Genomic DNA, 42,848 nt, shown 5'->3' on the forward strand with positions numbered 1-42,848 from the left:
CCTTTTTTACCATCGTTCGTCTTTTGAAACGGTTTTTTTGTTGTGCAAAAAATTAATCTAAATAACTTTAAACAAATTTAAATTAAATAGTTGACTTTAACTAGCTGGTCTTATATTAATATTAGTTGACGGAACTGATTATAAATATTTGATTTATATAAAATTTGATCCTTAAAATTAAATTTCTGTACTTTCTATGCAATATTATTCTATTATACCATAATAATACAACAAAAATATTAAAACCAAGTTAAATGGTAGTTTATGTCTTACCCATTTAACCTAGTTTTAATTTTTTACAAAATATAATTAATTTTAGCTCCTCGATCTACCCCTGGCTTTCCAAAATCAGGAGTGCCATCTATTTTCCAGTTTAGTAATTTTGCCCTAGCATGACGATTAGGATCATCAAGAGGGTCCCCTTCTATTTCTTTATAGTCCCTTGCATGATAAATTAAAATATCAGATTTATCATCTTCCGAAACGGTAAAACTATTATGTCCTGGCCCATATATACCATTTTCATAATTTGTAGTAAATATTGGCCCATTAGACTTTTTCCAACTGAGCGCGTCTAACAGATTGCTTGTATCATCACATGTTAAAATTCCCATACAATAATTATAATCTGTAGCGCTTGCAGAATAACTAATAAATATCCTCCCATTTCTTTTAATTACAGCCGGTCCTTCATTCACCCAAAATCCTATGGTTTCCCATGCATATTCTGGTTTTGAAATCATTATTTGTGTACCTGTTATAGTCCAAGGATTAGTTAATAAGGCAATGTATAAATTAGAATTTCCTTTTACATTGGGGTCATTCTGAGCCCATACCAAATATCTCTTTCCAAAATGTTCAAATGTTGTGGCATCTAAACTAAATGATTCCCAATTAGTTTTAATTTGTCCTTTTTCAATCCAATTCCCATCTAATGGGTTAGCTGCTACGTTCTCGATCACATATATCCTGTGATCAAACATATCACCTTTAATATCATTAACATCCGCAGCCGCAAAATATATATACCATTTACCATTAATAATATGAATTTCTGGAGCCCAAATATATGCACTCATTTCGCCCTTCTGGTGCTTTTCCCAAATTACTGAAGGTACTGCAGAACTTAGTTCTTCAATTCTCTTTGCTCTCCTAAGTTCAATTCTGTCATATTCAGGCACAGATGCTGTGAAATAGTAGTACCCGTCTGAATGCTTAAATATATACGGGTCTGCAGCTTGTAATACTATTGGATTTTTAAATTGTTTATTTTCATCCATAATTTTCTCCTTTTTACCAATAATTTTATATTATATTAAAACATTATCCTTTAACCGCTCCTGCAGTAACGCCGCCAATAATATATTTTTGTAATGCAAAGTATAAAATCATAACTGGTGCCATAGAAATTATTACCGCTGCAAACGCTAAATTAATTTCTGACGAATACTCCCCAAAAAAATAAAATTGTAATAACGGTAATGTTCTAACTATAGGTTTTTGAGCAACTACCATTGCTACTATAAAATCATTCCAAGATGCCAAGAAACTTAAAATAACTATTGTCATAGTTATAGGCTTAAGCAGCGGAAACACAATTTGAAAGAATGTTCTAAATCGTGAACAACCATCAATTCTAGCTGCTTCTTCTAGTTCTATAGGCACTGTTTTAATAAAACCCGCGTATAGAAAAGTATAAAATCCAATTAATATTCCAGTTTGTGATATTATAAGTCCCGTCAGAGTGTTAATTAAACCAAGGTCTTTTAATAATACATACAATGGAAACATTATTGCTGGGAAAGGTAACAAGATGGATAATTGGAATATATAATAAAAAGCATTATAAAATTTATTGTTTTTTCTTACTATAATATAAGCCGCCATAGAGCAAGTTATAACTACTAATAGAACAACGAAAATAACTACTATAATGCTATTCATAAAGGTATGCAAATAATTTGGAAGTTTAATAGCTTCTTTAAAATTTTCTAAATATAAACTACTTGGAAACGCAATCGGTGACTTTGAGGTTTCTACTCGAGACTTAAAAGCATATACTATAGCTATATAAAATGGGAATATAAATACACCAGATATTAATGCTAAACAAATAATTTTAATTCCCTGAAGAAACCGTGAAAGTAAAGATTCTTTCTTTTTCATGCTTCCATCTCCCTTCGTCTTAGCATTGATGTTAAAAAATAAGATAAAATACAAACAAATACTAAAAATACAATTGCTATCATTTGACCATATCCCGTTTTATAATATGGGAATAGATACTGATATATATACATCGCAAGGGATACTGAAGATGTGCCTGGTCCACCTTTGGTTGCTACCATTGAATAATCAAATTGCCTAAGACCCGTTCCAATCCATAGTGGTATACAATAAGTAAATGCAGGTGCTATAAAAGGCATTTTTACTTTGAAAAAACGTTGCACAACATTAGCACCATCAATATCTGCTGCTTCGATAATTTCTTTTGGTATAGTTTGAAGCGTTGCAAAATATATCACCATAGCCAGTCCAGTTTCACGCCACACACTAATTATTGCGAGTCCAGTCATTACAGTACTAGTTCCTGCAAGGGGGCTTATAATATGAAAAATTGCGGTTGCGAAATCATTAAATAAGTATGTCCACATGATAGAAGCAAGCACCAAACTCGCAACCATAGGCATAAAGATTATACTTTTTAACGCATTAACTCCTTTAAACGCTTTATCAAAAGCTACAGCTAATGAAAGGCCTAAAACATTAATTGAAATAGTTGTTACAATAGTAAAATATAATGTGTTTTTTATTGGCTGTATAAGGCCATCATCATGAAACATTGTGGTAAAATTTCTAAATCCTACGTAGTTAAAATCTTTACTAACCCCATTCCAATCTGTAAATGCTATATTTAAACCTTTTATCAAGGGTATTATTATAACAATTGAGAAAATTAGCAATGCTGGCAATAAAAATGTAAAATCTGAAATTTTATCAAAAATATTTTTACTTGTTAATTTTTTATTCATTACACGCCCCCTAATTTATTTGAAAAGCTACTTTTACTTATCAAAGTAAAAGTAGCTCTTTTGTTTTATTTTATAGTTCTAGCCTTATCAAATTCGCTGTCCCATCCCTTAATAAATTTATTAATATCAGTACCCGCTGGGCTGAAAGCAAATTCTTGTAGTTTCTTCATCCAAATATCATTATATTGACCATAAAAATCTTGTGCTTCAAGCCAATTAACGACTTTGCCAGTACTATAAATATCTGATAAATCTTGAGCCATTGGATCAAGTTTTGTAGCTTTAGCGCCTGTTATAGCAGAAAGGACTTGTACGTCTTGAGCCCATTGGGATGCGCCTTCAGTGCTTGTCATATAATCGAAAAACTTTAAGGATTCTGCTTGATTATCAGCATGTGCAGATAACATAAATGTATCATCCGTTGCTGTAGACATAGCATTTTCTTCAGCTTTATCTGATGATGGGAACATAAATACTCCAAAATTACCTTCAGGATTATCTGCTCTTATAGCACCAATTGCCCAACTTCCAAGTACTATCATTCCAGTTTTTCCAGTAGCAAACATCTGCTCTGCACGATCTACTCCAACTTGAAGTGCATCACTGTTAACATACTTATTTCTTGTTTGAAAACGTTGCATAAAACTTTTAAACTCAGGCAAATCGGCTAATTTTGTTTTACCATCCATAACGTCTTGACGAAAATCCGGCATTTTAAGTAGCGGATTGCCATATATTTCAGTATAACAACCACCACCAATCGAAGCCAAATCTTTGTACCCGGCTGCTATTGGTGTAATTCCTTTAGCTTTAAGCGTTTCGCAAACCTTTACAAATTCTGTCCAAGTTTTAGGAATTTCAATGCCCTCTTTTTTGAAAATATCTTTGTTGTAGAAAACCCCTGATGGCATTAAATCCATCGGAACTCCATATACCTTTTTGTCCATAGTCACATTAGCTATAAATTTAGGGTCTATTCTTTTTACGAATTCTTGATTTGTAATATCTAATATATTATCAGATGCTACAATATCTTTATAGGATTTAGGTGATCCAAAAATTATGTTAGGAGCATCTCCGGATGCTAATTTCATTTTTAAAACATTTGCATACTGATCCAAACTCATACTCTCAATTTCTATTTTAATATTAGGATTTTTCTTAGTAAAATTATCAGCCTCATTTTGAAGCGCCTTAATTTTAGGTTTCTCTGTCAAATAGTGAATTACTTTTAAAGTTACTACTTTATCGGTCGTAGTTTCTTTACTTGTAGCTGAATCGCTTTTGGCCCCACATCCTGCAAATAGTGAAGCTGAAAGAATTAAACATAGAAACAAACTTAGTTTCTTTTTCATAAATATCCCCCTCGAATAATTTAATATGTTAATAACTTCTACAATTCTAATTATATATTAGTAACTTTATATATAAAATAACGCTTTATACCAAATTGATAGTTATCCATATTAGGTATTCAACCATTTTATTAGTTATTCTGATATCCTAACTACTTGTTGTATTCTGTGGGTGATATTCCTGTTAATTTTTTAAACAGTTGATAAAAATATGAGTAGTTTTCGATACCTACCTTACTAGCTACCTCATAAACCTTAAGGTTAGTCTCCTTCAATAACTTAGCTGCTATATTTATTTTCAAATTATTAAACAAATCTATGTAGGTTTCACCTGTATCTCTTTTAATTACTCTACTTAAATGAGTAGGGCTAAGTGAAACAATTTGAGAAACTTCACTGAGTGGAATTTTTCTATTATAGTTTTCATTTAAGTAATCAATCACTTTATTTGTAACAGAGCTATAACTTTTCTTCTCACTTGAATTTACACATTGAAATACCTTAACAATAAAATCATTTACATATTTAAATGCATCCAATATATTACAGCAAGATTTAATATCGGAATGTATGTCTGCAAAACCTTTATATGTATCGTTCTTATATTCACTTTTTTCATACATAATCCGGAGCGTTATCATACAAATATCTATCAATAAATTTTTAACATAATTAACATCGCTAGTCTCATTATTTTTAATCTCATTAAAAATATCGTTTATTAATTTTTCCATTCCATCTTGATCATCTGCTCTAATATATTCGTAAATCAAATTTATTTTTTTCATAATTAAATACTCATTTAAAATATTTTTGCACTCTAATACATTAGCATGTATTAGAGCTTTATTGCTTATGAAAAATCTACATTCAAGTGCCTCTCTAGCCTCATTGTATGCATCTTTAACCTCTCCTACCCCATTGAAAATATTACTAACTCCAATAATAACTTTTAAATTGATACGATCATAAATCCAATCAATTATACGATTACATATTTCTATTATTTTTATATTAACAACTCTCTCCGTCTCATCCCTGCGCGGAATTACCATTATAGCTAGTCCATCATTTATCCAAAAACAAATAAATTCAAAATCATAAAATTTCTCTATATTTTTAATGGCTTCTTTAGAATAACTAATAAATTTAGTTCTAAGCTCTTTCTCAATTACTCCACTTTTATAGTAGCTAAGGTCAGGTTTTATTATAAAAATACCATGTTTCTTAAAGGAGACTCCAAAATAAATAGAATCCTCCTCATTTATTTCATCCCCAAAATATACCCCGTCGATAATATCAATAATATATTTTTCCCTTAATTCAAGTATAGAGTCACTTATCTCTTTCTGCATATTTCTCTTTTCCTCCAAAAGTTTCTCTTTCTGCATTAAGCTTTCTTTTTCTTTTCCTAATTCATTAACAGCCCTAGTAATTACATCATACAGTTCCTCGTTATTTATTGGCTTTAGAATTATATCAAAGGCTCCTATCTTAACAGCCTTTTGAGCATATTTAAACTCATCATATCCAGTTATAATTATTACTTTAACAAAAGGTAAATATTCTTTAACTTTTTCTGTTAGTTCTAGCCCGTCAAGTTCAGGCATTCTTATATCAGTGATTATTAGATCTGGTGAATACTTTACAGCTAAATTCATCGCTTCGACTCCATTGGCCGCTTCACAAACAACATTGCACCCTATTAATTCCCACTCCATAGTCATTATAATCGATTGTCTAATTAGTTTGTTGTCATCTACTATCATTACCTTTATCATTATTTTACTCCTTCCCAACTGTATTAACAGGGATGATAATTTCTACTACTGTCCCAATGCCTAATTCACTAGAAACTTTTATTCCATATTTATTTCCATAAAGTATTTTTATTCTTTTATTGACACTCTTAATACCAATATGAGTGTGCTTTTCTCTAGACTCTTCCTCTTCATCATTTTCAGTAAGCATTTTATTTATTGTATCAATGTCCATTCCCTTTCCATTATCAGAAATATTGATTAAAAGGTTTTCCTCCTGATGAACGGATATTATAATTAGTCCACCGCCACTCATATCTTCGATACCATGCATAATAGCATTTTCTATGATGGGTTGCAAAATAAGTTTTGGTACCATACAATCCAAAACCAAATTATCTATATCATACTCAACATTTATCCTATCTCCTAAAATTATCTTTTGAATTAAAAGATAGTTTTTAACGTAATCAATTTCATCACAAAGCTTTACAACTGGCCTTTTACCACTAATGCTCATTCTAAGTAAATAGCTAAGTGATTGAATAATGCTTACAATTTCTTCTTGTCCATTAATTTTAGCAAAACTATTTATACATTCCAGAGTATTATAAAGAAAATGTGGATTTATCTGTGCCTGCAAAGCATTGTATTCTGCATTTTGTTTTTCTGCCTGTTCGAATGCATTTCTTTTAATTAATTCATTTAATTTATCACCCATTTTATTAAATTCATGGAAAAGCTCTCCTATTTCATCATTATAATTAGGCTCTATTTTAACTGAAAAGTTACCTTGGCCTAACGACCTTATTTTTTTTAAAAGCAATCTAATATTAGATGTTATACTATCAGATATAACTATTGCAATTACTAATGCACAAAGTACTGAGATCAAGCAAAATATAACAATTCTTAACTTAATCTTAGATGCATCTTTTAATACATCTTTTGTTGCGGTTAGATATAATATTTTCCATTTATTATCACTTGAAATGCTTCCCGTTATAAGGTATTTATCTTTTTTATACTCCTGTTTTGTTTCTTTATTTTGTGGTACAAAATTTTTAAAGTACTCTGATATGCCTATCATATTTTTGTTTGTTACAATTACATTCGAATCATTATTATAAACAACAATTGAACCTCCATTTGCCTGTTCTAAATCAGAATATAATCCTTTAAAGTATTTGTCATCAATACCTATACCAATAACCCCTTTAAACTCCATGGTTTTAGTATCAATAACAGACCTAACTGTGTATATTATTCCACTTTCATTATTGAAAGATATCCAAGTTGGTGCTCCCCATTTATTTTTAATCTTGGCATAATTTTCTTTTATATATTTGTAAATATTAGTATTTTTATATTCACTATTGTTAAGATCGTTCTTATTATAATTAAACTCCTGGTTAGAATTGTTATTAATGAATATACTCTTAACATCAATACCTGCACCAGAAAGTATTCTCGCAAATTCACCAATGCTTTGGCTTCTTTTAATAAAAAGCAAGTTATTAGGGTATTCGCCACTAGCAAATATATCTACCATCCCTATTTTTAATACTACATTATTATCAAAATCTTTTGCTTTATAAGAAATGTTATCTGCTAGCTGTCTTACTAAGTTTTGAGACAATAATGCCGACTTGTTTATCATATCAGTTTCATATATCTTATATGTAAAATAGTTTACTAAAACAGTAGATATAAAAATGATAATAATAAATGATATGAATAGTTTAATTCTCAATTTTAAATTAGAAAATTTGAAATATATCTTTTTCAATTAATTAACCTCCATTCCGTCTTATATTACGTTTTATACATCTATCTGAATACTTATATTTCTAGAAGTGTTTCTAGTTTTCCTTCTAAACCTTTACAGAAAATAAAAAAGAAGATAAAACAGTCCTTTACAAGAAAGTTATATCTTCTTTTTTATTAACATTATTAAGCTAGACTCCCATTTCTCCATTGTCGTAGCTTAATTGCCATCCAATTCCAAACTTATCTGTTAGGCTACCGTAACATTTGCTCCAGAATGTTTCTTGAAGGTCCATAGTAACAGTTCCTCCCTCTTTTAGTTTGTTAAATAAAGATTTAATTTCATCTATGTTCTTACTAGCTATTACAAGGGTTATGTTATTTCCCTCTACAAAAGGGCTACCCGGAAAAACATCAGAAAACATAACACTACTTCCATCAATTTAAATAATTGATTTATTTAAATATTATATCACTAAAAACACTTTACTAATTCATAATGGATTCTAGATTAATTTAGCTATTAATGATATTACCTCTGCAGCTGGAACTAATAGAAATTGAGCTAAAATCGTACCTACTGTTAATCCTCCAACAATAAAGATAATACATCTATCAAATTGCAATTGACTGCATTCCCCTTTTATTACGTCATCTGTTAAAATAGATATGTATGGATCTACAAATATAACCATAAGTATTGTTGCCGCGCCAGTTATCACAGCTGATAATGTACTACATGTAGTTCTTAGCTCAGGGTTTAAACATCCCGCATAAAGTGATGCTAAAACACCAACAGTAGATATTGAAAAAGCTACAGTATTAAGTAAAATTATTTTTTTAGGAATTGCTTTAAAACTTTTTAATTGTGCTATATTTGCCTTTTTAGGTTTTGTAACACTACTTTTAAACTGCTCTATACCTGATTTTGAGAATGCATGTAATAACAATTTAGGAATAGAGCGATTAATACTAAATGACTCTACAACCTTTCCGAAAACTTTTATAAATGTCGGCATAAGTGCCGAGCCAATTATTGTCGCAATTGTTGTAGAAAATAGAATCCATCTAAAAGTGGGCAATAAACTTTGGGGATTTCCAATTTTTATAGTTCCTTCAATTGTTTTTGCTAATAGTGGTGCTTGCACAGTATTAGCAGTTCTAGAAACTAACGCAAAAATATTAAATACTGCAAAAGCTACTGCTATCCTTCCCGATCTTACCGCAACAATCCTTACGGAATACGCAAGTGTCGAAATTATTGAAATTATAACAGTAAGCACTAACACAATTATAACTAGTATAGACATTTTCCTTCCTCCATCCATTTATCTTCATATATTTCATTATTCTGCTAATGTTCTTTGTTTTATTATATCCAATCTAAATAAATTTTTCCATTATTTTTTAGCCTTAGTATAACTTATTGCAATAAATAATTATCCTATTTTAATGCAAATGTAAAAAAAAGCCAGCAAACTCCAATCATTTTATGATCAAAATTTACTGACTTTAAATACATTATTATTAAATATTAAATTAAAGATTTTTAGGAATCTTTATTCAACTTTTTCGAAATCAGATTTTGTAACTCCACATAATGGACAAACCCAATCTTCTGGAATATCCTCAAACTTAGTTCCTGGTGCTATTCCACCATCTGAATCTCCTACTTCTGGATCATACTCATAACCACAAACTGTACATACATACTTATCCATAAAAACATCTCCTCTTATTTAATTATTATTTTAAAGATTATACTCTAGGCTACAGTCTATCATATAGTCTAGAGTAAAGTCTATAATATAGTTTATCCTAAAATTTGTTTTAAATCATCTTCTGGTGTACTTATTGGTTTAATATCAAAAGTATCAATTAGAAATTGTAATACATTAGGACTTAAGAAAGCTGGAAGTGTTGGTCCTAAGTAAATTCCTTTTACTCCGAGCGATAATAATGCTAATAAATCAGCAACAGCTTTCTGCTCATACCAAGTTATAATCAATGATAGTGGTAAATCATTGATAGTGCACTTAAATGCATCAGCTAGTGCTAGTGCTATTTTAACAGCAGAATATGCATCATTACATTGACCTATATCAAGTAATCTTGGAAGACCAGCTACCTCACCAAACTCCAATTTATTAAAACGATACTTTCCACAGGCTAGAGTAAGTATAATGCAATCCTTTGGAACTTGAGTTGCAAATTCAGTGTAGTAATTTCTTCCTGATCTTGCACCGTCACATCCTCCGATTAAGAAGAAGTGTCTAATTTTACCTTCTTTAACTGCATTAACTATTGTTTCTGCATGACTTAAAGTTGCTTTATGACCAAATCCCACTAGGATTTCTTTAACTTCCTCATCCTTTTCAAATCCACCAAGTTCTAGTGCTTTACTAATTATTTCAGAAAAGTCTTTATGGCCAGTCTCATCTGCCTCAATGTGTTTTATACCATCCCAACCAACAACACTTGTTGAGAAGATTCTATCTTTATAAGAATCTCTTGGTTTCATTAAACAATTTGTTGTCATTAAAATACAACCAGGTATGCTGTCAAATTCCTTTTGTTGATTTTGCCAAGCACCACCAAAATTACCTGCTAAATGTTTGTATTTGTTAAGCTTTGGATATCCATGTGAAGGTAACATTTCACCATGAGTATAAATATTTATTCCCTTGCCTTCTGTTTGCTCAAGTAACATTTCAAGATCCCTTAACTCATGACCCGAAATTACTATAAATGGTCCTTTTTTAATATTTACATTAACCTTCGTAGGTGTAGGAGAGTTATACATCTCATTATTACCTTTATCTAATACTTCCATAACCTTAACGCTTGTCTCTCCAGTTTTAATTAAATACTTAATAAGATCTTGAAGATTTAAGCTATCATCAGTAAGTACTGCTAAAGCTATGAAATAGAAATCATCAACATCATCGCTATTGTATTTAATAAATCTAGCTTGGTGCGCATATGCCGCAATTCCTTTTAATCCGTATTTTATAGTTTCTCTTACGGAACGAATATCAGCATCTAGATTTTCATCATACATTACGCCTGCTTTTTTAGCATCTTCAAGAATTTGTTCTTTAGAATCACTTAAATTATATAGAGCTTCCTCGCTATTTACATTTTCGCTTGAAGCTTTTTTTCGTACTTCTTCTTTTATTACTTGGGATTTTTTAAGCATGTCCATATGGGACTGTGGATCAAAATTTACATTAGTTAGTGTCATAAACAATGAATTCTCAACAAATGAAACCCATGACTTATCAAGTTTTTCACCTTTAGCTAAAAGTTTAGTAGCATAACAACTTATTCCTTTTAGTTGGTAAATAAGTAAATCTTGTAGCGCTGCGATCTCTGGAGTTTTTCCACAGACACCCATTTTAGTACAACCTGTTCCACCAAAAGTTTGTTCACATTGAAAACAAAACATTTTCCCTTCCATATGTAACCCTCCTAATTTTTTGTATGTTTCTAACATCATCTTACACTATTATTGTCTAAACATATATGATTCTAAGTAACTTTGTCATATTTTTCTTTAACGATGCCCTATTTTTTTGTATTATTTACATTGTATTTAAATTAATAAAACAACATGAAAATAAAACCCCAAGGAATGCCTCAGAGTTCCATTTACATTTTATTTTTACACTTAAAAGATTTCTATACTTCCTTTGAATACATTGGGGATGGATTTGGAGCAAGTATAATATAACACGACATATCTTTATCACTAGTATTAGTTAAGCTAAAAACTTCAGTACCCTTGCAGTGTATAACATCACCTTGAGTAATTTTATGGTTTATGCCGTCTACACCCATATCACCTTCACCTACAATCACATGGATAATAAGATCACTTTGTTCATGATTATGAGCTGGAACCCCTTGACCTGGTTTAAAATTTAAAACGAAATTTAACACCCTATCTTCTTTGAAGATAATTCTTTTAGTGAATTTCTCTTCGTTATATACTATTTTATCTGATATTTTCTCTATTTTCATAGCATTCTCTCCTTTTTTATATACCTTACTCTTAATGGTTACTCCACAATTATAGCTGCCACTGGACATTGTTCTTCTGCTTCCTTTGCACTACTAACGAGATTCTCTGGCACTTCATCTAGCGATGCCACAGCTTTCCCGTCATCTTCCATCTGAAATATTTCTGGACATATCCCTGGGCATAATCCACATCCAATACATGTATCCTTATCTACGTAAGCTTTCATTAATATCACTCCTATAATTTATTTTTTATTCTACTTTTTCGAAATCTGATTTTGGAACTCCACATAATGGACATACCCAATCTTCTTGAATATCCTCAAACTTAGTTCCTGGTTTTACTTCGCCATCTGGATCTCCTATTTCTGGATCATAAATATACCCACACACTAAACAAACATACTTATCCATAAAAACATCTCCCTTTAATTTATTTACATTAGAAACTACTTTATTTGCATTACAACCTACTTTGTTTATATTACAAACTACTTTATAGTCTATCCTATATTCTCTCCTATACTCTTGCCAAAATCTTTACATCTTTCCAATCCAGTTTCATCAGGATTCCATATTTCTCTTATACCTTCATTTATTGTTTCAAACCCTGCTTTTTTTAATTCTTCTGTTATTATCTTAACTGACTCTCCACTCCAACCATAACTTCCAAATGCTGCAGCTTTTTTGCCCTTAAATCCAAGACCTTTTATCATTTCGAGTATTGCTGCTGTAGAAGAAAGTATCCCTTTATTTATTGTTGAAGAACCAACAAGTACCATCTTTGATTTAAATACTTCAGTTACAATATCATTTTTATCATTCTTTGAGGAATTATAAATTTTAATAGTAATATCACTATTAACTTCCTTTATTCCGTCAGCTACTGCTTCCGCCATAATTCTTGTAGCGCCCCACATAGTATCATAGATGATTGTAACTTGATTTTCTTTATAATCTCTTGCCCATTCTAAATAGTGGTTTGCAATTTGAAGTGGATTGTCTTTCCAAATGATACCGTGACTTGGACAAATCATATCTAACGGTAAATTTAAACTTAGAACTTCTTCTATTTTCTTTATTACCAACGGGTTAAAAGGAGTTAAAATATTTGCATAATACTTTATAGCCTCTTGAAATAATTCTGCATTATCAACCTTATCGTTGTACATTAACTCAGATGCATAATGTTGTCCGAAAGCATCATTACTAAACAATATATTTTCTCCAGTTAAGTAAGTAAACATGCTATCTGGCCAGTGAAGCATCCTTGCTTCCACAAATACTAATTTATTTTTTCCAAGGTCCAATGTATCCCCAGTCTTAACTTCAACGAAATTCCAATCTTGATGGTAATGGGCTTTTAAAAATTTTGCTCCATTCTTAGTGCAGTATATAGGCGTATTCGGTATTTCCCTCATAAGCTCTGGTAATGCTCCACTGTGGTCTACTTCTGAATGATTCGCAATAATATAATCAATTTTGCTCAAATCTATTTCTCTTTTTAAGTTAGAAACAAACTCCTTTCCAAATGGTTGCCATACGGTGTCAATAAGTACCGTTTTTTCATCTCTAACTAAATATGAATTATAAGAGGTTCCTTTGTGCGTTGAATACTCTTTACCATGATAGTCTCTTATTTCCCAATCTATTTTACCAACCCATGCTACTTTATCACTAATCTTAAATGACATTAAAACCATCCTCTCCGTTATGATTATTACGAGCTATATTTAATAAAGTTTATCTTGGGATACAGCTCATTTATTATTTACATCATACCCTTTATTTCCTCATATAAATCATCTGCAGTGCTTGCTTGTATTAGTTCATCATCTACTAGCGCGTAAGGTCCTACTGCGCAATCTCCACAAAATCCAAGGCAATCCTCAGCAGTTATATCTAATCCTGGATAATTTTCTTTTAATTTTTTCATAGTTTCATCTGTTCCAAAAGTAAAGTTGTTTTCACAAAATTTTATTTCTGTCATATCTATACCTCCTAAATTATTTATTATTTATTATTTATTGTTTTTTAATTTTTCAAATAACTCATCTAAAGTTATATTTGATATATCAACATCATTAAGCGTAATTCCTTTTTCTATAGCAGATTTAAGAAGTGGTGATCTTTTCATATCCCCTATAACAATTGCACCAATAACTTTATTATTTTTTATAAGTATCTTTTTATAAATTTCAGAATTAATATCCTGGTCCATTAACACTTTTGTAGCTTCTGCTTCATCAATGCATCCCATAGAAAATAATGAAATCCCAAAGGCATTTAGTGTTGTTACTGGAGTTACTTTTTGATACTCGCTTTCTTTACCTGCAATGTTATAGCCTGCAACTTTTCCTTGTTCTATAGCAATGTTCCATAGACCAATAACTTGATTGTCGTATTCTGCAACATCTCCTGCTGCGTAGATATTTTCTATATTTGTTTGCATCTTATTATTTACTACTATTCCCTTTTCTGTTTCAATTTTGATTTTAGCAACTAATTCTTTATTAGGCTTAGTTCCCGTGGAGTAAATAACCATATCACATTTTAACTCAACTTCATCGTCAATAAGGATTCCTTTGGCTTTATGATTACCTGTTATGCCCTTTACCCCTGTTTTAGTTAATACCTCTATACCATATCCCTGTATTACACTCTTTAAAATTCCCGATGCTTTATCGTCTAATTGGCGAGGCATAAGGCTTGATAATTGTTCAACAATTGTAACTTTAATTCCATGCTGATGTATTATCCAAGCCATTTCCAATCCCTGTATTCCTCCTCCAATCACTATCACTTTCTTGCTTTCACTAAGGCTGTCTTTAATGTTTAAAGCATCACCAAGTCCCCTTAATGTGAAAACACCCTCTTTGTCAATACCGTCTATTGGTGGTGTATTATTTCTGGAACCAGTTGCTATAAGTAATTTATCATACTTTATTTTGCTTTCATCATCTAACAATAGTTCAAAATTATCAGTATCTATATTAATAACATTTGTATTAATATAGATTTGCACTTTATTTTCCTCATACCACTCTTTCTTTTTAAGAAGTATTTTGCTTTCCTCAAGCTGGTCAAATATACCCTTTGACAGCCTTATTCGGTTGTATGGATAAAATTTTTCTTTCCCTATTAAATATATTTCTGAATCCACATCTATTTCTCTAATTGATTTAATTGCAGTTATTGCAGCAATTCCACTTCCTACTATAACAATTCTCTTGGTCATCTATATCACTCTTTTCATATTGATATTTTTAATAATATTATTTTATATTGAAAGTAAGATAAATTCAGCACTAGCCATCGGCTCTTGTGTAATAACCCAATTATACTGTTTTCTATTATTATTGTCCGTAACATATGTTACTTGTGGTCTTTCTCACAATAATAGGAACTTTTATTATCTTATGGCTTAATTATAATTTGGATCGAATAAAAAAGAAGTGATTTGAATCAATTATAAAAAATAATAAAGCTTAAAACTGATTTTACAATTCTAAGCTTTATCATTTTTTAATTTAATATTATTTTATCCGAGTATTTTCAATAAGTCATCTTCTGGTGTACTTATTGACCTAAGGTCAAAATTGTCAGCTAGAAATTGTAATACATTTGGGCTTAAGAAAGCTGGGAGTGTTGGTCCTAGGTAAATTCCTTTTACATTAAGTGATAATAGTGCTAGAAGATCAGCAACAGCTTTCTGCTCATACCAAGTTATAATGAATGAAAGTGGTAGATCATTAATAGTGCATTCAAATGCACTAGCTAATGCCTGCGCTATTCTAACAGCAGCATATGCGTCGTTACATTGGCCTATATCAAGTAATCTTGGAAGTCCTGCAACTTCGCCAAATTCCAATTTGTTAAAACGGTATTTTCCGCAAGCTAACGTTAAAATAATACAATCTTTGGGAACTTGCTGTGCAAATTCAGTATAGTAATTTCTTCCTGGTCTTGCTCCATCACATCCTCCAATTAAGAAGAAGTGTCTGATTTTGCCTTCTTTAACTGCATTAACTATTGTTTCTGCATGAGCTAAAGTTGCTTTATGTCCAAACCCTACTAGAATTTCTTTAACTTCTTCATCCTTTTCAAATCCACCAAGTTCTAATGCTTTATTTATCATCTCAGAAAAATCCTTGTATCCATTCTCATCATTAGATATATGTTTTAATCCTTCCCATCCCACAACACTTGTTGAATAAATTCTATCTTTATAAGAATCTCTTGGTTTCATCAAGCAGTTTGTTGTCATTAGAATACAACCAGGGATACCATCGAATTCCTTTTGTTGATCTTGCCATGCTCCTCCAAAGTTACCTACCAGATGTTTAAATTTATTAAGATTTGGATATCCATGTGAAGGTAACATTTCACCATGAGTATAAATGTTTATTCCTTTGCCTTCTGTTTGCTCAAGTAACATTTCAAGGTCCCTTAAGTCATGACCTGAAACTATAATGAATGGTCCTTTTTTAATATTTACATTAACCTTTGTAGGTGTTGGAGCGTTATATTTCTCATTATTAGCCTTATCTAATACCGCCATAACCCTCACGCTCATCTCTCCAGTTTTAACTAAGTACCCAATAAGATCTTTAAGATTTAAGCTATCATCAGTTAATATTGCTAGAGCTATAAAATAAAAATCATCTACCTCATCACTATGATATTTAATAAACCTCGCTTGATGTGCATATGCCGCAATCCCTTTTAGTCCATATTTTATAGTTTCGCGAACGGACCTAATATCTGCATCTAAATCTTCATCATACATAACTCCTGCTTTTTTAGCATCTTCAAGAATTTCTTCTTTTGTATCACTTAAATTGTACAAAGCCTCCGGCGTATTTATCTTTTCACCTGATGCTTTTTTTCTAATCTCTTCTTTATTAATTTGAGATCTTCTGAGCATATCCATATGAGCGTCAGGGTCAAAGTTTACATTAGTTAAAGTCATAAACAATGCATTTTCAACAAATGAAACTAATGACTTATCAATTTTTTCACCTTTGGCTAAAAGTTTACTAGCATAACAGCTTATGCCTTTTATCTGGTATATAAGCAAATCCTGGAGTGCCGCAATTTCAGGAGATTTACCACAAACCCCTACTTTCGTGCAACCTTTTCCACCGAAAGTTTGTTCACATTGAAAACAAAACATTTTTCCTTGCATATGTAATCCTCCTAATTTTATGATATATTCTATATATTAGTTTGCACTTATTTTATATAAATATACGAGAGGATGATAGTATTGTGATAAATTATATTATTGATTGTTTAAAGAAGTTATCTGCAAAAGAAATATTATGAGCTGAAACAATTATCATAACTGTATTAAGGGAACGAATATTAATTCGTTCCCTTAATACCTATTTTTTTGTAATTGCAACACGCCATACCTCAGGACCTTGCTCAAGATATTCCCACTCAAATTGATCCGTAAGTTCTATTGTAAATTGATAATATAGCGGTTTAATAAAATCTGACATATTTAATTCCTCCTCATTTTACCTGTTGGTCTTTAAATAATATTATATCTACTATTTAATGTTCTTAATGTGATCTAAATCACTTATAAATAATATGTGAGACCTACTTTTCCTAATTATTTAAGTGAACTTATGAGTGTGACTCTAATCACATCTAATTTAAACCTAAGCATTTATACTATAATCATGAAAAAACAACAATTTACTTTAAATAATTGATAGTAACTTAAGATGGAGGGCTTTAAATGTCTTATAACATAAATGTCGATAAGAAGGAAAACAAATTAAATTCCGTCGAAATATTAAAACTTGAAAAGGATGGTCTAGATATTATTGAAACCATATTAAATAAATACTCTAAGGTCGGATACTATTCCATAACTAAAGATGATATGGATCGATTTAAATGGGCAGGCGTTTATCAACAACGTCCTAGAGATGGTCACTTCATGCTTAGAGTACGAAATACTGGGATATTAAACTTAGAGCAAGTACGAACCCTAGCGAAAATTTCAAAAGATTACGGACGAGGTCTAATTAACATAACAACAAGAGGTGCAATACAATTTCATTGGATTTGCGTTGAAAACTTACCTGATATTTTTAACAGATTAAAAGAAGTGAGCTTAAGCTCTGTCGAAGCTTGTGGTGACTGTACAAGAACTATTGTCGGTAATCCACTTGCCGGAATTGATAAAGACGAACTTATGGACACAACCGAACTTATTAATAGCTTAAATGAATTTTTTCTATTCAATCGCGATTTTTCAAATTTTCCACGAAAATTTAAAATATCAATATCCTCAAATATATTTAACGCAGCTCATGCTGAGATAAATGATCTATCATTTACCCCAGCCGTTAAAAATATAAATGGTGTCGAGAAAATCGGATTCCATTTATGGGTAGGTGGTGGACTCTCAACAACTCCACACCTAGCTAAAAAACTAAGCATTTTTGCGCTGCCTGAAGATGTTCTTAAAGTTGCTATAGGTGTTGCTACTATATTTCGAGATTATGGGTATAGAGAAAAACGTAACCGCGCTAGATTAAAATTTCTAATCGAAGACTGGGGCGTAGATAAATTTCAGGAAAAACTACTAGAAATAATTGGTGACATGCAAAGCTTAGGCGAAGATAGACTGGTAAACTGGAACGCAGCTTATTTTTATGGTGTTCATAAGCAAAAGCAATTAGATAAAAACTATATTGGTCTTAATGTTCCTTTTGGAGAACTTAACTCAGATGATTTTTTTGAACTTGCTAAAATTTGTGAAAAATACGGAGACAGTAACATTAGAACGACATTGTCTCAAAATCTTATCATTTCAGGCGTTGGTAGTGAGCATCTTCCCTCTATATTAAATGAACCAATATTTAAAAGTTTTTCACCTGATCCAAGCTCCTTTATTGGCCATTCAGTTGCATGTACAGGTAAAGAATTCTGTAATTTTGCAATTGTTGAAACAAAAAAGATAGCTACAGATGTTTGTAGCTATTTAGATAAGTGTTATTTAGATAAAACAATAGAATTAGATTCTCCAATACGAATTCACTTTACAGGTTGCCCTAACGCATGTGGGCAAAAACAAATAGGTGATATTAATTTACAAGGTGCACTTATTAAAACTGAGGATGGTCTTGTTGAGGCCTTTGATATTTTTCTAGGTGGAACTTTAGGACTAAATGCTAAATTTAGTGAGGCCCTTAATTGCAGAGTTAAGTCATCAGATGTAGCTCAAACCCTTAAAACATTAATATTATTTTACAAAAGAAACAGAGATATTGAAGAAACTTTTAATCAGTTCGTAAATCGAGTTGGAGTAGAAAGCTTTAAAGAAAATATATAAATAAAAATTTCAGAAATCCCATCATGAAGTTGCTCATGATGGGATTTTAAAATTTTATATATTGATTAATTTATAGAGCAACCCTTCACCTCTTGAAACATATTAAACAAAACACTATTTTCTAGATAAATATGAATAAAAAGATCTTTTTCTAAGTCATGAATTTTTGTATATACAAGTTTGAAAGAAGTACATGCTCCTTCTGGTGCATTAAAATCTCTAGTTATCTTCTCTAATTCTTTAATTATATTCCCAGCTGCGTCATGCTCACTCTCTGTATCCTTTATAATCTTCTGTATTTCTGATAAGACAACCTCATTTTTTGTTATTTCATAATTTTCAATAAGGGGGAACAGGTTCTCCTCTTCTTTTATAAGGTGCTCCTCAAGTTCTATTTTTAAGTTTCCAAAATTTCTATGAACTTTTAATAGTTCTTCACTATGATGATTAAAATGTACCTTGAGTACCTTAAATAATAGAATATCTATTTCTCTAAGCTGTTTTTTGGTAAATTCATGATGGGTTTGCACTATGTGTTTAATTAATGTTGAGGGCTTTTCCTTTCTCCAATCTTTATACTCTGAATTGTTTTTTATAAACTCTTCATATGCATTATTAAGTTCTTCAATTATTTTTCCATTATCTATTTCTATTTCATCCAAGGCCCCTGCTAAAGTATCATGTCCACCACAGCAATAATCTATTTTGTATGTGTTAAAAATCTCTGCTGCACCCGGGAAAATTGAAACTACCTCTCCAAGGCTTTGATTTCCATTTATAATTTTTTCCATAATTAATTCCTCCTTATATTCTTAAATTGTACTAAGTAATAAATCAGCCGTATAAGTAACTGCACTTTTAATGCTCTTTTCATTTACATCGCTTGGTGAAAACTTAATTCTTATTGGAAACTCTATATCGATCATACCAGTAGATTTAATTACATCAGAAGTATTCAAAACTTTAAGTTTAGAATCCCTTAAGTAATCCTGAACTACTTCTACCGCTTCTCCACTCCAACCATAAGAACCAAATGCTGCACCTATCTTACCTTCTAAATTTAGAGTACTAATATCCTTTAATACATCTTCCATATTTCCAATAATATCTGCATATTTTGTAGAGCTTCCAAAGAAAATCGCGTCGGCTTCAGTAATAGCCTTTATTACCTCTTCTTTTGATATTTTATTTACATCCATAATTTCAGAGTGTATATTTTGATTTTCAAATTCTTCCTTAATAATAGTTGCGATTTTTTTTGTCCTACCTGTCATAGTAGAGTATAGAATTAACGCCTTTTTATCTATCTCTATATTTTTACTCATATTATCATAAATATCTATAAAACTTTGAACGTTTTCTCTGAGGATATATCCATGTGATGGTGCAATCATCTTTATGTCTAAATTTCTGATTTTTTCAATCATATTTTGAACATATCTTCTATGAGGGTGCATTATCAATTTATAATATCCAATATAATCATCACTTATGTCCTCTTTTGCCATATCATTAAAATACTCATAATTAGCTACGTGGGTACTAAATATATCACAAGGGAATAAAATTTTGTCTTCGACGCTATAAGTTATCATTGTTTCCGACGTATGAAGATAAGGTGTTTCTATAAATTTTAGTGTTTTACCTCCTATATCGAGAGTATCTCCATCTCCTACAACTAGAAATTCTCTATTATGAAGTTTATACATTTCCTTAAGTTGTTCTACAGCTAGTCTCGAACATACAATTACAGCATTTTTAGCTTTAGCTGCTAAACTTCCAAGTGCACCAGAATGGTCAGGTTCAGTGTGATTAATTACAATATATTCGATTTTTTCAAGTTCAACTATACTTTTTAAGTTTTCTACAAATTCACGTCCATAAATCATATCAACAGTATCTATTACTGTTGGTTTCTCAGTCATTAATAAATAACTATTATAAGTTGTCCCTTTAGTTAATGTTAATCTATGAAAAGGTACATCCCTATCATCAACCTTACCAACCCAATATATATTTTTACTTAGCATAATTTTTTTATTCATAATGTATTCCTCCTAATATTAATTAAATTTTTTATTTATTAATTCGATATTTTATTTCAATCTCACATGTTCTTGCTTTCCTATGACCCTATTCTATAATTATTTTGACTTAAAAAATATGATTGAAATCACAAAATGAAAATATTGAAAAATTATATTTATTTTTATTTGGCCAAAATAAATTAGAAATGATATGATATAAGTGGTAGGTGATAAATATATGGACGAGTGTAGTTGTGGAAATTGTAATCATAGCCTCTGTGCTAAGAAAGTACCGATTTTTTCATTTTTATCTGATGATGAACTTATAAAGGTTATTGATATGACCGGACATAAAGTCTATAAAAAGGGAGATATGCTCTGTAGTCAAGGTGAAAAATCAGATACTTTATTTATTATTAATGAAGGTCAAGTAAGATATCTAAATTAACAAAAGAAGGTAAGGAACAAATAGTTCATATCTTTAGTACTGGTGATTTTTTTGGAGAGTTAAGCCTCTTCAGTAGTGATGAAATATATAATTTTGATGCTTATGCTATATCAAATCTTAAGATATGTACCTTAACCAAACAAGATATGGATAAAATTATCATGAGTAACCCTGAAATATCCTTAAAGTTATTACAAGTTATTTCAAAGCGTCTAACTCAGACTGAAAATCTTGCACAAAATCTTGCTACTAATGATGCAGAAATAAGAATTGCATTTATGCTTTTAGAATTTGGTGAAAAGTATGGTACCCCTGTAAGTCAAGGCTTGCAAATTAATTTGCCTATTAATAGGGAAGAGATGGCGAATTATGTTGGAGTCACAAGAGAAACCATAAGTAGAAAACTCAGCATATTTGAAGAATTGGGTATCATTAGTCTTAAGGGTAATAAAATACTGATTATAAAACAAATAGATATGTTAAGATCATATGTAGAATAAAATATCAAATCAGCCTAAAGCCTATTATAAGCTTTTAGGTTGATTTTTTATTTATACCATCATTAATTAAAAACTTTATGTTTATTTTTAAAATTTGATTTAAATCATATTTTTTATAATCAAAACTTATTAAAATTATGACATTGAAGCTGAATTTCTAAAAATAGATTTATAAAGGAGATTTTAAAAATGGATAACAAAAAAATAGAAAAATTGACTAGGGTTTTACAAAGATTAAATGAAGAAGGTGTAACAGAAGCTTTAAGGAAAGAAGCTTTAGACATTGTTGCAAATATAAGCCCTATCGAACTTTCAATAGCAGAACAAAATTTAATAGAAAAAGGAATGAAACCTCAAGATTTAAGACATCTTTGTGATATCCACATGGAAGTTCTAAAAGATGAACTTGATAAAATTAAAACGAAAATTGAGCCAGGTCACGTTGTACACACTCTTATTGCTGAACATGATAAAATCCTTGAATTTTTAACCCAACTTGAAGAAATTAATACTAATATTCAAAAGGCATCAAGCTATGATAGCAGTGTAGAAGAAATCGAAAAACTAAAGACTGTTATGTTCAATATACTAGATGCAGAAAATCACCATCAAAGAGAAGAAAAAGTATTATTTACTGAAATGGAAAACAGAGAAATTACTGGCCCAACTCGAATTATGAGAATGGAACATGAGGATTTAAGAATTAAAAAAGAGCTTATAAAAAAACTAGCAGAGGATGTCTCTCAATTAGATTTTAATGATTTCAAAGAAAAAGTTGATGACACAGCAAAATATATTATATTTAACTTACGCGATCACATATTTAAAGAAAACTATATTCTATATCCTACAGCAATAGAATCTATTCAAGGAAAAGAAATATGGAGTGATATGAAGAGAAGGTGCGATGAGATAGGTTATTGCGGATTTACACCTAAGGCGTAATTCATCATTCTCAAACTACATTCTTTCTAGATTGTGTTTAAACCCAGAGTTTTTAAAAAATAATTACTATAGCAGTTGAATCTTATGCTGATAGAGTGATTATTTTTTTGTTTTCTTAAAACCTACTTTTTTTTGAGACTTGACCGATAATATAATAGTATAACATTCACTACGGTGAACCATTCTACAATGGTATAAAAATTAGGAGGATCATAAATGAGTTTATTTAAAAATAAAAAAACTATAATCATAGAAACTAATTCAGCCCAGATTAGCATTAAACCAGCACAGATGGATGACAAATTTCATAATGAAACTAACGGCTTTATTCAGGATATGAGCAATTTACTATCAGGGACTGTAAAACAGCACCATATCGTAGATAGTGATCATAATATTTTAGGTGAGCTTACTGATAAAGTAAAAATACATATGAATGAAATTTCTAAGTTAACAAAAAATACAAATGATTTGACTGATAATTTACATTTAGAAGGAAATAAACTTATAGAAATTACACAAGATACAGTTAAAAAATCTTATGAGGGTAAGGATGCTATTTACGAGATAGTTGAAATTATAAAATCTCTTGAAAGCGAGAGTAGAACCAACACAGAAAGTATAAATGAATTAGCAAGAAAGTTTAGCAAAGTAAATGAAGTTGTACAGTTAATAACCAACATAGCAAGCCAAACAAATCTCCTAGCATTAAATGCAGCTATTGAAGCCGCTAGAGCAGGAGAAGAAGGAAAAGGTTTTGCAGTAGTTGCAGGTGAAATAAAAAAACTAGCAGAAATGACTAAACAAAGTACTAAGGACATTTCAACTTTAATAGGAGGCATAGAAAACGAAACACAGGTAGTCCTTAACAATTCTAGTAAATCTAATGAAGTTATAGCTAGAGGCGTTAGTGCTTCTAGTAATGCTGTAGAAAAGATAGAGGGTAGTCTATCCTCCGTCTCAAAGGTTGAACAGGAAGTAAATGGCGTAATGGAGCTTCTAACTGAGCAAAAACATCATATTGAAAACATGAATAATGAAATAGTAGATGTTGATGAAATATTAAAAGTTACATCCGATAGTATAATAAACCACATAAAAGAGGCAAGTGTTGTGACAAAAAAATTAGAAGAAATAAAAACACACATAACAACATATAGTAAACAGTTACTTTAGTAACCTACGTTACCGACATAAAAATTATATGGCAGTATAATAATCTCATACAGCAGGCACAAACGTTGTCTGCAGAAGTAAAAGATGGAGGGTTATTTATATGGCTATGTTTTGTTATCAATGTCAAGAAGCAGCAAATTGTACCGGATGTACGGTTAAGGGAGTATGTGGTAAGACTGAAGACCTTGCAAAGGCTCAGGACTTATTAATTTATATAACTAAAGGAATATCTATATACAGTGTTCGCGCTAGAGAGAATGGTATAGTTAATAAGGAAGTAGATAACTTCATAATGGAAAGTTTATTTGCAACTATAACAAATGCAAATTTTGATAAAAATATATTTATTACAAGAATCAGAAAAGGCCTAAGCTTAAGAGAAGAAGTAAAACAACAACTTGTTAAAGCTGGAGTTACATTAAGCGATAACGTTGAAAATGCAAGTTGGCTTAAGAAGATATTTAATTCATTTGGATTCGGGAAAGAAGAAGAATTAAACTTACCCGATGCAGCAGTTTGGTTTTCTAATGATTTAAAAGAATTTGATGAAAAAGCAGGAAAAGTTGGCGTTCTTTCAACGCAGAATGAGGATGTAAGATCTTTGAGAGAACTACTTATTTACGGAATTAAGGGAATGGCTGCATATGTTAAACATGCAAATAACCTTGGATATGATGACGAAGGTCTTCATGCCTTCACTCAAAAGGGATTAGCTTCTACTTTAGACGATACTTTAAGTGTTGATGAACTTGTAGCCTTAGTTCTTGAGTGTGGTAAATACGGAGTTGATGCAATGGCATTGCTGGACAAAGCTAACACTACAAGTTACGGAAATCCTGAAATATCAAAAGTTAATATAGGAGTTCAAACTAATCCTGGAATATTAATCAGTGGACATGATTTAAAAGATATGGAAGAGTTATTAAAACAAACTGAAGGAACAGGAATAGATATTTATACTCATAGTGAAATGCTTCCTGCTAATTATTATCCTGCATTTAAAAAGTACAAGCACTTAGTAGGTAATTACGGAAATGCATGGTGGAAACAAAACCAGGAGTTTGAAAGCTTTAACGGACCAATACTTATGACTACAAACTGTATTGTAACTCCAAAAGCGTCTTATAAAGATAGAATATACACTACTGGAGTAACAGGTTTTGAAGGTGTTAAGCATATCGTCGACGGAATAAATGGAAAAGCAAAAGACTTCTCTGCTATAATTAAACAAGCTAAAAAATGCTCATCACCTAAGGAAATTGAAAAAGGTGAAATAGTAGGAGGTTTTGCTCATAACCAAGTAATAGCTCTTGCAGATAAGATTGTAGATGCTGTTAAATCTGGAGCAATAAAGAGATTCTTTGTAATGGCAGGTTGCGATGGTAGAATGAAGAGCCGTGATTACTACACTGAATTTGCCGAGAAATTGCCAAAGGATGCAGTTATACTTACAGCTGGTTGCGCAAAATATAAATATAATAAATTAAATTTAGGTGATATTGGTGGAATCCCAAGAGTATTAGATGCTGGTCAATGTAATGATTCTTACTCATTAGTAGTAATAGCACTTAAACTAAAAGAAGTATTTGAATTAGAAGATATAAATGAACTTCCTATTTCGTATAATATTGCATGGTATGAGCAAAAAGCAGTTATAGTACTACTTGCATTGTTACATTTAGGTGTTAAAAACATTCATTTAGGGCCTACTCTTCCTGCATTTTTATCTCCTACCGTAGTAAAAGTATTGGTTGATAACTTCGGTATTGGTGGAATAACTAATGTAGAAGATGATATAAATATGTTTATGGGCGTTTAAATAATCGAAGAAAAAGGTATGCGTAGTGTTCTACTGCATACCTTTTTCTTGTTTTTATTTTTTTATCTATCACTTAACGGAACATAAGTACCCTTTTCCGCAACGCCTTTGTATGCAGGTCTAATAATTTTCCCATTGTTTATTATTTCCTCAAGCCTATGAGCACTCCAACCAGCTATCCTTGCTACAGCAAAAATAGGAGTGTACATCTCAATTGGTATTCCAAGCATACCATATACAAATCCTGAGTAGAAGTCTACGTTTGCACTTACTCCTTTGTATATCTTTCGCACACTTGCAATAACTTTAGGTGCTAGTTCTTCTACTTTTGCATAAAGATTATATTCATCCTCTAGACCTTTTGCTTTAGCAAGTCTTGAAACATACTTTTTAAATATAACTGCCCTTGGATCTGATATAGAATAAACGGCATGACCTATTCCATAGATTAATCCAGATTTATCAAATGCCTCTTTAGTAAGTATTTTTGATAAATATTCTTCAATTGCTACTTCATCTGTCCAATCACTAAGTTCTTTTTTCATATCTTCAAACATTTCAATAACTTTTATGTTTGCACCACCATGTTTTGGCCCTTTTAAAGAACCAAGTGCAGCAGCCATTACTGAATAAGTATCTGACCCAGATGAGGTTATTACATGTGTAACAAATGTGGAGTTATTACCGCCACCGTGCTCTGCATGAATTACCAGAGAAAGATCAAGTATTACAGCTTCAAGCTTTGTATATTTACCATCGTCGCGGAGCATGTACAAAATATTTTCAGCCGTACCCAAATCTGGGAGCGGACTACGTATAATCAAATTGTTATTGTTATGATAATGCGATAGTGCATGATAACCGTAAACCACTATAAGTGGGAAACAAGCAATTAATCTCAAACACTGCTCCAAAACGTTGCTTTGCGAGGTATCATCAGCTTTATCGTCTATGCTATAAAGTGCTAGTATGCTCCTTGCTAATGAGTTCATTATATTTTTACTTGGCATTTTTAATATCATATCTCGAACAAAATCATCAGGTAGAGCCCGATATTTAGAAAGTAATTCTTTAAAGTCTTTAAGTTCTTCAATACTTGGAAGATTTCCAAAAATCAACAAGTAACAAGTTTCTTCAAATCCAAATCGATCTTCTTTAAGAAAACCATCTACTATGCTCTCAATGTTTATGCCTCTATATGTTAGAGAACCTGCAACTGGAACCATCTTGTTATTTTTAAAAATATATGAATTTACTTGTCCAATTTCTGTTAAACCTACAAGCACTCCATGACCATCAATATCTCTAAGGCCCCTCTTAACATCATATTTAGGATATAGCTTTGGGTCTATAAAACTTCTTAATCTTTCAGACATCGTTTTTTCGAACTTATTCAATTCCTTGCTACCCATTATATTACACCTCCCAAAATAGTTGTTAACTTTTAAATCATTGCTTATATCAATCCATTTATACTGGAATTAAATCCTACTATTACATTCACTAATTAAAGAAATTCTATAAATTCTACATCTAGTATACCACATAGTTATATATTTTTTACAATAACTTCTAATTACACAAAATGTAATATTTTCATTATATATATTTTTTCTAGTAGGTTTTTGTTTATTTTCATTAATATATAATATATAATATATAATATAAAAGTGTAAAACACAAAATAAATGTGAACAATCCAATAAATTACTTATGTTTACTCTAATAATAAAAGGAGTTGCCCTAGATGAATAAAACTATAATGCAATTTTTCGAATGGAATTTGCCTCCTGATGGAGGACACTGGAATTTTTTAAAGGATCAAAGTAAAGCCTTAAGTGAAGCAGGTATAAATACTCTTTGGCTGCCACCAGCATATAAAGGTGCAGGTGGAAGCAAGGATGTCGGTTATGCTGTTTATGATTTATATGATCTTGGTGAATTTGACCAAAAAGGAAGCGTTAGAACTAAATATGGTACAAAAGATGAATACATAAATGCAATAACCGAGGCTCAAAAAAATGATATTCAGATATTAGCTGATATAGTACTTAACCACAAAGGCGGAGCCGATAATACTGAATGGGTAAAAGTGGCTAAAGTAGATCCAAAAGATCGAAACAATAAAATTTCTAATGAATACGATATAAAAGCTTGGACAAAGTTTAACTTCTCTGGAAGGAATAATAAGTACTCTGACTTTAAATGGGGATTTGAAAATTTTGATGGGGTAGATTGGGATGAAAATAAAAAAGAAAGTGCTATATTTGAATTTACTGGTATTGGTAAGAGCTGGGATGAAGGGGTAGATGATGAAAATGGAAACTATGATTATCTTATGCTTACAAATATAGATGTTAGTTCACCTGTAGTATATGATGAGCTCTTAAGGTGGTCATTGTGGTACATCAATATAGCTAACCTTGATGGATTTAGATTTGATGCAGTGAAACATATATCATTTGAATTTATCACAAAACTCATTAATGACATAAGAGATATTACTAATAAAGAACTTTTTACAGTAGGGGAATATTGGCATACTGATCTTAATGTTTTAAAAAAATACGTTGAGGATACTAACCATACGTTAAATGTTTTTGATGTACCACTCCACTATAATTTTGTGAGGGCTAAAAATGAAAAAGAAAGCTATGATTTAAGGGGGTTAATGTCAAATACATTAATAAGTTGTTACCCTGAAAACTCAGTAACATTTGTGGACAACCATGATACCCAACCTGGTCAATCCCTTGAGTCTTGGGTAGACAACTCATTTAAATTACAAGCTTATACTTTCATACTTACAAGGCAAGAAGGCATACCTTGTGTTTTCTTTGGAGATTATTATGGCCTTCCAAATAATGATATAGCTCCATTAAAAGATCAACTAGGTGAATTATTAAAAGCTAGGAGAGATTTTGCTTATGGGACTCAGCATGATTACTTTGATGAAGCACATATTGTGGGTTGGACAAGAGAAAATGGACTAGCTGCCTTAATATCTAATGCAAATGATGGTGGTTTAAAGAAGATGTTTGTTGGAGAAAATCTCTCTGGTAAGACCTTTGTAGACATAACTGGTAATGTTTCTGGCGAAATCCAAATAGGCCAAGATGGTAATGGTGATTTCAAGGTTAATGGGAATTCATATTCAGTATGGTGTATTATTTAAAGCTATTTATTTCTTGATATGATTCTCAAATACTAATACTAATAAAATAGTACTTATAAAAAAACAGTATTAATATTTAAGATATTAATGCTGTTTTTTTATAATATTTAGATAACATATACACTACATTTCATCAACAAGCACCTTAACCAAAAAGTCATAGATAATATCCGCTGTTTTAACAATAGAACTTATAGTAGCATATTCATCAGCACCATGAATATTTTCACCTTCTGCTCCAAAAATAACTGCCGGCACATTTAGCCTTGAACCTAAGTGATTGAAATCACCAATGCTTTGAAAATAAGAAATACTCGCCTCACAATCACAAACATCCTTTATTGATTCTAAAAATGTAGCAACAAAATGGTTTTGTTTTGGCACTAAATATGGCATGTATCCCCTACTTCCAGCAGTAGGCGCGTCTCTGAAAGATATTTGAAATGTACTTTTTATACTTGTTTTTTTAATCGTATCCACAATATAATTTTCTATTGTTTTTTCATTCTCGCCCATGACAACGTGCCAAAACAGTTTAACTTTAGCATAATCTGGAACACTACATGCACCACCATCACTCTCTACAGCAATTACACATGCAACACCCTTTCCTAAAAATTCACCTTCAATATAATCAATTTTTTCTAGTTCACACATAAATTTTCCAGCATCAACTGCCGCATTAACACCTGAAGATGGCATTGCTGCATGGGCAGCTTTGCCGAAAAATTCAACTTCAAGTCCATATCCACCTCTAGCACCAAGAGATACATCTGGAAAAGATCTATTATTAAACCCTGCACTTGGCTCGGCACTTATTATAAAATCCACGTCTTTAAGTAATCCCTCTTCAATTAATGCATTTGTTCCAAGTCCATAAGGACCTTCCTCATCTGAAACAAAAGTTGCAATAATTTTCCCATGAAACTTTTTGTTAAGTTCATGAAATTTCTTCATAGCAAGCATTGTTGCACAACAACCTGATTTCATGTCAAGAGCGCCAATGCCGTATATCTTATCCCCCTCTACCAATCCTTCATAGGGATCTTTAGTCCACCCATTACACAGATTAACAGTATCCATATGTCCATTAATACAGATGATTGGCCCATCACTATTACCGCTAATTTCACATATAACATTTTTACCCTTAAAATTAGTGATTTTCGATTCATAATATTCATGAATGAATGCTTTAATACCGATTTTATTAAACCATAGGTATGTAAAATCCAAAATAGCAGCTTCATGAAAATATGGACTAGGGCTTGATATCAAGTTCTTCATTAATTCAATCACTTCATTTGGGTTGATATTTTCCTGTATTTCAAACTTAGGCTCAAGCATTTTTCTTCTCTTCCTCTCTAACTATAAATAGACCAGTATAACATTATATAAATATTATATCATATTAATATTTTGTTTTTTATATATAAAAATAACTGGTAAGATTTTTTAAATCTTACCAGCTATTAAGATATAGAACTAAGTCATTAAACAGCATTCCCAGTAACTACATCCGCCCCTTCTGGAATTGTTTCATAAAACCAAAATGCATCATCTACTGATAATCTTATACAACCGTGCGATGCTTTCTTCCCTATCATATCAGCCTGAGTAGCTATTATTTGACCATCTTCTCCCGTGGGAACAGAATGGAACAAATATTCTGCGCCACTAAACCCTACCCAATATCTTGCACCTTCTTTATATTTATTACTATAAAACGATTGACCATAGTAGCTATTTATTTTATAATTATCAATTGGTGTATCTGAGTCTACCCCTGCTAATCCTGTAGAACAATCCATTATTCTAATTTCAATACCATTCTTATAAACATATACCTTTTGTTCTCTTATTGCTACTTTAACTAGATATTTATCTCTCCCAGCTTTTGCTCTCACAGGATCTTCAATTGGAAATATGTACTGCATATTTTTTATTCTTGCGTCCAATGCAGCCTTGTTATCTTCTTTATTATTACCTGATTGACTCTGATAAAACTTTTCACTTGACTGTTTTTGATAATTAATCGATTTTTTATTATCAGAGTGTGCCCCTACTAGAATACATGTTACGAGCACCGCTATAACTCCTATCTTCCTCATAATAACCCTCCAAATTCGTAAAATAAAAATGACTATATGTATAGTATTGACATAAATGTACATTTAGTTTCCGAATTTGGAAATTTTTTTTGATTTTCATAGTAAAAAAGAACCCATAAACTAAACACAATTTTGTGCCTAGTCTACAAGCTCTAATTAAATACTTTCTATTTGTTTACATGTTATTTAAAAGGATTTTCTGATTTATAAAGCATTCCTTTTGGTTGATTAAATCCTAATTCTTTTACACCTAAATATTTAAATAAATTGTAAATTGCTTTTCCATAATGTCCAAATGCAACAGCGCCATGATGTGGATATTTCTTTTCAATTAATACATGACGATAAAATCTTGCCATTTCAGGAATTGCAAAAATACCAATAGATCCAAATGAACGAGTTGCAACTGGTAGTACTTCACCCTCTGCTACATATGCTGTTAATTCTGCTTCTGCATTACTTTGTAAACGGAAGAATGTTATCTCTCCAGGAATAATATCTCCTTCAAGTGTTCCACGAGTTATGTTTGGTTCTACATTAGGCTCTAATGATCTTGCCATAATTTTTTGGTTTTTCATAGTACCAGTAGTTAATTTACAAGCTGCTGTGTTTCCACAATGAAAGCCCATAAATGTATCTTTAATTGTATAATCAAATTTACCTTTAATTTCGCAGTTATACATGTCAGCAGGAACTGAATTATTAATATCAAGTAATGTTACAACATCTTGTGTTATGCAAGTTCCTATATATTCACTTAAAGCGCCATAAATATCAACTTCGCATGCTACAGGAATTCCCATTGCTGTAAGTCTACTATTTACATAACAAGGTACAAATCCAAATTGTGTTTGGAATGATGGCCAACATTTATTAGCAAAAACAACAAACTCTCTAGAGCCCTTATGTGCCTCCATCCAGTCAAGTAATGTAATTTCATATTGCGCAAGTTTTGGAAGTATACCTGGCATTTTATTTCCTTCACCTAATTCTTTTTCCATGCTAGCTATGACCTCTGGGATTCTTGAATCATTAGCATGTTCATTAAATGCTGCATATAAATCTAATTCTGAATTTTCCTCAATTTCAACACCTAAATTATATAATTGTTTAATTGGTGCATTACATGCTAAAAAGTCTTGTGGACGAGGTCCGAAAGAAATTATTTTTAAATTTTCAAGTCCAAGTATTGACGTAGCCACCGGTACAAATTCTGATATCATATCAGCAACTTCACTAGCTGTTCCAACAGGATATTCAGGGATAAATGCCTTTATATTGCGTAATGCTAAATTGTAGCTAGCGTTTAACATTCCACAATAAGCATCTCCACGTCCATTCATTAAGTTATCTCCACTTTCTTCTGACGCCGCAACAAACATTACTGGTCCATCAAATTGTTTTGCAAGTAGTGTTTCTGAAATTTCAGGTCCAAAATTTCCAAGGTATATTACTAATGCATTTACACCCGCTTCTTTAACTTCTTTTAATGCTTTTAACATATGGGTTTCATTTTCCACTGTAGTCAAACATTCAAATATATTTGCATTAAACTCCTTATAAGATTTTACTACAGCTTTTCTACGATTAGCAGATAACTCCATTGGAAAACAATCTCTACTAACTGCAACAATTCCTAATTTTAATTGTGGTAAATTTATCATTTTAATTCCTCCGATTTATTATAAAAATTATTTTATTTGTTAATTTTTTATTTTACTGATATATTTTGTCCTTTTAGTCCTATAAATGCTCCCTTAGTACCTAAATCAGTATCACTATGACCAATTAACCATTTGTTTCTAGCAAATAATAGTGCATCCTCACCAGATTTATTAATTTTGCTTTCAAGAGCTAAATTAGTGTCTCTTGGCAGCACAACTACGCATTTAAAACCATTTTCGTTAGCATTACAAGGTGCATAATGAAGTGTAGTTGCATAAACCTCTATTATACAACCTGATGGAATTAAAAAGGCTTCTATTTTTGAAGTATCATACGAGTAATCTTCATGAATATCTTGTTGAGACCCTACAAGTAATATAAGATCAGTTACTGCAACATTTATTTCGGATGAACGATGATATTCAACTGCATTAAGCAAATAATTATTACCATTACAATATCCTATTTGAATTGGTAGTTCGCCAAATTCTCTAATTCTTAATTCCTCAGCAATTTCTATATTTTCTAATTCTTTAATTGATGGTTCATAGACTACATCGCTAGGCAATGGTGTTGCTTTCATCTTTTCAATTAACTCTAAACAATCATAATTTTTTAAAACTTGTCCATATTTTTTAAACTTAATATCTGTAACTTTATTAATAATCACATTTACCATCCTTCCTTTAAGTATTTAGATAAAACATTAAAAATCTTTTTAAAATCACTTTAATAAGTCTATTCTACATCTTAATTACACTTTCTTCAATGCATTTTTGTAAACTTTTTCATTTTATTTAAAATATCTTCTAGATTAATATTTTCACTTACAAAAATACCATTTTAATTAGCCTTAATTATATGAATATCTTAATTTTAAAAATGAATAATTGCATGACTTCGTGCTCAAACTAAATATATATCTAGTAAATATAAGGATGTGGTTTCTATGCCTAGAAATAAAATAATAAAGGACTTACTAATCATAAATCTAACTTTTTTAGGTATACTGCTTTTCAGTAGAATGTTATTTTTCCATAATTTTGTAAGAATACTTTTTAAATCATTTTTAAGTCCCCTATTATTCTCTATATTTTTATTTTATCTAATAAAACCATTAAATACAATTTTCTTGAAAAAGCATCTAAAACCATCTGCTTCAGCTATCTTAACATTAATACTTGGAATATTCACTGCTATAGGTGTCCTAACTTTTTTTATCAATTATATAGTTATTCAATTCGATGTGACAATAGATGACCTAACCAATATTGTTAAAAACAAAAATTATATTAATCAAATGATGGTTAATATTAATAATTATCTACCTGCCCATGAGGTGTATAAAACCTTTGCCAATATAGCTAACACTTATACTAAAAACTTGCTTCATAATTTAATGTTTGCAGTAAAATATACAATGCATACATTTTCAACTGTATTTCTCATGTTGATAATATTATTTTATTTGCTAAAAGATGGTTCTTATTTCATAGATAAAGTTATGTTTTTAATTCCTGAAAAGTATAAAAAACTGTCACTAAAAACTCTCTCTGATAGCAATACTGTTTTGGATGCTTATGTTATCGGTCAAGCAAAAGTAGCCCTTTCTCTATCCATCATGATATTTGTAGGTTACAAAATTATTGGTATTCCAAATGCTCTGCTTTTCTCATCTATAACTTTTGTTTTGGCTTTTATCCCTTTTATAGGTTTTTTCATTTCAATGATTATCCCTTCTGTTATTGCTTTAAGTATGGGGTTTGTCATGATAGGAAAGCTTTTAATAGTCTTCATCATCGTACAAACATTAAAAGGCAGGGTTGTTGTACCTGCAATTATGTCCCAAGCAATGAAGATCCACCCACTGACTGACATCTTTTTAGTAATAGGTGCAGTTGCATTAGGAGGTCCTCTGGCGGCATTTGCTGTTGTGCCTATTTACGCTATTATTAAAACAGTAATAGCTAACTTATATTCAGACAAGTTGAGATCATAAAATAATTATAAAACATGTGAAACTTATAATAAAAAGCACAGTAGATTAAATTTAAATCTACTGTGCCTTTCACTTTTTATGATTATAAGTGATTTATTTATCTAATTTTTATTTCTAGTTCCATTCTTAGCCGCTTGTACACTAGCATTTCCGTTAACCTTATATCCATTATTAGCATTTTCACTATTTAAACTATTATCAATAAGACTCTGATCCTTTTGTTTTATTGTCATATTCTTGTTCAACCTATTTTCACTATTTGGTATTATATTTTGATTGTTTTCAGCTATGGTTTTATTTTGACTCATAAAAAAGCATCTCCTTTACTAATTATTCTATATTATAATGCCCTTAATTTTATATACCTATACTGATCTAATCTATAACGGATTCAATTACAAAATTAAAGAATAATATTTGTTTTATACCCACACTTTACGCATATATCAAACTTCGTATTAACCTTAACATTATAATTGTCTCTTTGGATTAGCTTATAGCAACACTTTGGACAGTATGTTGAGTTATCAACACCTTGGACATTACCAATATATACATAGTTAATATATTTTTTTGCTATATCCTTGTCTTTAATCATCACATCTATTTCTGTAGCCGGATTATCCATCTTATAACTCGGAAAATATCTTGATAAGTGAAGTGGGATATTTTTATCTACTGAAGCTATAAACTCTGCAATTTTCTGAATTTCATCACTAGAATCATTTTCACCATTTACAATCAGTGTAGTTACCTCAACATGAGACTGTTTTGATGATATTTTAATAGTATCTAATACTGGAGAAATACTTCCTCCACATATATCTTTATAATACTTGTTATTAAAAGATTTTAAATCAATATTCATTGCATCTACATAAGGAAGAATCATCTTTAAAGGTTCCACTTGTATATACCCATTAGTTACTAATACTATTTTAATATCTTTAATATTTTCTTTTAAAAGCCTTGACGTTTTGTAGACATACTCATACCATATAGATGGCTCATTATACGTAAATGCTACCCCTATATTGCCTTCAAGCCCTTGACATATCTCTACTAACTTTTCTGGAGATATGTACTCACTGCTAGCTCGCCCTTGAGATATGGAGTAGTTTTGACAAAAGTCGCAGCTAAAATTGCAGCCAAAACTTCCTACAGAAAGTATTTTGCTACCTGGTTTAAAATGATATAACGGTTTTTTTTCTATGGGATCTTGTGCCATTGAGGTTATCTCTGCATAATTTAATGAATAAAGTACACCCAGCCTATTAACCCTCACGTTACATTTTCCATGTGATCCTTCTTTAATAAGGCAGTTATGTGGACAAAGTTTGCAACTTATATTATCTCCTTGTTTTTCATAGAATAAAGCCTCAAATAAAACTTCCTTATCCATCCCAACACCTCTATTTATGTCTATTAACTTCAAATATTTCTATAGCATAATCTTCACTTGGTAGAATTCCTGCCTTATCTAACACAATACTTATTTGCTGCTTGGCAGTATCAACACCTTCGAGATCTGGTAATAGCACCCCACTCTTTACTCCACTTTTAACAATGACTCCAAATATTTTAGGATTTAATTCCTCCTTTGTAGCTGCTTTAGGCTCCGTTAAAACATCTACAGAAAAGATAATATCCTCAAGTTCTTCCACAGATACATTCCCAAATCTAGGATCGCCTTCTCCTGCTGATACAGCATTTTGAACTATTTCTTTTGCAATACTCTCAGTTACCGGAAAAATAGTTCCTATGCACCCTCTTAACTTACCGAATTTTTTAAGAGAAACAAACACACCTCTTTGTAAATTTATCATATCCTCATTTACATAGCTGGGTACTTCCATGTAATTGCCTTCTATTAGATAATTAGTAAGACTTTCTCTAGCAAGGCGTACATATATATCTTCATTACTTATCCTTGTATTATATTTTTCTCTTTTCTGTCCGATAATTTCTTCCAAAACATTCATATTGCCTTTCTTAAGTTCAAACTTCATTACCCCATAACCAACTCCAAATGTACCTTCATAAGAAAGAAGTTCCCCTTTTATTTCATAACCATCCATCGCTCCTAGCATAATATAATAAGACCTAAGACCACATTCTCCGGCATTTTCAACTATTTCTGGATTTATATTAAATACACCAGCTACATCACCTTTTGTTAGTAAACTTATTATTTCCTTATCAAATTTTTCTCCATATGGGCTATAGTCATAAGGGCCTTCGTCTTTGAGACGATGAGAAAGATCGCCACTACCAATAAACACAACATTTTTATAACTTTCCTCTACAGCCTCTCTTATAATTTTACCAAATTTATATAATTGAATGGGAGTAAGTCCACCATATGTAATATGAACAAGCTTAAAAGACTTATATTTACTTTCTATAAAATATAGTGGAACTATAGATCCATGGTCTAGTTCATATTCCCTACCATATTGTTTAAGAGTGCTGCCCGTGGCAGCAATAGTTTGTATATTACAATTATCTGCCCTTACTATAATTTCTTGTGTAAGGTCCATGTCTATATTAAAATCCATAGAAACTTGTGGAGCGCCAAATTGTTTTAAGTTGCCTTTTATAGAATTTTCGAAAGAAAGCGCTATAGCATCAGAGAACATAGTACCATGTGGTGTAACTATTATAATTACCTCTGGTTTTAATTCTTCTATCTCACGTCCAATGCTTTCACATGCATCATATGTATTTTTTATCTTTTCTTCCTCTCCGTGGCCAACCTCTGGAATTAATATAGGCGGATGTGGCATAACATAAAATCCAATTATTTTACCCATTTTAATCACCTCTCCTACTAATTACTTTATAACACATTTAAATAATTATTTTACCCAATCCTTAGAGTTCATATCCATAATTTCATATAAATTATAGTTTATATTATTAAAATAAAAAATAATATAATTTTATTTTTTATTTTAAATAACCTCTTATCCATTGGTAGTACAAGCATTGTCTATTATACCAAATAATATTTAAGTTAATTTTACTTGCTTTTTTTCTTTATTCGTGATAATATCAAATTGACTTAAATTAATATTAAATAATTACACGCAGATATATTTGAATCTTTCATGTTTAAAATATAGTATTTTGTTATCAAAATTTTGTTGGTTTAGTTATTACATATGGTTTAAGAAAATTAAAATTTCGGAGGTATCATTATATGAATGGAACAGTTAAATGGTTTAATGGAGAAAAGGGATTTGGATTTATCACTGGAGAAGACGGAGTAGATGTATTTGCTCATTTTTCACAAATAAACTCAGATGGTTACAAATCACTTGATGAAGGTCAAAAAGTTTCTTTTGACATAGTTAAAGGCGATAAAGGACCACAAGCAGAAAACATTACTGTACTTTAGTAATAAATAAAAAGCCATTAAATAGGAAACTATTTAATGGCTTTTTATTTTTTTGTTTATATCTCTTGATTTGATTATGCTTTATACTATTTATAAAATTAGCATAAGCTATTGATAAAAATATCTCTTACTGTAATAATAAGTATAAGTAAAATATAATAAGACTTTAAATAATAAGTTTAATCTAAAATAAAGGGGAATGTACATATATGGAATTAGTTAGTTTTTTAGGAACGGGAAGTGCTATGGTTACAAAATGTTATAACACTTGTTTTACCCTTTCAAATGGAAAAGAACACTTTTTGGTTGACACCGGTGGCGGAAATACAATACTTTCAAACCTGGAAAAATTAGATATAGGTATAAATCAAATCCACCATGTATTTATATCTCATAGACATAACGATCATATTTCTGGTATTGTGTGGATTATTAGGGCTGTCGCTCAGCAAATTACTAATGGAAACTATGAAGGCAATTTAACAATTTATTGTCACACTAATAATATTGATGTTATAAATACAATAAGTAACTTACTTTTAGATAAAAAGTTTACAAAATATATTGGGAATAGGATACTCCTTAATGAAATCTATGATAATTGTAAACTTCCCATACTGGATTGGAATATAGAGTTTTTTGATATTAGAAGTACTAAAGAACTTCAGTTTGGATTTAATACAACACTTAAAACTGGAAAGACGTTAGCTTTTTTAGGGGACGAGCCTTATAATGACCAGTTATTTGAATATGTTAATAATGTAGACTACCTCCTTCATGAATCCTTTTGTCTTTATACAGAAAAGGATATCTTTAAACCTTATGAAAAACATCATGCTACAGTAAAAGATGCTTGTAAAACTGCATCTAAATTAAATGTAAAAAACATAATCTTGTTTCATACTGAGGATAAAAACATATTAAATAGAAAAAAACTATATACTGATGAAGGCAAAGAATTCTTTTCTGGAAATATTATTGTTCCCGATGATTTAGATATTATAAATTTATAAATGTGAGGTGTATAAATGGATAAAATAAAATTAGGAAGAACAAATCTTATGGTCTCGCGTAGTGGCTTTGGAGCATTACCTGTTCAGAGGGTTTCTTTTGAAGATGCAAAAAAGATTCTACGAAAAGCTTATGACAATGGAATAAACTTTTTCGATACTGCTAGAGGATATTCTGACAGTGAAGAAAAAATAGGTTATTCTCTTTCCGATGTACGAAATGAAATAATAATTGCAACTAAAAGCCATGCCAAAGACAGAAAAACTTTGCTCGAGCATTTGCAAATAAGCCTAAAAAACTTAAAAACTGATTATATAGACATCCTGCAGCTCCATAATCCTGATGTACTTCCTGATCCTAAAGATCCAGAAGGTCTCTATGCAGGCCTCCTAGAAGCCAAGGAGAAAGGCTTTGTTCGTTTTATAGGAATTACAAATCATAAGTTAAAGAATGCTATGGCTGCTGCAGCTTCCGGACTATATGATACTGTACAATTTCCACTTTGCTCTTTATCTGCTCAAACAGATTTATTGCTAATTGAAGAATGTAAAAAAACAAACGTGGGGCTTATAGCTATGAAGGCTCTATCTGGAGGCCTAATAACTAATGCTGCCTCTGCGTTTTCATTTTTACGTCAATATGACAATGTTGTTCCAATATGGGGAATACAAAGAGAAACGGAATTAGATGAATTTCTTTCTTTTGAGAAAAACCCGCCACTGCTAGATGATTTTATGTGGTCCGTTATTGATAAGGATCGTACTGAGTTATCAGGTAATTTCTGTCGTGGATGTGGATATTGTTTGCCTTGCCCTGCCGGCATTCAAATTCCTACATCAGCTAGAATAACGCTTCTTCTTAAAAGAGCTCCTTATCAAGGTTTCTTAGAAGATGACTTCAAAGAAAAGATGGATTTAATAAATAACTGCATAGAATGTGGCCACTGTAAAAATCATTGTCCTTATAAACTTGATACTCCTAATCTTTTAAAAAGAGAACTTAAAAGCTACAATGAATTCTATTCTAAACAAAAAAATACTTAATTTAATATCTTAACTATGCTACTAATACTATATATTATTATGTTGAATGATTTTACCTAAGTAAACGTATTATCAACCCACTTAAGAAGTTGCTAAGCCTCTATATATCATAGTATAATTTTAAATAAGTTAAAATATGATCGGCTTTAGGAGATGAATAATTATATGGGTTCAGATATTATAGTAGTATTTATAGGCATTGTGTTAATATCAATTGGAATAATGGGATTTAAAAAAGAAATGTCATTACTAAAGATGGAATGTGAAGGAACAAAGATAGAAATTAAAGATACTAACTTGCAATTAGCTAATATTTTATTTAATTAATAAAATATTAAATGTTGTAGCAAATACCCCCATGGACGTAGTCCATGGGGGTATTTTTTATATCAATAAATTTCACATGCTAACATTTAAAAATTAAAATATTCTTAAATATCATTAACATATTAGCGGTAATTCTAATACTATATAATATCGTTCTTTATTTATATTAGTACTTTAAAATAAAAAATGAAAGGAGATATTATATGAGTTTGGAAAATATAACACCCCCCAGTTTATCAGAAATTCAGTATTTACGTTCTAGTAATAGTGAAATAACTTATCCTGTTTTAAAAGGCATGTTTAAAACAGGTTTAATGGGCCCAGGTTTACGAAATGATAATGATGAATTCTTAGATATTACGGCACTACTTTTAATAAAGACTCACAAAGATAAAACAATTTTGCCTACTTTAGTTGACATAATTTTTTTTAGAAATAGAGAAGGTCTTTTTACTCATGACTTAATATGGGCTTTTTTTCAAGCAAGAGATCCTAATAGCCTAATGTTAATCGCAAATTACCTACATTCAGATAACATAATTGATGTAAAATTAGCATGTAAATTATTGGACTTTGTGCCTTCAATAGATATGACTATAGAAAAAGATAATAAAAAACTATATATGAATTTTATTTACTATCTTAAAGAAAACAAACCTTTTCTATATTACACAGGTGAAAGTTTTCAAAGAACAAGTAATCCTATGCCTTATATATTAGCTTTAGATTCCAAATATTTGTGTAGACCCATATCTGTTTATACCGGAAAACCTTTGATACCATACACGGACAAAGAAAACCGTCTATCTGATGATTTTAATAAATTGAGTGTTGATAAAAAATTAATCCTATCAAACTACTCACTTAGAAGTCATTATGAAAATCTATATTTATGGGATTTATGGATTAATAATTCAATATTAGATCAAATAAATATTGCACATAAAGGCCTAATATATTAATAATTTAAAATAGTTAAAATAAATATGAGGAAAATTAGGAGGCTAGTAAATGATAATAGTTTCTAGCAATGCTTTTAAGATTGATCCCTTTATAAATGAATATAAACTAAATGATATTGAAAGAGATATCCTTATTAATATGAATTCTAGTCAAGGACGATATGAATATAATTCATTAAATCAACTGCAGTTTGAACTTAGATTGCGAAATAATATCGTCGTTGCCGCTAAAAATTTAAATGCTGGTGATATGTCTTTTAGCACCTTTCGTAAATCAAAGTGTAACCCTAATTATTGGGATCGAACTGAAGAAGGTGGATTTATATTAAAAAAAGGAGTGACTCCAAGTGATGCTATTCGTGATATTTTTATAAATGGTTCTAAATATGCCAATGAATGCGCTACCGCCATGGTTATTATTTATTATCAAGCACTACTTAGTATTTATGCAGATACTCTTTTTAATAAGTTATTTCCTATAATACAGTTAATGAACTGGCACTATATTAATAGTCCTCTTGAGGAAATAGGTTATATAATAAAAAGAGCTGATTATTTACCAGGGGATAGACAATACTTTAGCAACCCTGATGTAGATCCAACAACTCCTGAATGGCAAGGAGAAAATGTAATAAATCTTGGTAACGAACTTTATTTTGGGCATGGTATAGGTATTGGAAAGGCATCTCTAATAATTGATGAATTAAACGATTATAGAATAAAAAAATCAAAGACATCTGCTTACCTATTAGATTCAGCTGGACGTCCCGACTTTAAAAATTTATCTGATATATATGATGAATTTAAAATTCAATAAAAAAGGGTCCCACTAGGGCAATGTCATTAAGTTAAGAAATTAAACCAATAGTTTTAAAACAGAGTATGTTTAAAAATGCATACCTGTTTTTTTTATATAATTTTTTAAATAAATTCCAGAAAACTTTCA

Annotated in this window: 39 protein-coding genes and 2 pseudogenes; 13 read left to right on the top strand and 28 right to left on the bottom strand. The window is 30.7% G+C overall.

Annotated features, from left to right (window positions below; translation table 11 throughout):
• Nucleotides 1-296: 296 nt before the first annotated feature.
• The 18 genes and pseudogenes from KPL55_RS19450 to KPL55_RS19535 all read right to left on the bottom strand — a co-directional run.
• On the bottom strand, nucleotides 297-1,280 hold the full coding sequence (locus tag KPL55_RS19450; protein WP_216308415.1) for a glycoside hydrolase family 43 protein: 984 nt from the start codon (nucleotides 1,278-1,280) through the stop codon (nucleotides 297-299).
• Nucleotides 1,281-1,323: 43 nt separating this feature from the next.
• The gene (locus KPL55_RS19455) at nucleotides 1,324-2,166 is read right to left on the bottom strand and encodes a carbohydrate ABC transporter permease (RefSeq protein ID WP_216308416.1); all 843 of its coding nucleotides are present in this window, start codon (nucleotides 2,164-2,166) and stop codon (nucleotides 1,324-1,326) included.
• On the bottom strand, nucleotides 2,163-3,032 hold the full coding sequence (locus KPL55_RS19460; RefSeq protein ID WP_216308417.1) for a carbohydrate ABC transporter permease: 870 nt from the start codon (nucleotides 3,030-3,032) through the stop codon (nucleotides 2,163-2,165). Before KPL55_RS19460 ends, KPL55_RS19455 begins: the two co-directional genes overlap by 4 nt.
• A 65-nt stretch (nucleotides 3,033-3,097) precedes the next feature.
• Nucleotides 3,098-4,387, bottom strand: coding sequence for an ABC transporter substrate-binding protein (locus KPL55_RS19465; RefSeq protein WP_216308418.1), 1,290 nt, complete (start codon nucleotides 4,385-4,387; stop codon nucleotides 3,098-3,100).
• A gap of 152 nt (nucleotides 4,388-4,539) precedes the next feature.
• Entirely contained in the window at nucleotides 4,540-6,168 is a 1,629-nt protein-coding gene (locus tag KPL55_RS19470) for a response regulator (RefSeq protein WP_216308419.1), read from the bottom strand.
• A 4-nt stretch (nucleotides 6,169-6,172) separates the two neighbouring features.
• A complete protein-coding gene (locus tag KPL55_RS19475) occupies nucleotides 6,173-7,936 on the bottom strand; it encodes a sensor histidine kinase (RefSeq protein WP_216308420.1) in 1,764 nt (587 codons plus the stop codon).
• A gap of 169 nt (nucleotides 7,937-8,105) precedes the next feature.
• On the bottom strand, nucleotides 8,106-8,339 hold the full coding sequence (locus KPL55_RS19480; RefSeq protein ID WP_246599678.1) for a VOC family protein: 234 nt from the start codon (nucleotides 8,337-8,339) through the stop codon (nucleotides 8,106-8,108).
• A gap of 81 nt (nucleotides 8,340-8,420) precedes the next feature.
• The gene (locus KPL55_RS19485; RefSeq protein WP_216308421.1) at nucleotides 8,421-9,224 is read right to left on the bottom strand and encodes a lipid II flippase Amj family protein; all 804 of its coding nucleotides are present in this window, start codon (nucleotides 9,222-9,224) and stop codon (nucleotides 8,421-8,423) included.
• A gap of 249 nt (nucleotides 9,225-9,473) precedes the next feature.
• Entirely contained in the window at nucleotides 9,474-9,635 is a 162-nt protein-coding gene (rd, locus tag KPL55_RS19490) for a rubredoxin (protein ID WP_216308422.1), read from the bottom strand.
• Nucleotides 9,636-9,727: 92 nt separating this feature from the next.
• Nucleotides 9,728-11,374, bottom strand: a complete 1,647-nt coding sequence (gene hcp, locus KPL55_RS19495; RefSeq protein ID WP_216308423.1) for a hydroxylamine reductase — start codon at nucleotides 11,372-11,374, stop codon at nucleotides 9,728-9,730.
• A gap of 221 nt (nucleotides 11,375-11,595) precedes the next feature.
• Complete coding sequence (locus KPL55_RS19500) at nucleotides 11,596-11,937, bottom strand: cupin domain-containing protein (RefSeq protein WP_216308424.1); 342 nt, start codon at nucleotides 11,935-11,937, stop codon at nucleotides 11,596-11,598.
• A 38-nt stretch (nucleotides 11,938-11,975) separates the two neighbouring features.
• Nucleotides 11,976-12,164, bottom strand: a complete 189-nt coding sequence (locus KPL55_RS19505; RefSeq protein WP_216308425.1) for a ferredoxin — start codon at nucleotides 12,162-12,164, stop codon at nucleotides 11,976-11,978.
• A 25-nt stretch (nucleotides 12,165-12,189) separates the two neighbouring features.
• The gene (gene rd, locus KPL55_RS19510; protein WP_216150904.1) at nucleotides 12,190-12,351 is read right to left on the bottom strand and encodes a rubredoxin; all 162 of its coding nucleotides are present in this window, start codon (nucleotides 12,349-12,351) and stop codon (nucleotides 12,190-12,192) included.
• An 89-nt stretch (nucleotides 12,352-12,440) separates the two neighbouring features.
• Complete coding sequence (locus KPL55_RS19515; protein ID WP_216308426.1) at nucleotides 12,441-13,631, bottom strand: anaerobic nitric oxide reductase flavorubredoxin; 1,191 nt, start codon at nucleotides 13,629-13,631, stop codon at nucleotides 12,441-12,443.
• Nucleotides 13,632-13,708: 77 nt separating this feature from the next.
• A complete protein-coding gene (locus tag KPL55_RS19520) occupies nucleotides 13,709-13,927 on the bottom strand; it encodes a YuzB family protein (protein WP_216308427.1) in 219 nt (72 codons plus the stop codon).
• Nucleotides 13,928-13,957: 30 nt separating this feature from the next.
• Nucleotides 13,958-15,175 (bottom strand): NAD(P)/FAD-dependent oxidoreductase, encoded by a 1,218-nt coding sequence (locus KPL55_RS19525; protein WP_216308428.1) that lies wholly within the window; start codon nucleotides 15,173-15,175, stop codon nucleotides 13,958-13,960.
• Between the two features lie 303 nt (nucleotides 15,176-15,478).
• Complete coding sequence (gene hcp, locus KPL55_RS19530; RefSeq protein ID WP_216308429.1) at nucleotides 15,479-17,125, bottom strand: hydroxylamine reductase; 1,647 nt, start codon at nucleotides 17,123-17,125, stop codon at nucleotides 15,479-15,481.
• Between the two features lie 199 nt (nucleotides 17,126-17,324).
• A pseudogene (locus KPL55_RS19535) lies at nucleotides 17,325-17,429 on the bottom strand (DUF2249 domain-containing protein); the annotation flags it as partial.
• A 260-nt stretch (nucleotides 17,430-17,689) separates the two neighbouring features.
• Here KPL55_RS19535 and KPL55_RS19540 point away from each other — a divergent pair.
• A complete protein-coding gene (locus KPL55_RS19540) occupies nucleotides 17,690-19,294 on the top strand; it encodes a nitrite/sulfite reductase (protein WP_216308431.1) in 1,605 nt (534 codons plus the stop codon).
• Between the two features lie 65 nt (nucleotides 19,295-19,359).
• On the opposite strand, the gene ric is transcribed toward KPL55_RS19540, so the two are convergent.
• A complete protein-coding gene (ric, locus tag KPL55_RS19545) occupies nucleotides 19,360-20,085 on the bottom strand; it encodes an iron-sulfur cluster repair di-iron protein (RefSeq protein ID WP_216308432.1) in 726 nt (241 codons plus the stop codon).
• A 21-nt stretch (nucleotides 20,086-20,106) separates the two neighbouring features.
• The gene (locus tag KPL55_RS19550) at nucleotides 20,107-21,339 is read right to left on the bottom strand and encodes an FprA family A-type flavoprotein (protein ID WP_216308433.1); all 1,233 of its coding nucleotides are present in this window, start codon (nucleotides 21,337-21,339) and stop codon (nucleotides 20,107-20,109) included.
• A 220-nt stretch (nucleotides 21,340-21,559) separates the two neighbouring features.
• On the opposite strand from KPL55_RS19550, the pseudogene KPL55_RS19555 reads away from it, so the two are divergent.
• From KPL55_RS19555 to hcp (KPL55_RS19570), 4 genes and pseudogenes are all read left to right on the top strand, one after another.
• Nucleotides 21,560-22,269, top strand: a pseudogene (locus tag KPL55_RS19555) (Crp/Fnr family transcriptional regulator).
• A 189-nt stretch (nucleotides 22,270-22,458) separates the two neighbouring features.
• The gene (locus tag KPL55_RS19560; protein ID WP_216308434.1) at nucleotides 22,459-23,214 is read left to right on the top strand and encodes a DUF438 domain-containing protein; all 756 of its coding nucleotides are present in this window, start codon (nucleotides 22,459-22,461) and stop codon (nucleotides 23,212-23,214) included.
• Between the two features lie 216 nt (nucleotides 23,215-23,430).
• Nucleotides 23,431-24,390: a methyl-accepting chemotaxis protein gene (locus tag KPL55_RS19565; protein WP_216308435.1), complete on the top strand. Its 960-nt coding sequence runs from the start codon at nucleotides 23,431-23,433 to the stop codon at nucleotides 24,388-24,390.
• 100 nt (nucleotides 24,391-24,490) lie between these two features.
• The gene (gene hcp / locus KPL55_RS19570; protein WP_216308436.1) at nucleotides 24,491-26,209 is read left to right on the top strand and encodes a hydroxylamine reductase; all 1,719 of its coding nucleotides are present in this window, start codon (nucleotides 24,491-24,493) and stop codon (nucleotides 26,207-26,209) included.
• 62 nt (nucleotides 26,210-26,271) lie between these two features.
• On the opposite strand, the gene KPL55_RS19575 is transcribed toward hcp (KPL55_RS19570), so the two are convergent.
• Nucleotides 26,272-27,621 (bottom strand): citrate/2-methylcitrate synthase, encoded by a 1,350-nt coding sequence (locus KPL55_RS19575; RefSeq protein ID WP_216308437.1) that lies wholly within the window; start codon nucleotides 27,619-27,621, stop codon nucleotides 26,272-26,274.
• A 335-nt stretch (nucleotides 27,622-27,956) separates the two neighbouring features.
• On the opposite strand from KPL55_RS19575, the gene KPL55_RS19580 reads away from it, so the two are divergent.
• Nucleotides 27,957-29,384, top strand: coding sequence for an alpha-amylase (locus tag KPL55_RS19580; protein ID WP_216308438.1), 1,428 nt, complete (start codon nucleotides 27,957-27,959; stop codon nucleotides 29,382-29,384).
• Nucleotides 29,385-29,507: 123 nt separating this feature from the next.
• Here the strand turns inward: KPL55_RS19580 and KPL55_RS19585 are convergent, their stop codons facing one another.
• The 4 genes from KPL55_RS19585 to KPL55_RS19600 all read right to left on the bottom strand — a co-directional run bounded on the left by KPL55_RS19585 (nucleotide 29,508) and on the right by KPL55_RS19600 (nucleotide 33,830).
• Nucleotides 29,508-30,731, bottom strand: coding sequence for a M20 family metallopeptidase (locus KPL55_RS19585; protein ID WP_216308439.1), 1,224 nt, complete (start codon nucleotides 30,729-30,731; stop codon nucleotides 29,508-29,510).
• Between the two features lie 146 nt (nucleotides 30,732-30,877).
• Nucleotides 30,878-31,495, bottom strand: coding sequence for a L,D-transpeptidase (locus tag KPL55_RS19590; RefSeq protein ID WP_216308440.1), 618 nt, complete (start codon nucleotides 31,493-31,495; stop codon nucleotides 30,878-30,880).
• A gap of 182 nt (nucleotides 31,496-31,677) precedes the next feature.
• Nucleotides 31,678-33,159 carry an L-fucose/L-arabinose isomerase family protein gene (locus KPL55_RS19595; protein WP_216308441.1) on the bottom strand — a complete coding sequence of 494 codons (1,482 nt, stop codon included), beginning with the start codon at nucleotides 33,157-33,159 and terminating at the stop codon, nucleotides 31,678-31,680.
• A 47-nt stretch (nucleotides 33,160-33,206) separates the two neighbouring features.
• Complete coding sequence (locus tag KPL55_RS19600) at nucleotides 33,207-33,830, bottom strand: DUF4867 family protein (RefSeq protein ID WP_216308442.1); 624 nt, start codon at nucleotides 33,828-33,830, stop codon at nucleotides 33,207-33,209.
• A gap of 279 nt (nucleotides 33,831-34,109) precedes the next feature.
• Here KPL55_RS19600 and KPL55_RS19605 point away from each other — a divergent pair, with 279 nt between their 5' ends.
• Nucleotides 34,110-35,159, top strand: coding sequence for an AI-2E family transporter (locus KPL55_RS19605; protein ID WP_216308443.1), 1,050 nt, complete (start codon nucleotides 34,110-34,112; stop codon nucleotides 35,157-35,159).
• A gap of 101 nt (nucleotides 35,160-35,260) precedes the next feature.
• Here KPL55_RS19605 and KPL55_RS19610 read toward each other — a convergent pair whose 3' ends face one another.
• The 3 genes from KPL55_RS19610 to amrA form a co-directional block, all read right to left on the bottom strand.
• Entirely contained in the window at nucleotides 35,261-35,467 is a 207-nt protein-coding gene (locus KPL55_RS19610; RefSeq protein WP_216308444.1) for a hypothetical protein, read from the bottom strand.
• Between the two features lie 95 nt (nucleotides 35,468-35,562).
• Complete coding sequence (gene amrS, locus KPL55_RS19615; protein ID WP_216308445.1) at nucleotides 35,563-36,561, bottom strand: AmmeMemoRadiSam system radical SAM enzyme; 999 nt, start codon at nucleotides 36,559-36,561, stop codon at nucleotides 35,563-35,565.
• Nucleotides 36,562-36,571: 10 nt separating this feature from the next.
• Nucleotides 36,572-37,972, bottom strand: a complete 1,401-nt coding sequence (amrA, locus tag KPL55_RS19620; RefSeq protein WP_216308446.1) for an AmmeMemoRadiSam system protein A — start codon at nucleotides 37,970-37,972, stop codon at nucleotides 36,572-36,574.
• Nucleotides 37,973-38,361: 389 nt separating this feature from the next.
• Between amrA and KPL55_RS19625 the strand changes: the two genes are divergently transcribed.
• The 6 genes from KPL55_RS19625 (at nucleotide 38,362) to KPL55_RS19650 (ending at nucleotide 42,719) form a co-directional block, all read left to right on the top strand.
• On the top strand, nucleotides 38,362-38,559 hold the full coding sequence (locus KPL55_RS19625) for a cold shock domain-containing protein (protein ID WP_216308447.1): 198 nt from the start codon (nucleotides 38,362-38,364) through the stop codon (nucleotides 38,557-38,559).
• A 209-nt stretch (nucleotides 38,560-38,768) separates the two neighbouring features.
• On the top strand, nucleotides 38,769-39,572 hold the full coding sequence (locus tag KPL55_RS19630; RefSeq protein WP_216308448.1) for an MBL fold metallo-hydrolase: 804 nt from the start codon (nucleotides 38,769-38,771) through the stop codon (nucleotides 39,570-39,572).
• Nucleotides 39,573-39,587: 15 nt separating this feature from the next.
• Complete coding sequence (locus KPL55_RS19635) at nucleotides 39,588-40,613, top strand: aldo/keto reductase (protein ID WP_216308449.1); 1,026 nt, start codon at nucleotides 39,588-39,590, stop codon at nucleotides 40,611-40,613.
• 165 nt (nucleotides 40,614-40,778) lie between these two features.
• A complete protein-coding gene (locus tag KPL55_RS19640; RefSeq protein WP_216308450.1) occupies nucleotides 40,779-40,940 on the top strand; it encodes a hypothetical protein in 162 nt (53 codons plus the stop codon).
• A gap of 203 nt (nucleotides 40,941-41,143) precedes the next feature.
• Complete coding sequence (locus tag KPL55_RS19645) at nucleotides 41,144-41,902, top strand: hypothetical protein (RefSeq protein WP_216308451.1); 759 nt, start codon at nucleotides 41,144-41,146, stop codon at nucleotides 41,900-41,902.
• 49 nt (nucleotides 41,903-41,951) lie between these two features.
• Nucleotides 41,952-42,719, top strand: coding sequence for a protein-glutamine gamma-glutamyltransferase (locus KPL55_RS19650; RefSeq protein ID WP_216308452.1), 768 nt, complete (start codon nucleotides 41,952-41,954; stop codon nucleotides 42,717-42,719).
• Nucleotides 42,720-42,848 lie beyond the last annotated feature (129 nt).

The organism is Clostridium lacusfryxellense (assembly GCF_018861735.1).
In the GTDB taxonomy this organism is placed as follows: domain Bacteria; phylum Bacillota; class Clostridia; order Clostridiales; family Clostridiaceae; genus Clostridium_AD; species Clostridium_AD lacusfryxellense.

Excerpts from the sequence above, each read along its gene's own strand:
- KPL55_RS19450 (WP_216308415.1), bottom strand. The coding sequence starts at position 1,280 with ATGGATGAAAATAAACAATTTAAAAATCCAATAGTATTACAAGCTGCA.
- KPL55_RS19455 (WP_216308416.1), bottom strand. The coding sequence starts at position 2,166 with ATGAAAAAGAAAGAATCTTTACTTTCACGGTTTCTTCAGGGAATTAAA.
- KPL55_RS19460 (WP_216308417.1), bottom strand. The coding sequence starts at position 3,032 with ATGAATAAAAAATTAACAAGTAAAAATATTTTTGATAAAATTTCAGAT.
- KPL55_RS19465 (WP_216308418.1), bottom strand. The coding sequence starts at position 4,387 with ATGAAAAAGAAACTAAGTTTGTTTCTATGTTTAATTCTTTCAGCTTCA.
- KPL55_RS19470 (WP_216308419.1), bottom strand. The coding sequence starts at position 6,168 with ATGATAAAGGTAATGATAGTAGATGACAACAAACTAATTAGACAATCG.
- KPL55_RS19480 (WP_246599678.1), bottom strand. The coding sequence starts at position 8,339 with ATGTTTTCTGATGTTTTTCCGGGTAGCCCTTTTGTAGAGGGAAATAAC.
- KPL55_RS19485 (WP_216308421.1), bottom strand. The coding sequence starts at position 9,224 with ATGTCTATACTAGTTATAATTGTGTTAGTGCTTACTGTTATAATTTCA.
- rd (WP_216308422.1), bottom strand. The coding sequence starts at position 9,635 with ATGGATAAGTATGTATGTACAGTTTGTGGTTATGAGTATGATCCAGAA.
- hcp (WP_216308423.1), bottom strand. The coding sequence starts at position 11,374 with ATGGAAGGGAAAATGTTTTGTTTTCAATGTGAACAAACTTTTGGTGGA.
- KPL55_RS19500 (WP_216308424.1), bottom strand. The coding sequence starts at position 11,937 with ATGAAAATAGAGAAAATATCAGATAAAATAGTATATAACGAAGAGAAA.
- KPL55_RS19505 (WP_216308425.1), bottom strand. The coding sequence starts at position 12,164 with ATGAAAGCTTACGTAGATAAGGATACATGTATTGGATGTGGATTATGC.
- rd (WP_216150904.1), bottom strand. The coding sequence starts at position 12,351 with ATGGATAAGTATGTTTGTTTAGTGTGTGGGTATATTTATGATCCAGAA.
- KPL55_RS19515 (WP_216308426.1), bottom strand. The coding sequence starts at position 13,631 with ATGTCATTTAAGATTAGTGATAAAGTAGCATGGGTTGGTAAAATAGAT.
- KPL55_RS19520 (WP_216308427.1), bottom strand. The coding sequence starts at position 13,927 with ATGACAGAAATAAAATTTTGTGAAAACAACTTTACTTTTGGAACAGAT.
- KPL55_RS19525 (WP_216308428.1), bottom strand. The coding sequence starts at position 15,175 with ATGACCAAGAGAATTGTTATAGTAGGAAGTGGAATTGCTGCAATAACT.
- hcp (WP_216308429.1), bottom strand. The coding sequence starts at position 17,125 with ATGCAAGGAAAAATGTTTTGTTTTCAATGTGAACAAACTTTCGGTGGA.
- KPL55_RS19540 (WP_216308431.1), top strand. The coding sequence starts at position 17,690 with ATGTCTTATAACATAAATGTCGATAAGAAGGAAAACAAATTAAATTCC.
- ric (WP_216308432.1), bottom strand. The coding sequence starts at position 20,085 with ATGGAAAAAATTATAAATGGAAATCAAAGCCTTGGAGAGGTAGTTTCA.
- KPL55_RS19550 (WP_216308433.1), bottom strand. The coding sequence starts at position 21,339 with ATGAATAAAAAAATTATGCTAAGTAAAAATATATATTGGGTTGGTAAG.
- KPL55_RS19560 (WP_216308434.1), top strand. The coding sequence starts at position 22,459 with ATGGATAACAAAAAAATAGAAAAATTGACTAGGGTTTTACAAAGATTA.
- KPL55_RS19565 (WP_216308435.1), top strand. The coding sequence starts at position 23,431 with ATGAGTTTATTTAAAAATAAAAAAACTATAATCATAGAAACTAATTCA.
- hcp (WP_216308436.1), top strand. The coding sequence starts at position 24,491 with ATGGCTATGTTTTGTTATCAATGTCAAGAAGCAGCAAATTGTACCGGA.
- KPL55_RS19575 (WP_216308437.1), bottom strand. The coding sequence starts at position 27,621 with ATGGGTAGCAAGGAATTGAATAAGTTCGAAAAAACGATGTCTGAAAGA.
- KPL55_RS19580 (WP_216308438.1), top strand. The coding sequence starts at position 27,957 with ATGAATAAAACTATAATGCAATTTTTCGAATGGAATTTGCCTCCTGAT.
- KPL55_RS19585 (WP_216308439.1), bottom strand. The coding sequence starts at position 30,731 with ATGCTTGAGCCTAAGTTTGAAATACAGGAAAATATCAACCCAAATGAA.
- KPL55_RS19590 (WP_216308440.1), bottom strand. The coding sequence starts at position 31,495 with ATGAGGAAGATAGGAGTTATAGCGGTGCTCGTAACATGTATTCTAGTA.
- KPL55_RS19595 (WP_216308441.1), bottom strand. The coding sequence starts at position 33,159 with ATGATAAATTTACCACAATTAAAATTAGGAATTGTTGCAGTTAGTAGA.
- KPL55_RS19605 (WP_216308443.1), top strand. The coding sequence starts at position 34,110 with ATGCCTAGAAATAAAATAATAAAGGACTTACTAATCATAAATCTAACT.
- KPL55_RS19610 (WP_216308444.1), bottom strand. The coding sequence starts at position 35,467 with ATGAGTCAAAATAAAACCATAGCTGAAAACAATCAAAATATAATACCA.
- amrS (WP_216308445.1), bottom strand. The coding sequence starts at position 36,561 with ATGGATAAGGAAGTTTTATTTGAGGCTTTATTCTATGAAAAACAAGGA.
- amrA (WP_216308446.1), bottom strand. The coding sequence starts at position 37,972 with ATGGGTAAAATAATTGGATTTTATGTTATGCCACATCCGCCTATATTA.
- KPL55_RS19625 (WP_216308447.1), top strand. The coding sequence starts at position 38,362 with ATGAATGGAACAGTTAAATGGTTTAATGGAGAAAAGGGATTTGGATTT.
- KPL55_RS19630 (WP_216308448.1), top strand. The coding sequence starts at position 38,769 with ATGGAATTAGTTAGTTTTTTAGGAACGGGAAGTGCTATGGTTACAAAA.
- KPL55_RS19635 (WP_216308449.1), top strand. The coding sequence starts at position 39,588 with ATGGATAAAATAAAATTAGGAAGAACAAATCTTATGGTCTCGCGTAGT.
- KPL55_RS19640 (WP_216308450.1), top strand. The coding sequence starts at position 40,779 with ATGGGTTCAGATATTATAGTAGTATTTATAGGCATTGTGTTAATATCA.
- KPL55_RS19645 (WP_216308451.1), top strand. The coding sequence starts at position 41,144 with ATGAGTTTGGAAAATATAACACCCCCCAGTTTATCAGAAATTCAGTAT.
- KPL55_RS19650 (WP_216308452.1), top strand. The coding sequence starts at position 41,952 with ATGATAATAGTTTCTAGCAATGCTTTTAAGATTGATCCCTTTATAAAT.